The following is a 40,530-nucleotide window of genomic DNA, read 5'->3' as shown; positions in this document are numbered from 1 at the left end:
CGCCGCACTCCGCGGCGAGCCCGGCCGCGAGCCGCAGCACGGCTTGGGCCCGCGCGGGGTGCCCGGCCGCGCGGTGCGCCAGGCCAAGGTCGCCCAGCGCGCGGGCGAGCTGGAGCTTGTCCCCGCAGGTGCGGAAGCTGTCGACGGCCTCGGTGAGCAGGCTGACGCCCTCGGCGGGGTCGGGGGTGGCGGCGGCGAGCACCCGCAGCGTCATGCCGCGGGCGCGGGGGCGGTCGCCGAGGATGACGGCCGCCTGGGCGCGGGCGAGCGCGGCCGCCTTGTCCCGGTCCCCGAGCAGCAGGTGGGCATGGGCGGCCTCGGTGCGCCAGGGCACCACGGACGGGTGGTCGAACCCCCACTTGCGCATCGCGGCGCCGCAGGCGGTGAAGTCGTTCAGCGCCGCGTGCGGGCTGCCCGTCTCCGCGTGGTAGCGGCCCCTGGCGTGCAGGTAGTGCAGACCGAAGCGGCTCTGGAACGCGGCCCGGGGCACCGGCACCTCCAGGCGGGCGGCGGCCTCCCGCAGGTCGCCGGCCTCCGTGGCCGCGTGCACCAGCACCGCGAGCGGGGCCGCGACCACCGCGCCCCACCCCTCCGCGGGGACCCGGGCCAGCGCCGACTCCGCCAGCGCGGCCGCCCAGGACAGGTCGCCCTGCCGCAGCGAGATGCCGGCCCGCAGCGCGGCGAAGTGCCCCTCCCACATGGGCACGCCCTGCTCCTTGGCCTGGTCCAGCCAGTGGTCGCACCACCTGCCCGCGTCGTCCAGCCGGTCGGCGAAGAGCAGCGCGGCCACCGCGGCCCTGAGCGCCACGTAGGAGTGCTCGTCCAGCCGCATGCCGCGCATCGCGGTCTGGGCGCCGGCGATCACCTCGTCGTCCGGGCCGTGCTCGAGGACCTGGGACAGGGCCGCGGTGGCGGCGACCCGCGGATCCGTGGCGGCCGGGTCCCACGGCCACGGGACCCGCTCCCGCCGGCCGGACCCGGGGCGCCCCGAGCCCAGCGCGGGGAAGGCGATGAACAGCAGCTCCCGCGACACCCGCTTCTCCACCGAGGCCACCGGGTCCGCGTCCCGCGCCCCACCGGCCAGGGCCAGCACGTCCACCGCCTCCCTGACCTGCCCGTACCACAGCAGGTACCGCGCCAGCGGCAGCGCGTGCCGCTCCGGGAGGCGGCCGGCCCGCAGCCTCTCGACCAGGTCCGCCACATGGCGTCTGCTCAGGGCCGGGTTGAGCAGCCAGGCGACGCGGACGAGTCGGAGCTTCAGCTCGGTGCGCCCGGGCTCGTGCACGCAGGCACGCAGGGCCAGGTCCAGGCACTCGTAGGCCTCGGCGAGACGGCGGGCGGAGGTCAGCCACTCCGCGGCCGAGCGCAGCACGGGCACGGCCCAGGCGGCGGGGACGCGCTCGGCGGCCACCAGGTGGCGGGAGACGGCCACCGCGGAGGCGCCGTTCTCGTACAGCAGCTCGGACGTGCGCAGGTGCAGCTCGGCGGCGCGGCGCGGCGGGACGGTGCGCAGGACGGCGTCGCGGATCGGGGCGTGCCGCAGCCGGGTGCCGTCCAGGAAGCCGACGGAGGCCAGCCCGGCCAGGTAGTAGTCGATGCGGTGGGGCGGCAGGTCGTCGAGCAGCATCGGGATCACCTCGCGCGCCTGCTCCTCCCCGCCGACCAGGGCGAGCACCTGGGCGGTGCGCAGCAGGCCCGGCTCGTGGCGCTCCATCAGGCTGAGCGCGACATCGACGAACGCGGGCCCCACGGTGACCCCCACGGCCGGCGCCGCCCCGTTGCGCAGGTCCTCGATCAGGGCCCTGACCAGGAGCGGGATGCCGCGGCTCACGGCGTGGACCTGCGGTGCGAGCCGTCGGACGGTGAGGCGGTCCAGGTGCTCGCCGAGCATCTGCGCCACGCCGTCCTCGGTCAGCTCGGGGAGCCGGACGCGCCGGTAGTCCGGCTGCCGCAGCAGTTGCGCCCGCAGCGCCGAGTGGGTCGGCAGCGTCTCGCACTCGGACATCACCAGGGCGATCCGGGCGGAGCCGACGACCCGGACGAGGGTCAGCAGCCAGTGCAGGGAGGCGGCGTCCAGGTGGTGCACGTCGTCGACGCACACCAGCACGGGCCGCTCCTCCGCCGCGGCCACGATCGCGTTGGCCAGCCGGTGGACCCGGGAGGCGGCCCGCGGGGGCAGCTCGTCCGGGTGCTCGTGGAGGTCGCCGAGGCGGCACAGCAGCCCGGCGATCTCCTCCTCCGGGATCAGCGGGGCGTCGCCCGGGGTGCGCAGCAACTGCCCGAGCACGCCTCCTGGCAGGTGTCTCTCCTCCCACGAGCCGGAAGCGGTGAGCACCAGGAAGCCCAGTCGCGCGGCCCGCGCGCCGACGGCGCCGAGCACCGCCGTCTTGCCCCGGCCGCCGCCGGCCGTGACCAGCGCGCATCCGCCACCGCCGCGCGCCGCCCGGTCCAGCAGGTCGTACAGTTCCGCGAGTTGCTCGTCACGTTCGGCTAGGCGCATGCCTGTCGTCTCCTAGCTTGGCCGGCCATCGCGGGAGGGCGCCGAGCGGCGGCCGGGGTGCGCGCGGTCCGCGCGGGGCCGGCCGAGGGGTCGCCGGAGCGGCTCGACAGGCCGGCCGGGCCCGGTCGGGCTCCACGCGTCGGCACGCCGGGATGGCAAGGTCCGTGTCCCCCTGGAGAAGAAGGTCTCGCGTCGGTCGCGGCCGGCTCCTGCGGGCCGGTCGCCGCCGATCGGCCGGCCGGTGGGCCGGTGCCTTCGGGGCGGCCGCGGCGCCGGGAGCGGCCGTCCGGAAGGCCGACTGTTCTCGGAAGGTGCGGGTGGTGGACGCACCATAGGGGCGTACCGGTCACAAAGGCTTGATGTGCGGTCGTTTCCGGGTGGAGGTGGAGGCTCCGGCCGGGGGCGCGGCGGCGGCGCGGCGCGGGGCGGCGGGGCGCGGCGTGCGAGGTCACGGGGGTGGCGCCGCCCGGGCCCGGCCGCGGAGGTGCGGGTACTAGGTCCAGGAGGTCATGACGTTGGTGACGCCGCCCGGTAGTCGAGCTGCGGGTGGTTGGTCTCCGAGCGCGGTGTGCGGGCGGTGGTGGTTGTAGTGGACAATCCAGCGGCCCAGGAGGTTGGCGCGTTGGGCTTCCGACGTCCACGTCCGGGCATGGAGGAACTCTTCGGCCAGGATGCGGTTGTATCGCTCGACTTTGCCGTTGTGGCGTGGGGTGTAGGGCGCGATGCGCTGGTGCCTGGCGCCGAGGAGGGCCCGGGTGAAGCTCTCGGCTCGATAGCAAGCGCCGTTGTCTGTCACGATCCGTTCGATCCGTGTGATCCCGTGGGCGGCCAGCCAGGCGCGGGCCCGATGGAGGAAGGCGATAGCGGTGATGGCCTTCTCGTCAGGCAGTGCTTCGGTGTAGGCGAGACGGCTGTGTCCGTCTATGGCCGAGTGCGGATAGACGTAGCCGCCGCGCTCAGTCTTCTTGCTCCGGGTGACGGCTTTGGCCTGGTCACTGCCGCGTCCGTGTGCGCGCCGGCCTCCGCGTTCAGGGATGCGGCCCACCTTCTTCACATCGACGTGGATCATGGGGCCGGGCCGTCGGGCATGTCTCCCGAGCGGTCTTCCAGCCCGCGTTCGCCATGGCTCCGGTATCGATTGACCCACTTCGAAGCGCACGCCCGGGACACCCCCATCTCGGCTGCGACATGCGCAATCGGTCTCGTCCGGCAACGCTCCACCAGTCGACGGCGTCCCTCGACGGTGAGGGGCGCGTTCCGGTGCGTCATGCAGTGGGACCAGGTGCGGAGGGCCGCTTGGCGATGTCCCGCCGGGAGATGGCCTCTGCCACCTCGTCGAGGGCGGTGCGCAGGAGGGCACCGTATGCGTCCTGTGGGAGGTTGGGGGCGTGCTCTTTGGCCGCGTTGATGTGCTCAGTGGCCGCTTCGAAGGACCCGAGTCGGCGGTAGTTGTCGGCCAGGTTGAGGTGGAGGGAGGGGTAGAACCCGTCGATGTGGAGGCCGGCGTGGTGCTCCTGGACACGCTGCTCGGTCACGGCGTCGGCAGCGTCCAGGGCCCGGACGTCCCAGGCGAGGGCCTGGGCAGGATCTTCGTAGAGGTCCGCCAGGTAGTGGGCGAGTGAGCAACGGTGCAGCGGGTCGCCGGTGACGCCGATCGCCGACCACAGGTCCAGGAGCTTGCGGCGGGCGGAGAGAGTGTTGCCCGTTCGGCCTTCGGTGACGGCTTGCCCGATGGCTTCCATGGTCGGGTCGGGGCTGGCGGGTGCGGTAGGCATGACGTGTTCCTCGTTGTCGTGCTCAGTCTGAGTGGTCGAACTTGACGGGCATGGCCAGGGTGGTGAGATCGCCGCGGTCGGCGGAGCGGATCGTGACGGGCCGGTCGTGTCCCCTTAGGTCGAGCATCACGTCGGGGCCGATGACCGTGCTCACGGCGGGATAGAACGTGGTCATTTCGAACTGGATCTGGAGGGCCTCGCCCGTCACGGTGGCGAGGACCGGGATGCCGGAGTGTTCGTCGTTCGGGGGCCGGACGTTCACTCCGTGACCGGAGATGTGCAGCGCGACGCGTTCGCCGGGGTGTTCTTCCAGAGCGCGCAGCAGAAGATCCTTCGAGACCGTCGCGCGGGTGCTGATCTCGCCCAGGGAGGCGAGCATCAGCCGGTGATCGGGGAAGTCCTCGGACAGCAACCGGCAGTGCCGGTCCTTCCGCTCGGGCATGCGCAGCCAGATCCCGTGCGGCACCGCTTCGATGCGGACCAGCGCACTGTGTCGGATCTCGGCGACGGCGGCCCGCAGGTCGTCGCCGTCGACCGTGCCGACCCACGTCTGCTCCGCCGGCCGCGCCGGTACCAGGGTCCGGGTGGAGAGCCGGTACCGGTCGGTCGCCGTCAGGGTGATCGCCTCATGACTCGCCTCGATGCGCAAGCCGGCAAGCACAGCCGTCCCCGGCTCGTGCGCGGTCGCCGTCAGGACCTGATCGACCGCATCCGCCAGCACGGGCCCCTTCAACGTGGCGATCAGCAGACCGGGCATGTTGCCGCCGAGCGCGGACTTGATGACAGCCGCCTTCCGCCGTGCAGTCGACGCATCCCCGACGATCTTGGCAACATGCTCGTCGAGCAGCCGTGCCGCCTCCTCGGCCCCGGCGTCGAGAACCGCCTCGACCGCAGCGAGGGGCATGGCGATCTCGCGGAGCTGACGCAGCGCGGTCGCACGCGCCACCTGGTCAGCGCCGTAGTAGCGGTAGCCCGAGACCGGGTCTACTTCGGCAGGGGGCAGCAGCCCGGAGTCAGCGTAGAACCGCAACGCGCTGGAGGTCAGACCACTGCGCTGGGCAAAGACCCCGATGGGCATCAGCTCAGATTTCGGCACCTGGCCATCATTGAGCTTCAACCAACTCGAAGGTCAACGTCGACGTGGGGCGACACCAACGTTATGGCCGGCAACAACTAGGCTGGGCGGGCCCACGCACCGCACCGACGGATAGAGAACCATGAGCGACATGCCCGAGCAGCGGCCGGCCGACGACGGGCAGCCGCCGGTCGACTTCGACACGATGACCCGCGACATCGCGGACGTGCCCGCCGTGGAGGTGATCACCACGGTCGCGGTCCATCTGATGAGCGCCGCCGCCGTCAACCTCGGGCTGGCCGACACCCCCGACGCCGCGGAGCACAAGGACCTCGACGAGGCGCGGAAGCTGATCACCGCGCTGGCCGGACTGGTCACCGCCGGGGCGCCGGAGATCGGCAACTACCACGCGGCGCCGCTGCGGGACGGCCTGAAGTCGTTGCAGCTCGCCTTCCGCGAGGCGTCGCTGGTGCCGGACGAGCCGGGGCAGGGGCCCGGGGAGAAGTTCACGGGGCCGGTGTACGGCTAGCCCGCCGGTTCCCGGGAGCGGCGGCCGGACGCGAGGGCTGCCCTCGCGGGGGCTGCCTCGCGGGCGCCGCACCGGGTGGGTTCAGCGGGTGAACAGCGGTTCGCCCGGCACGCGCGCCTCCGCGGGCAGCACGGCCAGCTCCAGGCCGCGCACCAGCCGGGCGCGCAGCACCGCGTCGCCCGCCAGCGCGTCCGCCACCCGGCGGGCCGTGTCCGGAACCGACGCCCCCTCGGCGACGACGAGGCCGAGCGTGGCGTCCGCCCCGCGGCCGGGCACCAGATGCGCCCGCACCACCTCGGGCTGGGCCGCCACCACCGCGCGCACGGCCGAGACCACCTCGGGGTCGCGGACCGGGTCCAGGTGCTCCCTGCCCTCGGCGAGCGCGCGCATGGGGGCGCCGGTGAGCTGGTAGGTGACCGGGCCCGCGAGGTCGATCAGAAGCGTGTCGGCGCGCTCCTGGTAGGCGGCCTGGAGGGCCTGCCGCACCCCGACCGGCACCGGACGGGCGTCGGCGCGCCAGCGGGCCAGGGACGCGGTGGAGGTGAACGCGGGCAGCGCCCTTCGGCCGTCCCGCGCCTCGATGGTGGGCACGGCCATGTCGCTGGTCTTCTCGCGGCGCAGGCCGTCCTCGCCCTGCTCCACCTCGCCGAGCACGGCGACGACGGGGACGAGCAGCCGCGCCCCGGCGAGCGCCGCGAGCACCTCGCCCTCGGCCTCCTCGGGGGCCTGCGCGTAGCGGGCCAGGGCCCGGGCGAGGCGGGGGTCGGCCTCGCCCCGGTCGCCGGCGAAGCCCGGGTCGGGGATGTTCTTGTGCGCCACCCGGGGAGCTTATCCGGCGGGGGGTGGGGGCGCGGGGCGGGGGAGGGCGCGCTGGGGCGGGGGCCCAGGCGCCGGGGTGCGGCGCGGAGGGGCGGCGCTCAGGCGCGCGGTCGCGTCCGGCCGCGCCGGGGCGGGCGCTCAGGCGCCGGGGCGGCCCCGGGCGCCGGGGCGTCCGCCGCGCAGGTGGAGGACGGCCGCCGCCAGCAGCAGGACGGCGCCCGCGGCGGCGCACACCGCGGCGGGGCCGCCGGGGAGCGACCCGTCCCCCGCGGCCCGCACCCGCAGCGGGGTGGGTCCCTCGCCGAAGTAGCGCCTGGTGTGCGGCGAGGGCTGCGGGACGTCCGGCTCGGGCCCGAGCCTGCCGGCCGCCTCCAGGGCCGCGGCGGCGTCCACCAGGCCCGCCCCCAGCTCGTCGCTGCGCCCGCCCGGCGGCGGGCTCTGGGCCGTGTCCTCGAGCAGGCGCTTGACCTGCGCCGGGGACAGGTCGGGGTAGGCGGAGCGGACCAGCGCCACGGTGCCGGAGACGTACGCGGCGGCGGCGCTCGTCCCCCAGCCGACGTAGTACCTGCGGTCGGGGTCGGCCATCGCCACGTCCACCCCGGGGGCGGACACGGAGGCGTACCAGTGCCGGGTGGAGAAGTCGCCGCGCCTGCCGAACCGGTCGACCGCCGTCACCGCGATCACCCCCGGGTAGGCCGCGGGGTAGGAGGCGCGGTCCCCCTCCTTGGCGCCGTTGCCCGCCGACGCCACGACCACCACGCCCTTGCTCAGCGCGTAGCGCACGGCCTCGTCCTCCTCCGCCTCCGGGTGCGAGGACTCGCTGTCGTCGCCGAGGGAGAGGTTGATGACGTCGGCGCCGTTGTCCACGGCCCAGCGGATGCCTTCGGGCAGCGCCGAGGCGCGGGTCTGCCGGGCCCGTTTGCGCTGCGGGTCGTCCTGGTCGAGGATCACCCGCACCGGCAGGATGCTCGCCCGCGGCGCCATGCCGGTCACGCCCTGGGAGTCGCCGGGGCCGTGGCCGCGCGCGGCGATGATCCCGGCCATCGCGGTGCCGTGGCTCGCCCACGCCGCGTCCCCCGGGGCGGCGCCGAAACCGACGAAGTCCCTGCCGGGCAGCACCCGTCCGCGCAGGTCCGGGTGGGTGCCGTCCACGCCGGTGTCCACCACGGCGACGGTGACGCCCTCCCCCATCGTGGTGCGCCACGCCTCCTGGGCGCGCAGCGCCGTCAGGCCCCACTGGCCCTCCTCGATGGTCTCGGCCGCCGCCGGGGAGGGCGCGACGAGCACGGGCAGGGCGCTCAGCAGCGCGGCGGCGGCGCCCAGCGCGGCACGGCGGGCGGTGGCGCGCATCAGCGCTCCCTCCCCTCGGCCTGCTCGAGCTGACGGCGCGTGGCGTCGGCGGCCTCGGTGAGCCGCTCGGCGACCTGCGCCTCGACGCCCTTCGCGTCGTGGCCGAGCCCGGCCTCCGCAGGGGGCGCGGTGTTGCCCTCCCGGACCGCCTCCACCGCGGGTACCGGGTCGGCGACCGTGCGGCCGTCGGCGAACCCGCTCACGGAGAACACCACGAACGGCACGTCCTCGCGGATCCGCACCGTCCAGCTCGCCCGCTGCGCGATGCCGAAGCCGGCCGCGACGGTGCCGGGGACCGGGTGGGGGCGCGGCATCAGGTTCGCGCGGGTGGCCAGGCCCTCGCGGCTCCAGCGGCCCTTCAGGTCGCGCATGCCCTGCTGGTCGGTCTCGGTGACCAGCAGGCCGACGGTGGTCACCGAACTGGAGGTGGTGTCGGTGTACGTGGCGCGCAGCAGGCGCACGCAGCCCGCGGCCGCCAGGACCTGCGTCAGCGCCGGGTCGAACGCCTCGGCCAGCCGGCAGGCGCCGTCGGGCGCGACCCCCAGCCGCTTCCACACCCGGTCCGCGCCGCCCGGGCCCGCGTTGGGGCCGTCCAGGGTGCGCGGGAAGAGCCTGTCCACCGGGACGTTGTGCCACAGCTCCCGGGTGGCGTCGAACGCCCTGGCGGCCCGCTCGGCCGCGGGCTCCTCGCCGCGGCCGGAGCCGTCCAGGGTGCCGCCGATGACAGCGCCGCCGAGCAGGCCGATGCCGAGGATCAGGCAGAGCGCGGCGGCGACGCGGCTGCGGAGCGGCGGGGCCGGGCGGCGGGAGCGGTGGGAGGTCGCGGGGGGCGGGACGGGGCCGTGGTGGGAGAGCGGGGGGTGGTCCGCGGGCGCGGGGGGCACGCGGCCGGGCTGCGGGGGCGCCGGCCGATGGGGGTGGCGGGGCGGGGCGTGCGGGGGCGGTGGCGGCAAGGGCGGCGCGTGGTGGGCGGGCCTGTCGTGGGTGGGCCTGTCGTGGGTGGGCGGGGTGCGGGCGGGGGGCGCGGACGGCGGTTCCCACGGCGGGGAGAGCCGCCCGGCGGTGCCGGTTTCGACGCCGCCGTTCTCCACTCCGGTGCTCACCGGCATCCCTCCCCGCGCTTCCGGCCCGTCCGGGTGTGCGCGGCGGATCCGGACAGGCCGGGACAGCCCTGGACAACCCTGTCGTGGCCTGCCGATCCGCGGTTCCGCGTAACTCTATTGGCTCACCAGGCGTCAGGGTGGCCCGCCTGGTGAACAGCCGCCACTACCCGGCGGTAACGGCCGTCTGGCACGCTGCCGGTATGGCGAATCCGACCGTGCTCCCGCCGTCCGGCTCCCTCTCGGCCGCGGGCGGCTCCCGCGCCGGCGACCGGGCCCGCTACGACCGCGCCACCGCCCACCTGGACGCCCCGCTGGCCGTGGTGGACCTCGACGCCTTCGACGCCAACGCCCGCGACCTGGTGCGCCGGGCCGGCGGCAAGCCGGTGCGGGTGGCCAGCAAGTCCGTGCGCTGCCGCGCCCTGCTGGAACGGCTGCTGCCCGGGGAGAGCGGGGAGCGCCTGCCCGGCACGGAGGGGTTCGCCGGGGTGATGAGCTACACCCTCGCCGAGTCGCTGTGGCTGGCCAGGGCCGGTTTCGGCGACGTGCTGCTGGCGTACCCGTCGGCGGACCGGGCGGGGTTCGCCGAACTGGCCGCCGACCCCGGGTTGGCGTCCGCGGTGGCGGTGATGGTGGACGACCCGGCGCAGTTGGACCTGATCGACGCGGCCAGGGACGGCGGGGGCGAGGTGGTCCGGGTGTGCGTGGAGCTGGACACCTCGCTGCGGATGCTGGGCGGCCGGGTGCGGATCGGGGCGCGCCGCTCGCCGCTGCACGGCCCGGCGGAGGTGGCCGCGCTGGCCCGCGAGGTGGTGCGCAGGCCCGGGTTCCGGCTCGTGGGCCTGATGGCGTACGAGGGGCACATCGCGGGTGTGGGCGACCGGGTGCCGGGGCGGCCGGTGTTCTCCCGGGCGGTGCGGCTGATGCAGGCGCGGGCCCGGCGGGAGCTGGCGGAGCGCAGGGCCGAGGTGGTGCGCGCGGTGCGGGAGCTGGCGGACCTGGAGTTCGTCAACGGCGGCGGGACGGGCAGCGTGCAGCACACGGCGGCCGAGGACGCGGTCACCGAGGTGGCGGCGGGCTCCGGGCTGTTCGTGCCGCGCCTGTTCGACAACTACACCTCCTTCACCGGGCGTCCGGCCGCGCTGTTCGCGCAGCCGGTGGTGCGGCGGCCGGGCATCGGGGTGGTGACGGTCCTCGGCGGCGGCTACCCCGCCTCCGGCGCGGCGGGCCGCGACCGGCTGCCGGTGCCGTATCTGCCCGAGGGCCTCGCGTACGACCCGCAGGAGGGCCCCGGCGAGGTGCAGACCCCGCTGCTGGGTTCCGCGGCGGACGACCTGCTGATCGGCGACAAGGTGTGGTTCCGTCACGCGAAGGCGGGCGAGCTGTGCGAGCGGTTCGACACGCTGCACCTGATCGAGGGGGACCGGGTGGTGGGCAGTGTGCCGACGTATCGCGGGGAGGGGAAGACGTTCCTGTGACGGCGGCGGGCGCGGCGCCCGGGGCCGGGGGGACGGGCGCCGGGGTGGCGCTCCCCCGCCGGGGTGTCCCGGCGAGGGCGCCCCGCCCCGGTCGCGGCGGGGTGCCCTCGCCGGGAGGGGCTACACGCCGCTGGCGGGCGTGACGGCCCTGATGCCGTCGAGGATCTTGTCCATGACGTCCGTCTTCGGCGCCTTGTCCGTGGTGTCGAAGGCCAGCCGGACGACCGTCATGGTGCCCTTGGTGGGCGAGCGGAAGGCGACGCTCTGCACGGTTCCGTCGGGCCCCTCGGCCACGTCCAACTGCCAGCGCACCAGGTAGCCCTGCTGCCCCGCGACGGTCACCTTCTCCGCCTTGACCTGCTTGTGACCGTTGAGCTTCCCGTAGGAGGCCTCGGCGTTCTTGGCCACGTCCTTCTCCGCGGCGCTCTTGGGGTCCTTGACCGTGGAGGCGAGGGTGTAGGCGCCCGCGCTGACGCACACCTTCGTCTCACCGGTCTCGCACGCGAACGGCTCGGTGGTGACGTACGCGTTGCCCGTCCCGGTCTCCTGGGCGAGCCAGCCGTCGGGCACGGGCAGGCTCACACCCAGGTTCCGGTCCACCGCGGCGTCCGGCGAGGACGGGCTCCGCGACGCCGGCGGGTCCTGCTCGGGGGCGGCCCCGTCCGGCCCGGCGCTCCCGCCGCCGCCCTCCCCCTCGGTGCCCGGCGGCGGCACGGACAGCGAGGGCTTCGCCGCGCCCTCCGCCCCGCCGTCGTCCCCGTCACCGCCGAGCAGGAACACCCCGCCGACGACGGCCCCGAAGATCACCACCGCTCCCCCGGCCACACCCACCGGCACCACCCACGACCTCCGCCCACCCCGGGACCCCCCGGAGGGACCCCCCGGAGCACCGGGCATCCCGGGCGCCCCGAAGCCACCGAACGCGGGGGCACCCGGGGCGGGGCCGCCCGGAGTGCCGTAGCCGGTGTGGGCGGGGGCGCCGGGGGTGGGGGCACCGGGGGCGCCGTAACCGCCGGAAGTCGGGGTACCCGGGGCGCCCGGGGCACCGAAACCGCCGGGGGCCGGGGTCCCCGGAGCAGGCGCACCCGGGGCGCCGTAACCGCCGGAGGCGGGGGCACCCGTCGGTCCGGGCGCACCCGGGGCACCGGGCGCACCAGGGGCCGGAGCACCCAGAGGGCCGACCCCGCCCGCCGTGGTGAAGGCGCCGGGGGCACCCGCTCCGGGGGCACCGGAGTCCCAGCCCTCCGGGGCGCCCGGGGCACCGAAGCCACCGGGAGCACCCGGGCCGTCGGAGCCGGGGGCGGGGATCCCCGGGCCGGAGGTACCCGAGGCGCCGGAGGTGCCGGAGCCGGCAGCACCCGGGCCGGAGGTGCTCGTAGCGGCGGAGGACCCCATCCCGGGGGTCCCCGCCCCGGGAGTCCCCGTCCCGGGGGTGTCCGGGCCGGGCGTGCCCGGGTCGTCGGCGGTCGGGTTGCCCGGGGTGCCGGGGGCGCCGGGGGCGCCGGGGCTCGCGGGGCCGGGCGACTTCGCCGCGCCGGGCAGTCCGGGGGTCACCGCTATCCCGTGCGGCGTCGTCGGCTGCCGGGGCGGTGCGGCGCGGGTGTACTCGGTCCACGAGGTGCCGTCCCACCAACGCTCCATGCCGCTGCCCGGCGCCTGGTGCGGATCGGGGTACCAACCGGAAGGAGTGACAGTCACGACGCCAAGGTACGCCAGTTCACCCGTCCCTCCGGCCCGGCCTCACAGCGGCGTTACATAGGCCCCCGAGATCCCGCCGTCCACGAGGAACTGACTCGCGGTGATGAACGAGGAGTCGTCGCTGGCCAGGAAGGCCACGGCGGCCGCTATCTCCTCCGCCTCCGCGAACCGCCCGAGCGGGATGTGCACCAGGCGGCGGGCGGCCCGCTCCGGGTCCTTGGCGAACAGCTCCCGCAGCAGGGGGGTGTCGACCGGCCCCGGGCACAGGGCGTTGACCCGGATGCCCTCCCGCGCGAACTGCACCCCCAGCTCCCGGGACATCGCCAGCACCCCGCCCTTGGAGGCGGTGTAGGAGATCTGCGAGGTGGCGGCGCCCATGACGGCGACGAACGAGGCGGTGTTGATGATGGAGCCCTTACCCTGGCGCCGCATGTAGGGCAGGGCGGCCTTGCAGCACAGGTAGACCGAGGTGAGGTTGACCTCTTGCACCCGCTTCCACGCCTCGAGGCCGGTGGTGAGGATGGAGTCGTCCTCGGGCGGGGAGATCCCGGCGTTGTTGAACGCCACGTCCACTGAGCCGTAGGTGTCGAACGCGGCCTTGAACAACGCCTCGACCTGCCCGGCGTCGGTGACGTCCACCGCCACGAACGTGCCCGCGGTCTCCCGGGCCGCGGCCTCGCCCGCCGCCTCGTCGATGTCCGCGCAGACCACGTTGGCGCCCTCGGAGGCGAGGCGGCGGGCCGTGGCGAGCCCGATGCCGCTGCCGGCGCCGGTGACCACCGCGGTCCGCCCGACGAGCCGGCGGCACACGGGAGCGCCGGGGGCGGGCGCGGTGCCCGGCCCGGGGGCGGACGCGCCCGGGGAGGCGGACTGCTCGGGAGTGGGGTCCTGCGGCTCGGTGGCCTGGGTCACTGTTCCTCCGTGGCGATGAAGACGTTCTTGGTCTCGGTGAAGGCGGCGAGGGCGTCGGGGCCAAGCTCCCGGCCGAGGCCGGACTGCTTGTAACCGCCGAACGGGGTCCAGTAGCGGACCGACGAGTGGGAGTTGACCGACAGGTTCCCCGAGGCGACGGCGCGGGAGACCCGCACGGCGCGGCCCACGTCCCGCGTCCAGATCGAGCCGGACAGGCCGTACTCGGTGGCGTTGGCCAGCCGTATCGCGTCCGCCTCGTCCTCGAACGGCAGCACGACGGCGACCGGTCCGAACACCTCCTCGACGGCGACCGGCGCGGACGGGTCCTTCGGGGTGAGGACGATGGGCGGGAACCAGAATCCCGGCCCGGAGGGAGCGCCGCCGCGGATGGCGACCGGGGCGCCGTCCGGCACGTAGGAGGCCACGCGGTCCCGCTGAGCGGCCGAGATCAGCGGGCCCATGGCGGTCTTCTCGTCCGACGGGTCGCCGACGGACACCTCGCGCACGGCGGGTTCCAGCAGCTCCAGGAACCTGTCGTACACCGTGCGCTGGACCAGGACGCGGCTGCGGGCGCAGCAGTCCTGCCCCGCGTTGTCGCAGAAGGCCAGCGGGGCACTGGCGGCGGCCCGCTGGAGGTCGGCGTCCGCGAAGACGATGTTGGGGCTCTTGCCGCCCAGTTCCAGGGTGAGCCGCTTCATCCGCCGGGCGGCCTTGGCCATGATCTGCCTGCCGACCGCGGTGGAACCGGTGAACACGATCTTCGCGACGCCGGGGTGCTCCACCAGGGCGTTCCCCGCGACCGCTCCGGCGCCCGGCAGGACCTGGAACAGGTGCTCGGGCAGGCCCGCCGCCAGGGCGAGCTCGGCCAGGCGCAGGGCGGTGAGCGGAGTGGTCTCGGCCGGCTTGAGCACCACCGCGTTGCCCGCGGCGAGCGCCGGGGCGGTGCCCCAGGCGGCGATCGGCATGGGGAAGTTCCACGGCACGATGACGCCGACCACGCCGAGGGGTTCGAGGAAGGTGACGTCGATGCCGCCGGGGACGGGGATCTGGCGGCCGTTGAGCCGCTCGACTCCCCCGGCCGCGTAGTCCAGCAGGTCCCGTACGTTCCCGGCCTCCCAGCGGGCGTTGCCGATGGTGTGCCCGGCCTGCCGGACCTCCAGACGCGCCAGTTCCTCGGCGTGGTCGTCCACCGCGGAGGCGAAGCGGCGCAGCAGCCGGGCCCGGTCGGCGGGTGCGAGCGCCGCCCAGCGGACCTGTGCCCGGGCCGCGCGGCGCACCGCGGCGTCCACGTCGGCGGGCGTGGCGGCGGGGACGGTGGCGATGACCTCCTCGGTGGCGGGGTTCAGCACCCGGTGCTCCCTCGGCCCTTCCTCCCGCGGGTGCCCCGCCCCTGTGCTCGCCCGCCGGTGTTCCGCCGTGGGCTGCTCGCGGTCCCCCTCCCCGAGCCGGGGCGCGCGGTGCTCATCCGGATGGTGCTGCGACACGTCGTCGTACCTCCTCACATGCGTTCGAAGGAGCGGTACCGCTCCCAGTCGGTCACCGCGGCGTCGAACGCGTCGAGTTCGACCCGCGCCATGTTGCGGTAGTGCTCCACGACCTCGTCGCCGAAGGCGGCGCGGGCCACGGTGCTGCGCTCCCACAGCTCGGCGGCCTCCCGGAGCGTGCCGGGCACCCTGTCGTACCCGGCGGTGTAGGCGTTGCCCGTGCACGGCTCGGGCAGCGGCAGCTCGTTGTCGAGGCCGTGCAGGCCGGCCGCGATCATGGCGGCGACGGCGAGGTGCGGGTTGACGTCGCCTCCCGGGAGCCGGTTCTCCAGGCGCAGGGAGGGTCCGTGGCCGACGACGCGCAGGGTGCAGGTGCGGTTGTCGCGGCCCCAGGCGACGGCGGTGGGCGCGAAGGAGCCCGTCCGGAAGCGCTTGTAGGAGTTGATGTTGGGGGCGTGGAAGAGGGTGAGCTCGCGCAGGGCGGCCAACTGCCCCGCGAGGAAGTGCTCCATGACCCGGGACATCCCGTCTCCGTCGTCCGCCATGACCGGGCGGCCGCCGGCGTCCCGCAGCGAGAGGTGGATGTGGCAGGAGTTCCCCTCGCGCTCGTTGAACTTGGCCATGAAGGTGAGCGACACGCCCTCCTGGGCGGCTATCTCCTTGGCCCCCGTCTTGTACACGGCGTGCTGGTCGCAGGTGGTGAGCGCCTCGTCGTAGCGGAAGGTGATCTCGTGCTGGCCGAGGTTGCACTCGCCCTTGGCGGACTCCACGGTCAGGCCGGCGCCGGCCATCCCGTTGCGGATCCGGCGCAGCAGGGGCTCGACGCGGCCGGTGCCGAGCACGGAGTAGTCGGAGTTGTACTGGTTGGCCGGGGTGAGGTCGCGGTACGCGCGGTTCCACGCCTCCTCGTAGGTGTCGCGGAAGACCATGAACTCCAGCTCCGTGCCCACCTGGGCGCTCCAGCCGCGCTCGGCGAGGCGGTCGAGCTGGCGGCGCAGGATGCCGCGCGGCGCGGCGGCGACGGGCGAGCCGTCCTCCCAGTCGAGGTCGGCGAGCAGCAGCGCGGTGCCGGGCTGCCAGGGGATCCGGCGCAGCGTGGCGGTGTCCGGGCGCATGGCGAAGTCGCCGTAGCCGCGCTCCCAGGAGGACATTGCGTAGCCGTCGACGGTGTTGAGGTCCACGTCCACCGCGAGCAGGTAGTTGCAGGCCTCGGCGCCGTGCTCCAGCACCTCGTCCAGGAAGAAGGAAGCGGCGAAGCGCTTGCCCTGGAGCCGCCCCTGCATGTCGGGGAAGGCCAGGACGACGGTGTCGATCTCGCCGCCGCGGACGAGGGAGCGCAGTTCCTCGACCGCGAGCGGGGGTGTGCGCATCGCCACGCGTGCCTCCTTGGGTGGCTGGGAGTGTTGAGCGGGGAGCCGACGCCCGCGGGCGTGGCGCGGTGCCGTGGTTCGGTGCCGGTTGAGCCGAAACCCCGCGATGCAAAGGTATGGGGAAGTACCATTGGTTGTGAAGGCCTGACCGAACAAGTGACACGGAAGAGGGACATGACCCGGAAGGGGGAACTCCCCGCGGCGGGGTACGGCGAGGGAGTGGACGCGCTCGCACCGGTGCTGAGACCCGTGCACGCGGGCAACGGCTTCGAGGAGGCCCTGGAGCAGATCCTCCAGGTCGTCCGGCTCGGACTGGTGCCCGCCGGGGAGCGGCTGCCGTCGGAGCGCGAGCTCGCGCGGCGCCTGGGCATCAGCCGGGTCACCCTCCGCGAGGTGCTGAAGGTGCTGCACGACCAGGGACTCGTGGAGAGCAGGCGCGGCCGGTACGGCGGCACCTTCGTGCGGCGCAGGGCCGAGGACGGGGCCGGGGAGAGCCGCCTCGAGGAGGAGTTGCGCCGCCAGCTCCGGGAGCTGGGGCCCGGCGGCATCGAGGACGCCCTGCGCTTCCGCGAGGTGCTGGAGGTGGGCGCGGCCGAGCTGTGCGCCGCGGCCCGCCTCGAGGGGGCGGCGGCCCGCCGTCTGCGCGACTGCCTGGACGCCACCAGGGACGCCCCCCTGTCCGACTACCGCAGGGCGGACACCCTGCTGCACCTGGCCGTGGCCGAGCTGTGCGGCTCGCCGTCGGTGGCCACGCACTACGCGGCGGTCCGGGCGCGGGTGAACGAGCTGCTGGACTGCATCCCCCTGCTGGTGCGCAACCTGGAGCACTCGCAGGCGCAGCACACCGAGCTGGTCGAGGCGATCCTCGCCGGTGACCCCGCCGCCGCCCGCGAGGCGGCCAGGGAGCACGTGGCGGGCACGGCGGCGCTGCTGCGCGGATTCCTCGCCTGAGGGGCGCGAGCCGAGGACGCTCCGGGGAGCGCGCCGGGTCCTCGCACCACCCGGTACACACAGTCGTAACGGTGCGTGACAAAAACGTAGCGCACAGGTCTTGCTTTTCCCGCCGCGCCGGGCAATGGTTTATGTCCAGTCCTTTGGAATCGCTCGGGGGAGCTGCCTCATGCCTCGCCGCACGCCTTCCGGCTCCGCCGCACGGGGGAGCACCGCACCGCCCGCCGACGACTACCTGGAGCGCCGCACACTGCGGCGCGGCAGCGCCGGGTGGCTGCTGCTGGCCGGCCTCGGCGTCGCCTATGTGGTCTCCGGTGACTACGCGGGCTGGAACTACGGCCTCGCCGAGGGCGGCTTCGGCGGGCTCGCCATCGCCACCGCGCTGATGGGCCTGATGTACACGTGCATGGTCTTCTCGCTGGCCGAGCTGTCGTCGGTGCTCCCCACGGCGGGTGGCGGGTACGGCTTCGCCCGGCGGGCGCTCGGCACCTGGGGCGGGTTCCTCACCGGGACGGCGATACTCATCGAGTACGTTCTGGCGCCGGCCGCCATCGCGGTGTTCATCGGCGGCTACGTCGAGTCGCTCGGCCTGTTCGGGCTCACCTCGGGCTGGCCCGTCTACCTCGCCTGCTTCGCCGTCTTCATCGGTGTGCACCTGTGGGGTGTCGGCGAGGCGCTGCGGTTCAGCTTCGTGGTGACCGGCATAGCGGTGGCGGCGCTGCTGGTGTTCTGCGTGGGGGCGCTGGCGCACTTCGACGCCGGAGGGCTCACCGACATCGCGGTGGACCACGACGCGGCCGGTTCCGGCTCGTGGCTGCCGTTCGGGCTGCTGGGCATCTGGGCGGCGTTCCCGTTCGGCATGTGGTTCTTCCTCGGCATCGAGGGGGTGCCACTGGCCGCGGAGGAGGCCAAGGACCCGGTGCGGACGCTGCCGAGGGCCATGGGCCCCGCGATCGGCATCCTGGTGCTGCTGGCCCTGCTCACCCTGCTGCCCGCCGCGGCGGCCGGCGGCGCCGACGCCCTCAAGGACAGCGACAACCCCCTGGTCACCGCGCTGGAGGCGACCAACGGGGGCGAGCCGACCGCGCTGAGCCGGATCGTCAACTACGCGGGCCTCGCCGGATTGGTGGCCTCGTTCTTCTCCCTGGTCTACGCCGGGTCCCGCCAGTTGTTCGCCCTGTCCCGCGCCGGGTACCTGCCCCGCTTCCTGTCACTGACCAGCCGCCGCAAGGCACCCTGGCTCGGTCTCGTGGTACCGGGCGCGATCGGCTTCGCCCTGGCCGCGGCCACCGAGGACGGGGCCCGCATGCTCAACATCGCCGTCTTCGGGGCGACCATCTCCTACGTCCTGATGTCGCTTTCCCACCTGGTGCTGCGCCGCCGCGAGCCCGGACTGCACCGGCCCTACCGCACCCCCGGCGGGAGTGTCACCTCCGGAACGGCCTTCGTCCTCGCCTGCGCCGCTCTCGTCGCGACGTTCCTGGTGGACGTCAAGGCGGCGGTGACAACCCTGGCGGTGTATCTGGTGGCCATCGGATACTTCGCCCTCTACAGCCGCCACCGGCTGGTGGCCTCGGCGCCCGAGGAGGAGTTCGCGGCGCTGGCCGAGGCCGAGGCCGAGCTGGCCAAGGACAACCCCCGGGAGGCCGTGTGACCCCGACGACCAAGCCGCTGATCGGCGTGTCCACCTACTGGGACGAGGCCCGGTGGGGGGTGTGGGCGGGCCGGGCGGCACTGCTCGCGGCGGGCTACCCGCTGCTGGTGCGGCGGGCGGGCGGGCTCACCGCGATGCTGCCGCCCGACACGCCCGAGGCGGCCGCCGAGGTCGTGGCGCGGATCGACGGGCTGGTGGTCGCGGGCGGCCCCGACGTGGCACCCGGCCGGTACGGGGCCGAGCCGGGCGAGCACACCGGGCCGCCCGCGCCCGAGCGGGACGTGTGGGAGCTGGCGCTGATCGAGGCCGCCCTGGAGCGGGGCACGCCGCTGCTGGGGATCTGCCGGGGCATGCAACTGCTCAACGTGGCCCTGGGCGGCACCCTGGTGCAGCACCTGCCCGACGTGGTCGGCCACAGCGGGCACGCCGAGCGGGTCGGCGTCATGGGCACCCACCCGGTCCGGACGGTAGAGGGCACCCTGCTGGGGTCCGTGCTGCCGGGCGGTGCGGCGGTGCCGACCTACCACCACCAGGCGGTGGAGCGGCTCGGACGGGAGCTGCGGGTGAGCGCGTTCGCCGACGACGGCACGGTGGAGGCGGTGGAGCACACCCGTCTGCCGTTCGCCCTGGGAGTCCAGTGGCACCCGGAGGAGGGCGACGACCCGCGGGTGATGCGGGCGCTGGTGGAGGCGGCGGCCATGGGGGTCGCCGGGGCGGTCGGGGCCCACGGCGCGGGGTGAGGGCGGGAGAGGGCCCCGTGCGCGGGCCGGGAGTCGCCTCGCGGTGAGGCGGCGTGCCATGAGGGACGGGATGACACGGGTGAGGCGGGCGCGGGAAGGGGGGAGCTCAGCGCAGGGCACGGGACAGGATGCGGGGGGCCTCGGTGAGTGACGGGCCGTACCAGGTGAGGTGGCGGCCGCTCACCAGGGCGGAGCGCAGGCCGGGGAACGCCTCCGGGCCGTCGTCGGCCGCGAACCGGTAGGGCTCGTCCGGCAAGACCACCAGGTCCGCGCCGGCGGCGCGCAGCTCCTCGACGGGGACGCGCGGGTAACGCTCGGCGTGCCCGGCGTAGACGTTCTCCACGCCCAGCCGGGCCAGCACGTCCCCGGCGAAGGTGTCCCGGCCCAGCACCATCCACGGCCGCCGCCACACCGGCACCACGGCCCGGCGCCGCTCGTCCGGCTCCGGCACCGCGCACCAGGCCGCCTCGGCCTCGTCCAGCCAGCGGGGGCGGGCCAGGCCGCAGGCGCGGGTGAGCATCCGGTCCAGTTCGGTGAAGGCGTCCTCCAGGGTGCGGATCACGGTGACCCACACCTCGAGGCCCGCGGCGCGCAGCCGCGCCAGGTCGGGGGCGCGGTTCTCCTCCTCGTTCGCCAGCACCAGGTCGGGGGCGAGGCGGACGATCCGGGGGACGTCGGGGTTCTTGGTGCCGCCGACCCTGGTCACCCCGAGGCCGGCGGGGTGGCTGCACCAGTCGGTGGCACCCACCAGCAGTCCCGGCGCGGTCGCCGCGACCGCCTCGGTCAGCGAGGGGACGAGGGAGACGATGCGTGCAGTCATCAGCGACAGGGTAGCCGCGCCCGGCTCCCCCGGGCCGGGCGGAGCGGGACGAGGGCCGGTCCGCCGCGGCGGGGGCGGTCCGCGCGCCGCGGCACCAGCGCGGCGGGAGCGCCCGGGCCGGGCGGCCCCGGCCGGGCGGGGAGACCGGCGCCCGGCGTCCCCGGGCGGGCGGGGGCGCCCGTGCCCGGCGGCGTCGGGCCACCGGGCACGGGTCCCGCGGGCGGGGGCGGGTGGGCGGCGCCCCCTGACCGCGCGCGGCGGGGGCGCGGGAGGGCGGGGCGCCGTCCGGGGGTCACCGGGGGACGGGCGCCCAGGCGTCGACGACCTCGGGGTTGTCGTCGAGCCAGGCGCTCACGGCCTCCTGCTCCTTGCCCCTGCCCGCGTCCTGGATGCTCTCCTCCAGGCCCGCGAGCTGCTCCTCGGTCATCCGGAAGTCCTTCAGCCACCCGGCGACCGTGGGCTCCCTCTTCGCGAAGCCCTTGGCGGCGACCGTGTGCAGCTCGTCGCCCTTGCCCCAGGCGCCCTTCGGGTCCTTGAGCTTCTTCAGGTCGTACTTGCTGTACGCCCAGTGCGGAGACCACAGCGTGACCACCACCGGCTCCTTCCTGCTGATCGAGCGGTCCAGCTCGGCCAGCATGGTGGAGGTGCTGGAGGAGACGACCTTGTACTCGCCGTCCAGGCCGTAGGCGCCCATGACCTTGTCGTTCAGGATGCCCATCATCCCGGCGCTGGACTCGATGCCGACGATCCTGCCGTCGAACGCGGACGCCTTGCCCTTCAGGTCGGCCAGGGAGTCCACGTCCTTGACGTAGGACGGCACGGTGAGCTCCAGCGACGTGGGCCCGTACCAGGAGCCCAGGTCGTCGATCCGCGAACCGTAGCGGTCCCAGTAGTTGGCGTGGGTGGTCGGCAGCCAGGCGTCGGTCTGGAAGTCCACGTCCCCGCGGGCCAGGCCGGAGAAGAGCGGGCCGGGGTCGAGCTGCTTGACCCGGGGCCGGTAGCCGCGCCGCTCCAGCAGCTCCTTCCACAGGTAGGTGGAGGCGATGCCCTCGTCCCAGGGGATGTAGCCGATGTCGATCCGCTTGCCCCGGCCGACGTCCTCCGCCCCGGCCACGTCCCTGCCGTCCCCGTCGTCGGAGGCGAACAGGTTCAGCCCGGAGGCGAGCAGGGACAGCACGACGATCCCGACGACGGCGACGGCGGTGCCGGGCCGGTAGCGCAGGAACCGGGGGCCGGTCGCCGAGGCGGCGGCCTTGGCCGCGGCCCTGCGGCCCAGCGGGGAGACGAGCTGGTTGAGGGCCCCGGTCATCCGGTCGAGGTACATCGCCAGGATGACCACCGCCAGGCCGCTCTCGAAGCCGAGACCGATGTCCACCCGGGTCACCGCGGAGTACACGGACTCGCCGAGCCCCTCGGCGCCCGCCATGCCGGCGATCACCACCATGGACAGGGCCAGCATGATCACCTGGTTGATTCCGGCCATGATCGTCGGCAGGGCCAGCGGGAGCTGCACCCTCAGCAGGGTGTCGCGCGGGCCGGTGCCGAACGCCTGCGCGGCCTCGACCAGCTCGGAGTCCACCTGGCGGATGCCGAGCTCGGTCATCCGCACGCCGGGCGGCATCGCGAAGACGATCGTCGCGATGATGCCGGGCGTGATGCCGATGCTGAAGAACACCACCCCGGGGATGAGGTAGACGAAGGCGGGCATCGTCTGCATGAAGTCCATCAGCGGCCGCACCGCGGCGCTGACCGAGCGGCTGCGCGCCGCCCACACGCCCAGCGGGACCGCGGTGAGCACGGTGATGGCGCTGGCCACCAGCACCAGCGACATCGTGGCCATCGCCTGGTCCCACAGCTCCACCGAGTCGATCAGCAGGAAGCCCACCACGGTGAGCACCGCCGCCAGCGGGCCGCGCAGCCACAGCGCGACCACGGCGAGGATCGCCGTCATCAGCAGCGGGTCGGGGGCGTCGAGCACCCCGTGCGCGGCGTCGTACAGACCGGTGAGGACGGAGTTGACGAAGTCGAAGAACCAGCCGAGGTGGGACTGGAGCCAGTCGACGGCGCGCTCCACCCAGTGGCCGAGGTCGATCCTAGGCACCGGCGGCCTCCTTCCCCGCGTCGGTGCGGGCCCTGCCGGCGCCTCCCCGGGCGCCCGCCGCCGCGGGCCCGGGGCGGTGCCGGCCCGGCGGTGAGCCGGTCGCGGACCCGTCGCCGTCCACGGCGTCGAGGTCCACCTCGTGGCGCGGCTGGTCGGCGAGCGCGGCCAGCAGGGTGTCGGGCGGCACCATGCCGACCACCCGGTTGCCGTCGTCCACCACGGCGGCCGGCGCACCGGTCCGCGAGCAGGGGGCGATCAGCTCGGCCAGCGGGGTGTCCTCGGTGACGGTGACCGCCGCCCGGTCCAGGGTCCGCTCGGCCGTGGCGGCGACCGCGGGCTCCACCATGACCGAGCCCGCGGTGAGGACCTTGCTGCGGTCCACGTCGCGCACGAACGTGGCCACGTAGTCGTCGGCCGGGTCGGACAGGATCTGCTCCGCGGTGCCGATCTGCACCACCCGCCCGTCGCGCATCACCGCGACGCGGTCACCCAGGCGCATGGCCTCGTTCAGGTCGTGGGTGATGAACACGATGGTCTTGCGCAGGGTGCGCTGGAGGTCGAGCAACTGGTCCTGCATGTCCCGGCGGATCAGCGGGTCGAGCGCGCTGAACGACTCGTCCATCAGCATCAGGTCCGCGTCCGTGGCCAGCGCCCGGGCCAGGCCGACCCGCTGCTGCATGCCGCCGGACAGCTCGTCGGGCCAGGAGTCCTCCCAGCCGGAGAGGCCGGCCAGCTCCAGGGCGCGGACCGCGCGCTCCCTGCGCTCCTCGCGGGGCACGCCCTGCACCTGGAGGCCGTAGGCGGCGTTGTCCAGCACACTGCGGTGCGGGAAGAGGGCGAAGTGCTGGAAGACCATGCTGATGCGGCGCGAGCGCACCTCGCGCAGCTCCTTGGCGGAAAGCGCCGTGAGGTCCTGCCCGTCGAAGAGCACCCGGCCCGCGGTCGGTTCGAGCAGACCGTTGAGCATCCGCAGCAGCGTGGACTTCCCGGAGCCGGACAGCCCCATCACCACGAAGATCTCCCCGGGTTCCACGGTGATCGACGCGTCGATCACCGCCGGGGTGGCACCCGCCTTGCGCAGTTCCTCACGGTTCGCCCCTTCACGGAGCTTGCGCACCGCTTGCTGGGGCCGCCTTCCGAACACCTTGTACAGATGCTCCGCTTCGAGCTTCGACACATGCACCTCTCGGGTCGCAGGAGAGGCCCGCGCCCACCGGGTCTGTTCACCCACGTGGGACGGGCCGCGGAGCGCGCCATCACTTTCCGGTCCCCCTCCTGGACCGCACACCGTCGTGCGGAGCCCGGACCGCTCCGGAGGCGCCGCCTACCCGGAGTCCACCGTGGCGCAAACTGTTCGTGACGCGCCTCACACCGGCGGCCAGGTTTGCGTGGCCCGAGACGTGAAAGAGGAGGGGGTTCGCCGCGACCCGTGCCGCGCGGCCGCGCTGTCGGACCCGTACGGCATCATCGGAGCCGTGACCGGACGCCTGATGCTGCTCGACGCCGCCAGCCTGTACTTCCGCGCGTACTTCGCGGTGCCGGAATCGGTGCGCGCCCCCGACGGCACGCCGGTGAACGCGGTGCGGGGGCTGCTCGACTTCATCGCCCGCCTCGTCGCCGACCACTCCCCCACCCACCTGGTGGCCTGCATGGACGCCGACTGGCGGCCGCACTGGCGGGTGGAGCTCATCCCCTCCTACAAGGCGCACCGGGTCGCGGCGCCCGCGGCGGAGGGCGGCGGCGTGGACGAGGAGGAGGTGCCGGACACGCTCTCGCCGCAGGTCCCCGTGATCGAGGCGGCGCTGGACGCCTTCGGCATCGCCCATGTGGGGGTGCCCGGCTACGAGGCCGACGACGTGATCGGCACCCTGACCGCCCGCTCCGAGCTGCCGGTGGACGTGGTGACGGGCGACCGCGACCTGTTCCAGCTCGTGGACGACGCCCGCGGGATCCGCGTGCTCTACCCGGTCAAGGGCGTGGGCACCCTCCAGGTCATCGACGAGGCGCGGCTGCGCGAGAAGTACGGCGTGGCGAGCGGCGCCGCCTACGCCGACCTGGCGCTGATGCGCGGCGACCCGAGCGACGGCCTGCCGGGCGTGCCGGGCGTCGGCGAGAAGACGGCGGCCAGGCTGCTCGCCGCGCACGGGGACCTGGCGGGCGTCCTGGCCGCCGTCGCCGACCCCTCCTCGCCGCTCACGGCGGCGCAGCGGGCGCGGTTCGAGGCGGCGCGGGACTACCTGGCCGTGGCGCCGAAAGTGGTGCGGGTGGCCGACGACGCGCCGCTGCCGCGGTTCGACGCGCGGCTGCCGCGCCACCCCAGGGACCCGCGGGCGCTGCGGGAGCTGGCCGACCGCTGGGGGTTGGGCAGCCCGGTGGAGCGGCTGGTCACCGCCCTGGAGCGGAACGCGGCGGGCTGAGCGGGCCGCTCCTCAGTGCCCGGCCCGCTCCAGCCGGTCGTCGCGGCAGCCGCGCGGGGCGTTGACGGGGTCGCAGCGCACGGTCGCGCCGCCGGGCAGCTCGGCGGTGTAGTCGGTCCCGTGCCGCGCGGCGAGCCCGGTGACGGGGAAGTCCGTGCTGATCATCTGCGCCCCGGAGTCCAGGGCGGCGCGCAGCCGCGCGGTGCTCCCGGAGGACGCCTCGGTGAACGGGACGTCGGAGCGGGTGCGCACGTAGTAGCCGCGCTCGACCATGGAGCGGATCACCGCCTGGTTGGCGCCGGTCGGGTCGTTCCAGCCGACGAACGCGGCGTCGGGGCGCCCCGGCCTCGAGTTGGTGAACAGCACCCTGCCCTCGAGGTTCTGCCGCCCGGCGCGGTAGGCGTCCTGGAGCGCGGTGTCCTGGTTGTCCATCAGGAACATCAACTGCCCGCGCGAGCGGTGCAGGGACGGCCAGCCGCGCTCCAGCACCGACTGCTCCAGGGTGCGGCCGGGCGCCCGCACGTCGTCCGGCGTGACCATGCCGGACTCGGCCACCACGGAGCGGATCTCCTCGTCCAGCGCGTCGAGCGTCGCGGTGGTCCACGGCGGGCTCTTGGCGCCGCCGCGGGCCTCCATCGCCGGGTCGGTGCGCTTGAGCTCGAGCAGCACCGGCACCGGCGCGTGCCCCGGGTTCGCCCGCGACCACCGCTCCACCTCGCCCAGGCACTGCCGCAGCGACGCGCAGGAGGTGCCGTAGTCGTGGTCGGCCCAGTGCAGCACCTTGAAGCCCGGCCGGGCCAGCTCGGGGTCGGCCGGCGGGGCCAGCCCGGCCGCGGTCCTGACCAGGGGGCGGGCGTACAGGCCGCCGTCCGGGTCGGGGAAGACGTCGAGCTCGATGCCGCGCACCCGCTGCTCGGCGAACTGGGCGGGCAGCGAGGCGTGGGAGTACTCCAGGTTCCAGAAGTTCGCGTCCCAGCGCCGCTGCGCCTCCTTCTCGGCGAAGGACAGCTCGCGGTGGTAGCTGTTGTGGGTGGCGATGAGCTGGACGTGGTTGAGCCGCACGTCCCGCGCGCCCTCGGCGCCGGACACGGCCCCCGCGGAGGACGGCGCGGCGCCGGACAGGGTCGCGCACACGGCGGCGAGCGCCCCCAGGACGCCGAGAGCGCGGCGGGAGCGGACGCGGGGGCGGGGCAGCGGGCGGTAGCGCGGGCGTGACACCAGGGCCTCCCGGGGCGCATGGGGTACGGGCGGAGACCGACCCTGCCGGGAGAGGGTGACCGGCGCCCGCCCGGCAGTCGCCGTCCCGGTGAACGTGCCGGGACGGCGACCGCCGGTCAAGGCCGGCGACGCCCGCGGCGCCGGGGCGCCGCCGCGCGGCTCAGCCGACGGACGAGTACGCGATCACTCCGCGCCGCAGGGCGTCCACCGCCTTGCGGGCCGTGCCGCGCACCGGGCTGCCGTCGGGCGCCGCGTTGGAGATCTGGCCGAGCACGTCGATGAGCTGCCTGGTCCACCGCACGAAGTCGCCCGCGGGCATCTCCGCGTCCCGCAGCACCGCGTCCAGGCCGTGGCCCGAGGCCCAGCGGTGGGCGGGCCAGGCGAAGCCGAGGTCGGGCTCGCGCTGGCCGACGTTCTCGATCGTGTTGAGCCGGTGCTGCTCCTCCAGCGCGTCCAGGCGGCCCCACAGCCGGACCATCTCCCCCAGCGCCTCCCGGGCCGCCCCGGCAGGCAGGCGCGGCGGCAGCGCCTCGTCGGCCTGCCGCGCCTCGTACACCAGCGCCGAGGCGCACGCCGCGAGCTCGGCGGGGGTCAGCCCGTCCCACACGCCTTCGCGCAGGCACTCGGCGGCGAGCAGGTCGAGCTCGCCGTACAGCCGGGCCAGGCGCTGCCCCTCGGCGGTGACGGAGTCGCCCTTGAGGTAGCCGAGATCGGTCAGCAGCGCGCAGACCCGGTCGAAGGTCCGCGCGATCGTGTTCGTCCGGCCCTCGATGCGCCGCTCGAGCTGCCGGGTGTCCCGCAGCAGCCGGTGGTACCGCTCCGCCCAGCGGGCGTGGTCCTCCCGCTCGTCGCAGCCGTGGCACGGGTGGGCGCGGATCGCCGCGCGCAGCCGCGCGATCTCGGTGTCGTCGGCGGCGGCCGAGCGAGCCTTGCGGGTGCGCCGCGGCTCGTGGTGCCCCGCCTTGGTGCGCAGCGCCGAGGCCAGGTCGCGGCGGGACTGAGGGCTGCGCGGGTTGAACGACCGCGGGATGCGCATCTTGTCCACCGGCTCGACCGGCGCCGGGAAGTCAATCATCGCGAGCCGCTTGACCTGCCGCTCCGCGGTCAGCACGAGCGGGCGCGGCCCCTCGTGGTCGGGCCGGTGGGCGTGGCTGCGGCCGGGCGGCACCCCGGGGTCGAGGACGACGGCGAGCCCGGCGTACCTGCCCGCGGGCACATGGATGACGTCGCCGACGCGCAGCTTCTCCAGGGACTCGGCGGCGGCCGCCCGGCGCTGCGCCACGCCCTGGCGGGCGAGGTCGGCCTCACGGTCCTTCAGTTGCCTGCGCAGCCGCGCGTACTCCTCGAAGTCGCCGAGGTGGCAGGTCATGGCCTCCTGGTAGCCCTCGAGCCCCTCCTCGTTGCGCTGCACCTGGCGGGAGATGCCGACCACGGAGCGGTCGGCCTGGAACTGCGCGAAGGACGTCTCCAGCAGTTCGCGCGAGCGGTGCCGCCCGAACTGCCCCACGAGGTTGACCGCCATGTTGTACGACGGCTTGAACGACGAGCGCAGCGGATAGGTGCGGGTGCCCGCGAGCCCGGCGAGCGCCGCCGGGTCCAGATTGGGCTGCCACAGCACGACGGCGTGGCCCTCCACGTCGATGCCGCGCCGCCCGGCCCGCCCGGTGAGCTGCGTGTACTCGCCCGGGGTCACGTCCGCGTGGGTCTCGCCGTTCCACTTGACGAGCTTCTCCAGCACCACGGAGCGGGCCGGCATGTTGATGCCGAGCGCCAGCGTCTCGGTGGCGAACACCGCCTTGACCAGGCCCTCGACGAACAGCTCCTCCACGACCTCCTTGAAGGTGGGCAGCATCCCGGCGTGGTGGGCCGCCACCCCCCGCTCCAGGGCGTCCAGCCACTCGAAGTAGCCCAGGACGTGCAGGTCCTCGTCGGGGATGGCGGCGGTGCGCTCCTCGACCAGCGCGCGGACCCGGGCGCGCTCCTCGTCGGTGTTCAGCCGCAGGCCCGCCTGGAGGCACTGCTGCACCGCGCCCTCGCACCCGGCGCGGCTGAAGATGAACGTGATCGCCGGCAGCAGGCCCTCGGCGTCGAGGCGCTCGATGACCTCCACCCGCCCCGGCGTCCACACCCGGCGGCTGGGGGCCCGGCTGTAGCCCTTGCGCTCGCGGCCGTTGCGGTCGCGCCTGCGGTCGTTGACCCGCAGGTTCTCGGTGCGGGCGAGCCGCAGCAGGTCGGGGTTGACCTCGCGCTGCTCGTCGTCGGTGAACAGGTCGTACATCCGGCGCCCGGCCAGCACGTGCTGCCACAGGGGCACCGGGCGGTGCTCGGAGACGATGACCTCGGTGTCGCCGCGCACGGTGTCCAGCCAGTCGCCGAACTCCTCGGCGTTGGAGACGGTGGCGGACAGCGACACCAGGGTGACCGACTCGGGGAGGTGGATGATGACCTCCTCCCAGACCGCGCCGCGGAACCGGTCGGACAGGTAGTGGACCTCGTCCATCACCACATAGCCGAGTCCGGCCAGGCCCGAGGAGCCCGCGTACAGCATGTTCCGCAGGACCTCGGTGGTCATCACGACCACGGGGGCGTCCCCGTTGATCGAGTTGTCGCCGGTGAGCAGGCCGACGGTGTCAGCGCCGTAGCGCCTGACCAGGTCGGCGTACTTCTGGTTGGACAGCGCCTTGATCGGCGTGGTGTAGAAGCACTTGCGGCCCTCCCGCAGAGCCAGGTGGACGGCGAACTCGCCGACGATCGTCTTGCCTGAGCCGGTGGGCGCGGCGACCAGCACCCCTCGGCCGGCCTCGAGGGCCGCGCAGGCGTCGAGCTGGAACGGGTCCAGGTCGAACGCGTACATCTCTCGGAACGAGCCGAGCGCCGTGGCCAGCTCCCGGGATCGGGCGCGGGAGGCGGCGTAGCGCTCCGCCGGGGACATGTCGTTCATTGCCTTCGAGCGTACCGGCCGCCACCGACAGTGGTCGCGATCATTTACGCACCCACCCCTGGGGTCACACGGGCCCCGAACCGCCGCCGGGAACCGTCCCGGCGGCCGGGCCGGGCCTCAGACCAGGACCTCCACGGCCCCCGCGACGGTGCGCGCGGTCAGCGGCAGGTCGCCGAGCGGCTCGCCGTCGGCGTAGCCGGTGATGCCGGGGGCGGACAGGGTGACGGTGGCGGCCCGGTGCACGGTGACCGACGGGTGGTCCAGGTGGGTGCCCTTGTACAGACGCGGGAACACCCGCAGCAGCGTGGTCCTGCTCACCCGCCCGACCACGACGACGTCGAACACGCCGTCGTCCGTCCGCGCCTCCGCGCACATGCGCATGCCCCCGCCGTACGACGACCCGTTGCCGACCGCGACCAGGGTGGCCTCGATCTCCTGCTCGGGCCCGCCGTCGAAGGAGATCCGGAACGGGATGGGGCTCAGCGCGCCGAGCTCGGCCAGCAGCGCCAGGTCGTAGCGGAGCCTGCCCTTGGCCCAGCACATCCGGTTGGCCCGGTCGTTGACCCGGGAGTCGAAGCCGCTGGCCAGGATGGTGCCGAACCAGCGGTCGCCGACCCGGCCGAGGTCCACGGCGCGGGTGCGCTCCTCCTTCAGCGCCTGAGCCACCACCCGGGCGGCGGAGTCGGGGTCGCCGACGGGCAGGCCGACGCTGCGCGCGAAGTCGTTGCCGGTGCCCACCGCGACCACGCCGAGCGGGGTGCCGGTGCCGGCGACCGCCTGGAAGGCGAGCCCCACCATGCCGTCGCCGCCGACGGCCACCACCGCGGCGTCGCCGCCCGCGGCGGCCTCGCGCAGCCGGTCCAGGGCGTCGTCCGCGTCGCTGCCGACGACCTCCCGGACGGCGAACCCGGCGTCGCTCAGCGTCCGGGCGGCGGGTCCTGCCGCCTGGGCGCCGCGGCCGCGTCCGGCCGTGGGGTTGACGAAGAGAAGGATGTCGCGATGCACTCCGGGACCTTATCGGGGGGCGGAAGGTGCGAGGAAGGGCGGTGCCGTGCGGATCGCGTGGCGGTTCGCCGGGGCAACCGCCGCGGCGGCCCCGCCCGTCACCCCCACGGGTCTCACGTGATGTCCTCGTCCAAACGCTCGCTCCGCGCGGGCGCCGGGGACCCGGCCTCCCGGTCGGCGCGGGACTCGGACCTGGCCTCGGTCAGCGCGCGGGAGGCGGAGACGGGCTCGGCGGGCTCCAACTGCTCGGCCTCGACGGGATCGGGGTCGATGGACTCGGGGGTGAGGTCGAGCTCGGACGCCTCGTCGTCGCTCAGCCGCGCGTCGGGGTCGGCGGCGCGGCGGCGGTTCCTGCGCCAGTCGTTGGCCAGCGAGATCATCACCGCGAGGAAGTACAGGATCACGATCGGCCCGGCCAGGGCGAGCATGCTCAGCGGGTCGGTGCTGGGCGTGGCGATCGCGGCGAACACCACGATGCCCATGACCATCCCCCGCCACCAGCCCGCCATCCTGCGGCCGGTGATGACGCCGCCCATGTTGAGCATGACCAGCAGCAGCGGCATCTCGAAGGACAGGCCGAAGACGACGACCATCCGGACGACGAGGTCGAGGTAGTCGTCCAGTGGCAGCAGGTTGTCCACGTTCTCGGGCGTGAACTCGATCAGCACCGAGGCCGTGGTGGGCAGGATCTTGTAGGCGAAGAAGCCGCCGAGGAGGAACAGCGGGAAGCCGGCGCCCACGAAGGCGAGGGTGTACTTCTTCTCGTGGCGGTGCAGCCCGGGGGCGAGGAACGCCCACAACTGGTACAGCCAGATCGGACTGGCCAGCACCACGCCCGCGACCAGCGACACCTTCAGGGCCAGGGTGAACGGCGTGAGCAGGCCGTTCATGGTCAGGTGCGCGCAGTTCTCGTCGTCGGCCTTCTTCTCGGCGATCTCGCTGAGCGAGGCGTCACAGCCGATGGAGTCCAGGACCGGGCTGACGAGGAAGTCGATCAGGTCCTTGTAGAAGAACGCCGCGACGATCGTGACGACGAGGATCGCCGCAATCGACTTCGCCAGCCGGTTGCGCAACTCACGCAGATGCTCCGCAAGGGGCATCCGCCCCTCGGGGTCCTTGGGCTTGCGGGCAGGCTTGAGCAACCCCGGTCCTCATCTCGTGCGGCAGCCGCGCGGGCTTGTGGTCTGGTCAGCGCTGGGTGGCGTCCGGCTCGGTGACCGGCCTGGCTCCGGCGACGTCGCCGGGCGCTGCCTGGATGGTACGGGGAGCGGGCTGCTGCGGGTCCGGGGGCGGCGGCGCGGACGTGTCGGACTTCGCGCCGTCGTTCTTCATCGCCTTCGCCTCGCTCTTGAGGATGCGGGCCGACTTGCCGAGCGACCTGGCCATGTCCGGAAGGCGCTTCGCCCCGAACAGCAGCAGGATGACCACGAGGATGAGAATGATCTCCGGAGCGCCGATCCTGCCAAACATAAGCGACTACCTTCTCACTTCAGGCGGCGTGGGCCACATTCTGGGACCGGTCGGGAGGCGTCGGCTGACGCACACCTGACCGAGCTTCCACTGCCAGCGATCGTAACCTGCGGGGGTGAACGCTTGGCAATCCCCCGAAGGACCCTCGGTGACGGACGGCCCCCCACCTCCGCCGGGGAAGGGCCGTGCCGAGCAGCGTACCTCCAGGGGTGCCGACGCCACGAGTACGCCGCCCAGCCTGTGGACAACCACCCCCGCGGCGCCGTGACCGCCGGTCGGCGGCGGGTGCGCCGGGACCGGTCAGGCGTCCGGGCGGCTCCGGCGGGCGGCCAGGGACGCCACGGCCCGGTCCAGCTCCTCGGAGGCGGCGCGGATGCCGTGGGAGGCGCGGCGAAGCTGCTCGCTGAGGTTGCGCGCCTCGGCCAGCACCCGGCGCCCCAGCACGGCCAGCACCGCCAGACCGGCCACGGCCAGGCCCACGTACACGATGATCCACGGCATGCGCCGAGACTACCGGGCCCGGCTCATCCGGTGTGCAGCCGCATCGTGCGCACCCCGCCGCCGGTCAGCAGCTCCACGATCCGCTCCCCCGCCGGCTTGCGCACCGACGCCCCGCAGTCGGGGCAGGTGAAGGCGTAGAACGTGGTCCGGCTCGACCGGCCGATGGCCAGCCGCAGCGCGTCCGAGGCCAACCGGAAGCGGCCGCCGCAGTCGGGGCAGCCCGCTCTGAACACCACCGTGGACACCAGCCGTCCCTCCTGATCTCTCCCCCTGACCTTCCCCCACCGAAAAGCGGGCGCCGGCCACCCGGCGCCGCCCCGGTCCCGCCCGCCGCACCCGGCCGCGGGACCGGCCGCCTCAGACCGGCTGCCCGTCGTACGCCGCGAGCGCGGCCCGCGCCGCCTCCCGGGCGCTCGCCGCCAGCTCGGGCGGGGAGACCACCCGTCCGTCCTGCCCCAGGCGCAGGGCCAGGCGGCGCAGGCCCAGCGGGTCGGCGGCGCGCAGGGTGATGCGCAGGCCCCCGCCCGGCAGTTCCTCGGCGCTGTCGTGGCTGTAGTACTCGGCGACCCAGCGCCCGCCGGGGCCGACCTCGACCACGACCTCCGGGTCGTCGGCCGAGGGCTGCACCAGGCCCTGGGACAGGTCGCGCAGCTCCACGGGCGGCGGGTCCGCGGGCTCGTCGAGCAGCTCGATCTCGGCGACCCGGTCCAGCCGGAAGGTCCTGCGGTCCTCCGACATGCGGCACCACGCCTCGAAGTAGGTGTGGCCGACGGTGAACAGCCGGATCGGGTCCACCTCGCGCTCGGTCACCTCGTCGCGGCCGGGCGACCAGTAGCTGATGCGCAGCCGCCTCCGCTCCGCTATCGCCCGGTCGACGTCGGCGAAGACGCTGCCCTCGGCCTCGAACGTCACCGACAGGCGGGCGCTGCCGCGCGCGGCCTCGCCCGCGGCCGCCTCCAGCTTGGCGGTGGCCCGCAGCAGGGCCTGCCGGTCGCTCTCGCGCAGCCCGGGCAGGGTGGCGACGGCCCGCGCGGCCACCAGCAGCGCGGTGGCCTCGTCGGCGGCCAGGCGCAGCGGCTGGGCCACGTCGTCCACGTTGTGCCACCAGATGCGCTCGCCGTCGGTGTCGATGTCGAGCAGGTCGCCGCCGCGGAAGCTGGTGCCGCACATCGGCAGCACGTTCAGGTCGGCTATCAGCTCGGCCTCGCTGATGCCGAAGGCCCGCGCGACCTCGCCGACCCGCGCGCCCGGCCGCTCCCGCAGATAGGTGACGAGGGAGAGCATGCGCCGGGTCTGGTCGATGGCGTTCGCCATGGAGGTGCCTCTTCTTTCCCTGTCAGCCCTTGGCCACGGCTCGCAGCCGGTCCACCACGTCCGCCCGCAGCTCCGCGGGTTCCAGTACGACCACGTCGGGGCCGAACTCGACCAGCCAGGCGTCGAGCCCGTGCCCGTACGGGATCTCCAGCTCGTCCCACTCCGCGTCGAACGGACGGGTGTCCACCGCCTTGGCCCGCAGCGGGTAGCCCGCGCCGCGCCGCAGCCGGATCCGCGCGGTCGTGGTGGCGCCCTCGCCGCCCCAGCGGGCGACGGTCTCGCGCACGTCCACGTGGTCGGGGACCTCGGCGGTGAACTGTCCCTGACGGATACGGACGCGGCTGGTGATCCGACTCAGCCGGAACACCCGCACGTCCTTGCGCTCGCGGTCCCACCCGGCCAGGTACCAGTGGCCGCGCCAGCACTCCAGCGCCCAGGGCTCCACCTGGCGGGTCTCGGGCCGGGCCGCGGTGGCCTTGCGGTAGTCGAAGGAGACCGGGCGGCGGTCCCGGGCGGCGATCATCAGCGGCTCGAAAGCGGCCTCGTGGGCGGGGATGCGCGGCTCCAGGGCGCCGAGGTGGGCGTCGGCCGAGTCGTCGGCGAAGGCCACGCCCGCGGCGCGCAGCTTGTGCAGGGCGCCCGAGGCGGCCTCGGCGAGGCGGGCCTGCTGCCACACCTTGGCGGCCAGGGAGAGGGCGGCGGCCTCCTCGGCGTCCAGGGAGACCTCGGGCAGCCGGTTGCGGTCACGGCGCGCGACGTAGCCGATGTCGTCGTCCAGGCTCTCCCCGGTCTCGATGATCAGGCCGAGCTCGCGCAGGTCGTCCTTGTCCCGTTCGAACATGCGGTTGAAGGCGTCCTCGGTGGCGCCCTCGAGCTCGCGGTACGCCTCGATGGACGCGCGCAGCTCGCGCTTGCTCAGCGGGCGCGTGGTGTTCATCAGGCACAGCGCCAGGTTCATCAGCCGCTCGGCCTTGGCAATCGCCATCCCCACACCCCTTGTCACGTCCGCAGCGCGTCGCCGGGACCCGGGCCGTGGCGTGCGGCCCTACTCCCGGTGACCGACCGTACCGCCAGCGGCGCCTCGTCCCAAACCCCGGGGGTGATCTCGGCGCGGGGCGCGCTCCGCGGGGGCCGGGACGCCGGTTCACCCGGCGGTTCTCCACCAGCACCATGATCGCTCACGCGTTCGAGAAGAGCGAGGGGAGGGACGCCGGACAGCGCCGAGGGCGCCGGCGGCGCGGTGTCGCACGCGCCGCCGACGCCCTCGTGCGTCCCAGGGGTCCCGGAGGGGTCAGCCCACGCCGAGCAGGTCCACCACGAAGATCAGCGTCTCGTGCGGCTTGATCGCCGGCGTGGGGCTCTGGGCACCGTAGGCCAGGTGGGACGGGATGGTGAGCTGCCGGCGGCCGCCCACCTTCATGCCCTGCACGCCTTGGTCCCAGCCGGCGATGACCCGGCCGCCGCCGAGCGGGAAGCGGAACGGGGTTCCCCGGTTCCAGCTCGCGTCGAACTCCTCGCCGGTGCTGAAGGAGACGCCGACATAGTGCACGGTGACGGTCCGGCCGGGGGTGGCCTCGTCGCCGTCGCCCTCCCAGATGTCCTTGATCACCAGGTCGGCCGGCGGGGACCCCTCGGGGAAGTCGATCATCGGCTTCTCGATGTTCACAGAAACGAGCCTCTCGTCGTCGCGGATGACCATCCAGTCTTGCACGGCGCCCGTGCGGGCGCGTCACACGACGTCGAGCACGTCCACCACGAAGACCAGGTCGGTGCCGATGTTCTTCTGCTGCTCGGCGGTCAGCTTGTCCTTCGGCACCACGATCATCACCCGGCTGCCCGCCTTCTGGCCGGACAGGGCCTGCTTCCAGCCCGGAAGCTGGTCGACCTTGACCTCCTGCGGCGAGCCCTGCGACCAGGTGTCGCCGCCGCCGGGCTGGCCGTTCCACAGCGTGACCGAGTAGTGGGCGGCGATGGTGTCGGTCGCGTTGACCTCGCGGCCGGTGCCCTTGATCAGCGTCTTGGCGATGATGTCCGCGGGCGCCTTGGCGTTCTTGGGGATGGTGACGGCGGGCGCCTTGCCGTCGGTGTTGGTGCCGACCTTCGGCAGCGCCGCGTCGTTCTGCGGCACCTTCTGGCCCTTGGGCGTGGAGGGGAAGGCGTTCTGGATGTCCACGACGAACACCAGGGTGTCCCCCGGCTCGATGCCGCTGCCCTCGCGCGGGGTGTCGCCGTAGCCCTTGTCCGGCGGGAGGACGAGCTCCACCCGGCTGCCGACCTTCTGGCCCACCAGGCCCTCGTCCCAGCCCGGGACGACCTTGCCCACCCCGATCTCGAAGATGGTGGGCTTGCCGCGGTCCCAACTGTTGTCGAAGACCTTGCCCTGCCAGGTCTGGCCCAGGTAGTGGGCGGTGAGCGCGTCGCCCTTGCGGACGGTCTCGCCCGTGCCCTCCTTGAGCACCTTGGTCTTCAGCTCCTTGGGCGGGTCGCCCTCGCCCTTGGCGATCTGCGGCTTGGCGTCGGCCGCCCCCTGCACGGCCGGGACGCCGTTCTTGGTCGGGCCGTTGAAGGTGTCGTCCGAGCTGCCCTTCCCGTCGTCGTCGCCACCGCAGGCCGCGGCGGAGACGATCAGCAGGGGAACGGCCAGCAGAGCGGCGATTCGTCGCACGGGGAATCCTCGGTGAACGGATAGACGGCGGGGTCACGTACGTGGTGAAGAGACCTACACAAGCGGATGGCCACTTTAGCCACGACACGCCCGGCGGCGGTGCCCCCTCGTCAACCGCCGCCGGCCCTTCGCCCGCCGTGGGGGCCCTGACCCGCGGGCCCCCGCCGCGTCCCCGCGCGGGCTCACATCCCCGCGATGAGCTTGTCCACCCGGTCGTCCACCGAGCGGAACGGGTCCTTGCACAGCACGGTGCGCTGCGCCTGGTCGTTCAGCTTCAGGTGCACCCAGTCCACCGTGAAGTCGCGGCGCTGTTCCTGGGCGCGGCGGATGAAGTCGCCGCGCAGCCGGGCCCTCGTGGTCTGCGGCGGCACCGACTTGGCCTCGAAGATCCGCAGGTCGTTGCAGATCCGGGCGGCCTGGCCGCGCCGCTCCAGCAGGTAGTACAGGCCGCGGCGGCGGTGGATGTCGTGGTAGGCGAGGTCGATCTGGGCGATCCTCGGGTGCGACATGGTGATGTTGTCCCGGCTGCGGTAGCGCTCGATGAGCTGGTACTTCATCACCCAGTCGATCTCGGTGGCGATCCGGTCCAGGTCGCCGGTCCTGACCGCCTCCAGGGTGCGGCCCCACAGCTCCAGGACCCGCTCGACGATGCCGGTGCGGATCCCGCGCCGCTCGGCGAAGTCCACCGCTTTGGAGTAGTACTCCTCCTGGATGTCCAGCGCGGACGCCTCCCGGCCGCTGGCCAGGCGCACCTTGCGGCGCCCCGTTATGTCGTGGCTGACCTCGCGGATCGCCCGGATCGGGTTCTCCAGGGTGAGGTCGCGCATGACCGTGCCCGCCTCGATCATGCGCAGCACCAGGTCGGTGGCGCCGACCTTGAGCAGCATGGTCGTCTCGGACATGTTGGAGTCGCCGACGATCACGTGGAGGCGGCGGTAGCGCTCGGCATCGGCGTGCGGCTCGTCCCGGGTGTTGATGATCGGGCGCGAGCGGGTGGTCGCGGAGCTGACCCCCTCCCAGATGTGCTCGGCGCGCTGGCTGACGCAGTACACCGCGCCGCGCGGGGTCTGGAGCACCTTGCCCGCGCCGCACAGCAACTGCCGGGTGACCAGGAACGGGATGAGGATGTCCGCCAGGCGGGAGAACTCCCCGTGCCGCGCCACCAGGTAGTTCTCGTGGCAGCCGTAGGAGTTGCCTGCGGAGTCGGTGTTGTTCTTGAACAGGTAGACGTCGCCGGCGATGCCCTCCTCGTGGAGCCTGCGCTCGGCGTCGACGAGGAGGCCCTCGAGGATGCGCTCGCCCGCCTTGTCGTGGGTGACCAGTTCGGTCACGTTGTCGCACTCCGGAGTGGCGTACTCCGGGTGCGAGCCCACGTCGAGGTAGAGGCGGGCGCCGTTGCGCAGGAAGACGTTGCTGCTGCGGCCCCAGGAAACGACTCGGCGGAACAGGTACCGCGCCACCTCGTCCGGGGACAGGCGTCGCTGCCCCCGGAAAGTGCACGTGACGCCGTACTCGTTCTCCAGCCCGAAAATGCGGCGGTCCATGAATGAACATTACGCCCGGTACGGGCTTTCGAAACCGGGTTTCGCCGGCCGGGTTCGCTCAGCCGTCCGCGAGGGCGGGTGCGGCGGCCGGCGCCGGCGTGGCGCCCGCGGTCGCGGACAGCACCCGTGAGGTGGCCAGGAGCACCACCAGCGCCACCGCGCCGCCGCACGCGGCCACCGCGTATCCGGCGGTGGCGCCGCCGTGGCTGACGGCGGGGCCCGCGGCGGCCGTGCCCAGGGAGGCGCCCACCCCGAAGGCGGTCACCAGCCAGGAGAACGCCTCGGTGACGGTGCCCGCCGGGGCGTGCCGGTCCACCACCACGAAGGAGCAGGCCAGCGCCGGGGCGAGGAACAGGCCGGACAGGACGCTGAGCGCCACCATGGGGGCGACGCCCGGGGTGAGCAGCAGCGGCGGGTAGCCCACGGCGAGCCCGGCCATCAGCAGCTTCAGCCGCCGCTCGGGCGTGCCGGGCCAGTCGCGGGCGCCGTAGACCAGGCCGCCGGTCAGCGCGCCGAGGCCGAGCGCGGCGAGCAGCCAGCCGGAGACCTCCTCGCCGCCATGCCGCTCGCCGTAGGCCACGGCGGCGACGGATATCGCGCCCAGGGCGAGCCCGACGAAGAACAGTGAGGAGAACAGCGCCCGCAGCCCGATGGAGCGCAGCGGGCCCAGCCAGTGCGGCTCGCGCTCCTCGCCGCGCCAGTCGCGGGAGGGCCGGGAGGTGACGACGACGAGGGTGCCCGCCACGCCGAGCAGCCCGGTGACCACCAGCGTGGTGCCCTCGGAGGTGCCGGCCACGAGCAGGGCGACCAGCAGCGGCCCGCCCGCGAACATCACCTCCTGGGCGGCGGCGTCCAGCGCGTAGGCGGCGTGCACCTGGCCGGGGCGGCGCAGCACGCTCGGCCACAGGGCGCGCAGCCCCGCCTCCAGGGGCGGGGTGAACAGGCCGGCGACGGCGACGGCGAGCACCGCCACGGGCAGCGGCTCGGGGCCGGTGGCGGCCAGCAGGGCGAACCCGGCGGCGGACAGCAGCGCGGAGCCGGCCATCACCCGGGGCTGGCCGCGCCGGTCCACGGCCCGGCCGAGCAGGGGCTGGCCGATGGCGACGGTGACGCCGTAGACGGCGGACAGGGCGCTGGCCAGGGTGTAGCCGGCGCCCTCGGACCGCGCGAACAGCATGACGGCGAGGGCCGCCATGGCGGCCGGCAGGCGGCCCAGCAGGGTGCCCCCGAGCAGCCTGGCCGCGTGGCGGGCACGCAGCATCTCCAGATATCCCGCTCGCCCGGACTCCGCCCCGGCCGGCTCGGCAGCCACCCCGCACCCACCCCTTCCTCGCCGCGGCGTCGGCGCCACGGTCAGTGTTACGTATAACTTGATCCCGTCATACGTACCATGGCGGCGACGGCAGGGCCAATCGATATACGGAGGCGGACGGTGCGAGGCATGGGCGCGGCCGCGCGCGGGACCCGCCCCACCAGCAAGGACGTGGCGCGCGCCGCCGGGGTGTCCCAGGCCACCGTCTCCCTGGTGCTGGGCGGCAAGTGGCAGGGGCGGGTCTCCGAGCGCACGGCGGGCGCCGTCCGCGAGGCGGCGCGGACCCTCGGCTACCGGCCCAACCTGGCCGCCCGCAGCCTGCGGATGGGCGGCACCCGTACGGTGCTGCTGGTGATCCCCACACTGACCAGCGACTTCTTCGGCGGGGTGCACACCGGCGCGGTCCGCGTCGCCGCGGAGCACGGCTTCGGCGTGGTGCTGTACTCCTCCCCCGAGGGCGTCGGCCCGGCCCGGGACCCGTTCGAGTCGGCCCGGGCCGCAGTGGACGGCGTCATCGCCTCCTCGATCCCCGCCGACGCCCTCGCGGCCATCCGCGGCGGCCCCGCCGGGGACGCGCTGCCGCTGGTGCTGCTCGACAGCGCCCCGGCGGAGGACCCCTCGGGGGCCACCGCCACGGTCAACCACGACATGGCCGACGGCATGCGGCAGGCGGTGCGCCATCTGACCGCGCTCGGGCACCGCAGGATCGCGCACATCACCGCCGACATCGGCACCTGGACCTTCCAGGTGCGGCGGCGGGCCTTCGCCGAGGCCATGGCGGCGGTGCCCGGCGCCCTGCCGGCCAGCGAGCCGGCCGAGCTCGGCGTCCCCGGCGGTCAGGCGGCGGCCCACCGGGCGCTGACCGGGCCCGGCCCCCGGCCCACCGCGCTGCTCTGCGACGACGACCGGCTGGCCGCGGGCGCCTGCAAGGCGGTGCGGCGGCTGGGGCTCGCCGTGCCGGGCGACGTGTCGGTCACCGGCTTCGGCGGGATGGAGCTCGCCGCCGCCCTGGACCCGGAGCTGACCACGGTGCGGCTGCCCGCCGAGTCCCTGGGCGCCCACGGGATGCGGGCCCTGCTGTCCCTGTTGGAGGGGCGCAGGGCGCCGGGTCCGCTGCTGCCGGTGCACCTGGTGGAGGGGGACTCCACGGCGCCGCCCGGCCGCGCCGCCCGGGAGTGAGCCATCCGTTCCGTTTCGCCCCTTTTTCCGCCGGGCAGGCGCATGCCGAGACGGAGAACGGGAGGTGGGTGACCATGCCCGGACGCGAGGAGCTTCCGTCCACGCTGCGGCGGTCCCCCGACGAGGCCCAGCGCACGTGGATCAAGGCGCACGACTCGGCCGTGGAGCAGTATGGCGAGGGCGAGCGCTCGCACCGCGTGGCCTTCGGCGCGCTCAAGCACAAGTTCGAGAAGGTGGGCGACCACTGGGAACGCAAGGAGGGCGGGCGCAAGGGCCCGTCCGACCCGCAGGCGGCGCGCCCGCGCCGGCAGCGCGACCGCACCGGCGAGGGCGTGGACGAGCGGGCGAGCAAGCAGCACCTGTACGACCTGGCCAGGCGCCTTGGGGTGCGGGGCCGCTCCGGGATGGACAAGGGCGAGCTGATCGACGCCATCCGCAAGGCCAACCGCACGCAGACGCGCAGGGCACGGGACTGACGGCCCCCGCACTTGGCGGCGGGCGGGCTGAGCCCGAACCGGCCGACGGGGCGGCCCGGCCCCGTACGGACGGCCCGGCCACGCGAGGACAACGGCGCCCGGCCGCGGCCCGGAACCGGGTCCCGGCGCGGC

At 74.5% G+C, this 40,530-nt stretch carries 34 protein-coding genes and 2 pseudogenes; 8 read left to right on the top strand and 28 right to left on the bottom strand.

The features are described 5' to 3' along the window. The 4 genes and pseudogenes from ACYVO2_RS32940 to ACYVO2_RS32925 form a co-directional block, all read right to left on the bottom strand. On the bottom strand, positions 1–2,500 hold a 2,500-nt coding region (locus tag ACYVO2_RS32940), incomplete at its 3' end, for an AAA family ATPase (RefSeq protein WP_461011752.1). 493 nt (positions 2,501–2,993) lie between these two features. Continuing rightward, positions 2,994–3,769, bottom strand: a pseudogene (locus ACYVO2_RS32935) (integrase core domain-containing protein). Then, entirely contained in the window at positions 3,766–4,275 is a 510-nt protein-coding gene (locus ACYVO2_RS32930; protein ID WP_461011751.1) for a hypothetical protein, read from the bottom strand. Before ACYVO2_RS32930 ends, ACYVO2_RS32935 begins: the two are co-directional and overlap by 4 nt. A gap of 22 nt (positions 4,276–4,297) precedes the next feature. After that, positions 4,298–5,371 (bottom strand): DNA polymerase III subunit beta family protein, encoded by a 1,074-nt coding sequence (locus ACYVO2_RS32925; RefSeq protein ID WP_461011758.1) that lies wholly within the window; start codon positions 5,369–5,371, stop codon positions 4,298–4,300. A 121-nt stretch (positions 5,372–5,492) separates the two neighbouring features. On the opposite strand from ACYVO2_RS32925, the gene ACYVO2_RS32920 reads away from it, so the two are divergent. Continuing rightward, a complete protein-coding gene (locus ACYVO2_RS32920; RefSeq protein ID WP_461011750.1) occupies positions 5,493–5,879 on the top strand; it encodes a DUF1844 domain-containing protein in 387 nt (128 codons plus the stop codon). 81 nt (positions 5,880–5,960) lie between these two features. On the opposite strand, the gene ACYVO2_RS32915 is transcribed toward ACYVO2_RS32920, so the two are convergent. The 3 genes from ACYVO2_RS32915 to ACYVO2_RS32905 all read right to left on the bottom strand — a co-directional run bounded on the left by ACYVO2_RS32915 (position 5,961) and on the right by ACYVO2_RS32905 (position 9,151). After that, positions 5,961–6,698, bottom strand: a complete 738-nt coding sequence (locus ACYVO2_RS32915) for an SseB family protein (RefSeq protein ID WP_461011749.1) — start codon at positions 6,696–6,698, stop codon at positions 5,961–5,963. Between the two features lie 138 nt (positions 6,699–6,836). Continuing rightward, the gene (gene mycP, locus ACYVO2_RS32910) at positions 6,837–8,048 is read right to left on the bottom strand and encodes a type VII secretion-associated serine protease mycosin (RefSeq protein WP_461011748.1); all 1,212 of its coding nucleotides are present in this window, start codon (positions 8,046–8,048) and stop codon (positions 6,837–6,839) included. Continuing rightward, the gene (locus tag ACYVO2_RS32905; RefSeq protein WP_461011747.1) at positions 8,048–9,151 is read right to left on the bottom strand and encodes a hypothetical protein; all 1,104 of its coding nucleotides are present in this window, start codon (positions 9,149–9,151) and stop codon (positions 8,048–8,050) included. The genes mycP and ACYVO2_RS32905 overlap by 1 nt, the downstream gene beginning before the upstream one ends. Positions 9,152–9,351: 200 nt before the next feature. Here ACYVO2_RS32905 and ACYVO2_RS32900 point away from each other — a divergent pair, with 200 nt between their 5' ends. Then, positions 9,352–10,626, top strand: a complete 1,275-nt coding sequence (locus tag ACYVO2_RS32900; RefSeq protein WP_461011746.1) for an amino acid deaminase/aldolase — start codon at positions 9,352–9,354, stop codon at positions 10,624–10,626. 120 nt (positions 10,627–10,746) lie between these two features. Here the strand turns inward: ACYVO2_RS32900 and ACYVO2_RS32895 are convergent, their stop codons facing one another. The 5 genes and pseudogenes from ACYVO2_RS32895 to ACYVO2_RS32875 all read right to left on the bottom strand — a co-directional run bounded on the left by ACYVO2_RS32895 (position 10,747) and on the right by ACYVO2_RS32875 (position 16,096). Continuing rightward, a complete protein-coding gene (locus tag ACYVO2_RS32895; RefSeq protein ID WP_461011759.1) occupies positions 10,747–11,466 on the bottom strand; it encodes a hypothetical protein in 720 nt (239 codons plus the stop codon). 747 nt (positions 11,467–12,213) lie between these two features. Beyond that, positions 12,214–12,324: pseudogene (locus ACYVO2_RS32890) on the bottom strand (DUF2510 domain-containing protein); the annotation flags it as partial. 42 nt (positions 12,325–12,366) lie between these two features. Then, complete coding sequence (locus ACYVO2_RS32885) at positions 12,367–13,134, bottom strand: 3-oxoacyl-ACP reductase (protein ID WP_461011757.1); 768 nt, start codon at positions 13,132–13,134, stop codon at positions 12,367–12,369. Positions 13,135–13,232: 98 nt separating this feature from the next. Next, positions 13,233–14,585: an aldehyde dehydrogenase family protein gene (locus tag ACYVO2_RS32880; RefSeq protein ID WP_461011756.1), complete on the bottom strand. Its 1,353-nt coding sequence runs from the start codon at positions 14,583–14,585 to the stop codon at positions 13,233–13,235. A gap of 149 nt (positions 14,586–14,734) precedes the next feature. Beyond that, a complete protein-coding gene (locus ACYVO2_RS32875; RefSeq protein ID WP_461011745.1) occupies positions 14,735–16,096 on the bottom strand; it encodes a glutamine synthetase family protein in 1,362 nt (453 codons plus the stop codon). 168 nt (positions 16,097–16,264) lie between these two features. Between ACYVO2_RS32875 and ACYVO2_RS32870 the strand changes: the two genes are divergently transcribed. The 3 genes from ACYVO2_RS32870 to ACYVO2_RS32860 all read left to right on the top strand — a co-directional run bounded on the left by ACYVO2_RS32870 (position 16,265) and on the right by ACYVO2_RS32860 (position 19,435). Next, positions 16,265–17,041, top strand: coding sequence for a FadR/GntR family transcriptional regulator (locus ACYVO2_RS32870; RefSeq protein ID WP_461011744.1), 777 nt, complete (start codon positions 16,265–16,267; stop codon positions 17,039–17,041). 169 nt (positions 17,042–17,210) lie between these two features. Next, the gene (gene eat / locus ACYVO2_RS32865; protein WP_461011743.1) at positions 17,211–18,695 is read left to right on the top strand and encodes an ethanolamine permease; all 1,485 of its coding nucleotides are present in this window, start codon (positions 17,211–17,213) and stop codon (positions 18,693–18,695) included. After that, on the top strand, positions 18,692–19,435 hold the full coding sequence (locus tag ACYVO2_RS32860; protein ID WP_461011742.1) for a gamma-glutamyl-gamma-aminobutyrate hydrolase family protein: 744 nt from the start codon (positions 18,692–18,694) through the stop codon (positions 19,433–19,435). The genes eat and ACYVO2_RS32860 overlap by 4 nt, the downstream gene beginning before the upstream one ends. Positions 19,436–19,541: 106 nt before the next feature. Here ACYVO2_RS32860 and ACYVO2_RS32855 read toward each other — a convergent pair whose 3' ends face one another. The 3 genes from ACYVO2_RS32855 to ACYVO2_RS32845 all read right to left on the bottom strand — a co-directional run bounded on the left by ACYVO2_RS32855 (position 19,542) and on the right by ACYVO2_RS32845 (position 23,533). After that, positions 19,542–20,255 carry a helical backbone metal receptor gene (locus ACYVO2_RS32855; RefSeq protein WP_461011741.1) on the bottom strand — a complete coding sequence of 238 codons (714 nt, stop codon included), beginning with the start codon at positions 20,253–20,255 and terminating at the stop codon, positions 19,542–19,544. A 292-nt stretch (positions 20,256–20,547) separates the two neighbouring features. Next, on the bottom strand, positions 20,548–22,356 hold the full coding sequence (locus ACYVO2_RS32850; RefSeq protein ID WP_461011740.1) for an ABC transporter permease/substrate binding protein: 1,809 nt from the start codon (positions 22,354–22,356) through the stop codon (positions 20,548–20,550). After that, positions 22,349–23,533, bottom strand: a complete 1,185-nt coding sequence (locus ACYVO2_RS32845) for a quaternary amine ABC transporter ATP-binding protein (RefSeq protein ID WP_461011739.1) — start codon at positions 23,531–23,533, stop codon at positions 22,349–22,351. Before ACYVO2_RS32845 ends, ACYVO2_RS32850 begins: the two co-directional genes overlap by 8 nt. Positions 23,534–23,846: 313 nt before the next feature. Here ACYVO2_RS32845 and ACYVO2_RS32840 point away from each other — a divergent pair, with 313 nt between their 5' ends. After that, positions 23,847–24,773 (top strand): 5'-3' exonuclease, encoded by a 927-nt coding sequence (locus tag ACYVO2_RS32840; RefSeq protein WP_461011755.1) that lies wholly within the window; start codon positions 23,847–23,849, stop codon positions 24,771–24,773. A gap of 12 nt (positions 24,774–24,785) precedes the next feature. Here ACYVO2_RS32840 and ACYVO2_RS32835 read toward each other — a convergent pair whose 3' ends face one another. The 13 genes from ACYVO2_RS32835 to ACYVO2_RS32775 all read right to left on the bottom strand — a co-directional run bounded on the left by ACYVO2_RS32835 (position 24,786) and on the right by ACYVO2_RS32775 (position 38,692). Further along, positions 24,786–25,991: a phosphatidylinositol-specific phospholipase C1-like protein gene (locus tag ACYVO2_RS32835; RefSeq protein WP_461011738.1), complete on the bottom strand. Its 1,206-nt coding sequence runs from the start codon at positions 25,989–25,991 to the stop codon at positions 24,786–24,788. A gap of 160 nt (positions 25,992–26,151) precedes the next feature. Then, positions 26,152–28,932 (bottom strand): DEAD/DEAH box helicase, encoded by a 2,781-nt coding sequence (locus ACYVO2_RS32830; RefSeq protein WP_461011737.1) that lies wholly within the window; start codon positions 28,930–28,932, stop codon positions 26,152–26,154. Positions 28,933–29,049: 117 nt separating this feature from the next. After that, positions 29,050–29,937 carry a diacylglycerol kinase gene (locus tag ACYVO2_RS32825; RefSeq protein WP_461011736.1) on the bottom strand — a complete coding sequence of 296 codons (888 nt, stop codon included), beginning with the start codon at positions 29,935–29,937 and terminating at the stop codon, positions 29,050–29,052. A 113-nt stretch (positions 29,938–30,050) separates the two neighbouring features. Beyond that, a complete protein-coding gene (gene tatC / locus ACYVO2_RS32820) occupies positions 30,051–31,079 on the bottom strand; it encodes a twin-arginine translocase subunit TatC (RefSeq protein WP_461011735.1) in 1,029 nt (342 codons plus the stop codon). A 46-nt stretch (positions 31,080–31,125) separates the two neighbouring features. Further along, positions 31,126–31,407: a Sec-independent protein translocase subunit TatA gene (tatA, locus tag ACYVO2_RS32815; RefSeq protein WP_461011734.1), complete on the bottom strand. Its 282-nt coding sequence runs from the start codon at positions 31,405–31,407 to the stop codon at positions 31,126–31,128. Between the two features lie 300 nt (positions 31,408–31,707). Continuing rightward, on the bottom strand, positions 31,708–31,908 hold the full coding sequence (locus tag ACYVO2_RS32810; RefSeq protein WP_461011733.1) for a hypothetical protein: 201 nt from the start codon (positions 31,906–31,908) through the stop codon (positions 31,708–31,710). Between the two features lie 23 nt (positions 31,909–31,931). Then, a complete protein-coding gene (locus tag ACYVO2_RS32805; protein WP_461011754.1) occupies positions 31,932–32,156 on the bottom strand; it encodes a hypothetical protein in 225 nt (74 codons plus the stop codon). Between the two features lie 109 nt (positions 32,157–32,265). Then, a complete protein-coding gene (locus ACYVO2_RS32800; protein ID WP_461011732.1) occupies positions 32,266–33,222 on the bottom strand; it encodes a helix-turn-helix transcriptional regulator in 957 nt (318 codons plus the stop codon). 22 nt (positions 33,223–33,244) lie between these two features. Next, positions 33,245–34,207 carry a helix-turn-helix transcriptional regulator gene (locus ACYVO2_RS32795; RefSeq protein ID WP_461011731.1) on the bottom strand — a complete coding sequence of 321 codons (963 nt, stop codon included), beginning with the start codon at positions 34,205–34,207 and terminating at the stop codon, positions 33,245–33,247. 306 nt (positions 34,208–34,513) lie between these two features. Next, on the bottom strand, positions 34,514–34,888 hold the full coding sequence (locus ACYVO2_RS32790; RefSeq protein WP_461011730.1) for an FKBP-type peptidyl-prolyl cis-trans isomerase: 375 nt from the start codon (positions 34,886–34,888) through the stop codon (positions 34,514–34,516). Positions 34,889–34,951: 63 nt separating this feature from the next. Further along, a complete protein-coding gene (locus ACYVO2_RS32785) occupies positions 34,952–35,887 on the bottom strand; it encodes an FKBP-type peptidyl-prolyl cis-trans isomerase (protein ID WP_461011729.1) in 936 nt (311 codons plus the stop codon). A gap of 182 nt (positions 35,888–36,069) precedes the next feature. Then, on the bottom strand, positions 36,070–37,431 hold the full coding sequence (gene pafA / locus ACYVO2_RS32780) for a Pup--protein ligase (RefSeq protein ID WP_461011728.1): 1,362 nt from the start codon (positions 37,429–37,431) through the stop codon (positions 36,070–36,072). 58 nt (positions 37,432–37,489) lie between these two features. Beyond that, positions 37,490–38,692 (bottom strand): MFS transporter, encoded by a 1,203-nt coding sequence (locus tag ACYVO2_RS32775; RefSeq protein ID WP_461011753.1) that lies wholly within the window; start codon positions 38,690–38,692, stop codon positions 37,490–37,492. Positions 38,693–38,872: 180 nt separating this feature from the next. On the opposite strand from ACYVO2_RS32775, the gene ACYVO2_RS32770 reads away from it, so the two are divergent. Next, on the top strand, positions 38,873–39,922 hold the full coding sequence (locus ACYVO2_RS32770; protein ID WP_461011727.1) for a LacI family DNA-binding transcriptional regulator: 1,050 nt from the start codon (positions 38,873–38,875) through the stop codon (positions 39,920–39,922). 74 nt (positions 39,923–39,996) lie between these two features. Next, positions 39,997–40,398 carry a ChaB family protein gene (locus tag ACYVO2_RS32765; protein ID WP_461011726.1) on the top strand — a complete coding sequence of 134 codons (402 nt, stop codon included), beginning with the start codon at positions 39,997–39,999 and terminating at the stop codon, positions 40,396–40,398. Positions 40,399–40,530: the final 132 nt, after the last annotated feature.

The organism is Streptomyces capparidis (assembly GCF_054782095.1).
This window is presented reverse-complemented; position numbering and strand designations above follow the sequence as displayed.

Coding starts and splice junctions, on each gene's coding strand:
- ACYVO2_RS32930 (WP_461011751.1), bottom strand. CDS start 4,275: ATGCCTACCGCACCCGCCAGCCCCGACCCGACCATGGAAGCCATCGGG.
- ACYVO2_RS32920 (WP_461011750.1), top strand. CDS start 5,493: ATGAGCGACATGCCCGAGCAGCGGCCGGCCGACGACGGGCAGCCGCCG.
- mycP (WP_461011748.1), bottom strand. CDS start 8,048: ATGCGCGCCACCGCCCGCCGTGCCGCGCTGGGCGCCGCCGCCGCGCTG.
- ACYVO2_RS32900 (WP_461011746.1), top strand. CDS start 9,352: ATGGCGAATCCGACCGTGCTCCCGCCGTCCGGCTCCCTCTCGGCCGCG.
- ACYVO2_RS32870 (WP_461011744.1), top strand. CDS start 16,265: ATGACCCGGAAGGGGGAACTCCCCGCGGCGGGGTACGGCGAGGGAGTG.
- eat (WP_461011743.1), top strand. CDS start 17,211: ATGCCTCGCCGCACGCCTTCCGGCTCCGCCGCACGGGGGAGCACCGCA.
- ACYVO2_RS32855 (WP_461011741.1), bottom strand. CDS start 20,255: ATGACTGCACGCATCGTCTCCCTCGTCCCCTCGCTGACCGAGGCGGTC.
- ACYVO2_RS32840 (WP_461011755.1), top strand. CDS start 23,847: ATGCTGCTCGACGCCGCCAGCCTGTACTTCCGCGCGTACTTCGCGGTG.
- ACYVO2_RS32830 (WP_461011737.1), bottom strand. CDS start 28,932: ATGAACGACATGTCCCCGGCGGAGCGCTACGCCGCCTCCCGCGCCCGA.
- tatA (WP_461011734.1), bottom strand. CDS start 31,407: ATGTTTGGCAGGATCGGCGCTCCGGAGATCATTCTCATCCTCGTGGTC.
- ACYVO2_RS32810 (WP_461011733.1), bottom strand. CDS start 31,908: ATGCCGTGGATCATCGTGTACGTGGGCCTGGCCGTGGCCGGTCTGGCG.
- ACYVO2_RS32800 (WP_461011732.1), bottom strand. CDS start 33,222: ATGGCGAACGCCATCGACCAGACCCGGCGCATGCTCTCCCTCGTCACC.
- ACYVO2_RS32795 (WP_461011731.1), bottom strand. CDS start 34,207: ATGGCGATTGCCAAGGCCGAGCGGCTGATGAACCTGGCGCTGTGCCTG.
- pafA (WP_461011728.1), bottom strand. CDS start 37,431: ATGGACCGCCGCATTTTCGGGCTGGAGAACGAGTACGGCGTCACGTGC.
- ACYVO2_RS32775 (WP_461011753.1), bottom strand. CDS start 38,692: ATGCTGCGTGCCCGCCACGCGGCCAGGCTGCTCGGGGGCACCCTGCTG.
- ACYVO2_RS32770 (WP_461011727.1), top strand. CDS start 38,873: ATGGGCGCGGCCGCGCGCGGGACCCGCCCCACCAGCAAGGACGTGGCG.
- ACYVO2_RS32765 (WP_461011726.1), top strand. CDS start 39,997: ATGCCCGGACGCGAGGAGCTTCCGTCCACGCTGCGGCGGTCCCCCGAC.